Origin of the sequence: Bradyrhizobium genosp. L, assembly GCF_015624485.1 — a bacterium.
Classification (GTDB): Bacteria; Pseudomonadota; Alphaproteobacteria; order Rhizobiales; family Xanthobacteraceae; genus Bradyrhizobium.
On sequence record NZ_CP061378.1, the window covers coordinates 6,222,551 to 6,277,793 of the forward strand.

The 55,243-nt window shown below is 61.2% G+C and carries 59 protein-coding genes and 4 pseudogenes (2 of these 63 cut by a window edge); 27 read left to right on the forward strand and 36 right to left on the reverse strand.

The window, feature by feature from the left end; all coding sequences use genetic code 11:
- Window positions 1-650, forward strand: partial view of a putative bifunctional diguanylate cyclase/phosphodiesterase gene (locus IC762_RS29620; RefSeq protein WP_195785685.1) — the end only. 1,438 nt of this gene lie to the left of the window's left edge; the window shows 650 of its 2,088 coding nt (coding positions 1,439-2,088); its start codon lies beyond the left edge, outside the window; its stop codon occupies window positions 648-650.
- Between the two features lie 76 nt (window positions 651-726).
- Here the strand turns inward: IC762_RS29620 and IC762_RS29625 are convergent, their stop codons facing one another.
- From IC762_RS29625 to IC762_RS29655, 8 genes are all read right to left on the reverse strand, one after another.
- Window positions 727-1,089, reverse strand: coding sequence for a hypothetical protein (locus tag IC762_RS29625; RefSeq protein ID WP_195785686.1), 363 nt, complete (start codon window positions 1,087-1,089; stop codon window positions 727-729).
- A gap of 111 nt (window positions 1,090-1,200) precedes the next feature.
- Window positions 1,201-1,668: a carboxymuconolactone decarboxylase family protein gene (locus IC762_RS29630; protein ID WP_195785687.1), complete on the reverse strand. Its 468-nt coding sequence runs from the start codon at window positions 1,666-1,668 to the stop codon at window positions 1,201-1,203.
- Between the two features lie 554 nt (window positions 1,669-2,222).
- Complete coding sequence (locus IC762_RS29635) at window positions 2,223-4,616, reverse strand: PAS domain S-box protein (protein ID WP_195785688.1); 2,394 nt, start codon at window positions 4,614-4,616, stop codon at window positions 2,223-2,225.
- A gap of 330 nt (window positions 4,617-4,946) precedes the next feature.
- Window positions 4,947-5,207, reverse strand: a complete 261-nt coding sequence (locus IC762_RS35410) for an HAD family hydrolase (RefSeq protein ID WP_246801299.1) — start codon at window positions 5,205-5,207, stop codon at window positions 4,947-4,949.
- 78 nt (window positions 5,208-5,285) lie between these two features.
- A complete protein-coding gene (locus IC762_RS35415) occupies window positions 5,286-5,636 on the reverse strand; it encodes an HAD family hydrolase (RefSeq protein ID WP_246801300.1) in 351 nt (116 codons plus the stop codon).
- Window positions 5,637-5,990, reverse strand: coding sequence for a hypothetical protein (locus tag IC762_RS29645; RefSeq protein WP_246801301.1), 354 nt, complete (start codon window positions 5,988-5,990; stop codon window positions 5,637-5,639).
- Window positions 5,974-6,357, reverse strand: a complete 384-nt coding sequence (locus IC762_RS29650; RefSeq protein ID WP_195785689.1) for a response regulator — start codon at window positions 6,355-6,357, stop codon at window positions 5,974-5,976. Before IC762_RS29650 ends, IC762_RS29645 begins: the two co-directional genes overlap by 17 nt.
- The gene (locus IC762_RS29655; RefSeq protein WP_210338398.1) at window positions 6,354-9,983 is read right to left on the reverse strand and encodes an ATP-binding protein; all 3,630 of its coding nucleotides are present in this window, start codon (window positions 9,981-9,983) and stop codon (window positions 6,354-6,356) included. The genes IC762_RS29650 and IC762_RS29655 overlap by 4 nt, the downstream gene beginning before the upstream one ends.
- A gap of 744 nt (window positions 9,984-10,727) precedes the next feature.
- On the opposite strand from IC762_RS29655, the pseudogene IC762_RS29660 reads away from it, so the two are divergent.
- Window positions 10,728-11,060: pseudogene (locus IC762_RS29660) on the forward strand (ferritin-like domain-containing protein); the annotation flags it as partial.
- Here IC762_RS29660 and IC762_RS29665 read toward each other — a convergent pair.
- The 4 genes from IC762_RS29665 to IC762_RS29680 form a co-directional block, all read right to left on the reverse strand.
- Window positions 11,057-11,377 (reverse strand): hypothetical protein, encoded by a 321-nt coding sequence (locus IC762_RS29665; RefSeq protein ID WP_246801302.1) that lies wholly within the window; start codon window positions 11,375-11,377, stop codon window positions 11,057-11,059. The pseudogene IC762_RS29660 and the gene IC762_RS29665 sit on opposite strands and share 4 nt — an antisense overlap.
- Before the next feature lie 181 nt (window positions 11,378-11,558).
- Window positions 11,559-12,425, reverse strand: coding sequence for a hypothetical protein (locus tag IC762_RS29670; RefSeq protein ID WP_246801303.1), 867 nt, complete (start codon window positions 12,423-12,425; stop codon window positions 11,559-11,561).
- A 1,082-nt stretch (window positions 12,426-13,507) separates the two neighbouring features.
- Window positions 13,508-14,107 (reverse strand): phosphatase PAP2 family protein, encoded by a 600-nt coding sequence (locus IC762_RS35830; RefSeq protein ID WP_195785692.1) that lies wholly within the window; start codon window positions 14,105-14,107, stop codon window positions 13,508-13,510.
- A gap of 166 nt (window positions 14,108-14,273) precedes the next feature.
- Complete coding sequence (locus IC762_RS29680; RefSeq protein ID WP_195785693.1) at window positions 14,274-14,477, reverse strand: CsbD family protein; 204 nt, start codon at window positions 14,475-14,477, stop codon at window positions 14,274-14,276.
- Between the two features lie 234 nt (window positions 14,478-14,711).
- On the opposite strand from IC762_RS29680, the gene IC762_RS29685 reads away from it, so the two are divergent.
- The 8 genes from IC762_RS29685 (at window position 14,712) to IC762_RS29720 (ending at window position 21,913) form a co-directional block, all read left to right on the forward strand.
- On the forward strand, window positions 14,712-15,200 hold the full coding sequence (locus IC762_RS29685) for a ferritin-like domain-containing protein (RefSeq protein WP_195785694.1): 489 nt from the start codon (window positions 14,712-14,714) through the stop codon (window positions 15,198-15,200).
- 10 nt (window positions 15,201-15,210) lie between these two features.
- Window positions 15,211-15,747, forward strand: a complete 537-nt coding sequence (locus tag IC762_RS29690; RefSeq protein WP_195785695.1) for a DUF4142 domain-containing protein — start codon at window positions 15,211-15,213, stop codon at window positions 15,745-15,747.
- 409 nt (window positions 15,748-16,156) lie between these two features.
- Window positions 16,157-16,408: a DUF3551 domain-containing protein gene (locus IC762_RS29695; RefSeq protein WP_195785696.1), complete on the forward strand. Its 252-nt coding sequence runs from the start codon at window positions 16,157-16,159 to the stop codon at window positions 16,406-16,408.
- Window positions 16,409-16,550: 142 nt separating this feature from the next.
- On the forward strand, window positions 16,551-18,338 hold the full coding sequence (locus IC762_RS29700; RefSeq protein WP_195785697.1) for a thiamine pyrophosphate-requiring protein: 1,788 nt from the start codon (window positions 16,551-16,553) through the stop codon (window positions 18,336-18,338).
- Between the two features lie 67 nt (window positions 18,339-18,405).
- The gene (locus tag IC762_RS29705; protein WP_195785698.1) at window positions 18,406-19,653 is read left to right on the forward strand and encodes a DUF763 domain-containing protein; all 1,248 of its coding nucleotides are present in this window, start codon (window positions 18,406-18,408) and stop codon (window positions 19,651-19,653) included.
- A 36-nt stretch (window positions 19,654-19,689) separates the two neighbouring features.
- Window positions 19,690-20,442 (forward strand): DUF72 domain-containing protein, encoded by a 753-nt coding sequence (locus IC762_RS29710; protein WP_195785699.1) that lies wholly within the window; start codon window positions 19,690-19,692, stop codon window positions 20,440-20,442.
- A 50-nt stretch (window positions 20,443-20,492) separates the two neighbouring features.
- The gene (locus IC762_RS29715; RefSeq protein WP_195785700.1) at window positions 20,493-21,110 is read left to right on the forward strand and encodes a flavodoxin family protein; all 618 of its coding nucleotides are present in this window, start codon (window positions 20,493-20,495) and stop codon (window positions 21,108-21,110) included.
- 134 nt (window positions 21,111-21,244) lie between these two features.
- Window positions 21,245-21,913, forward strand: coding sequence for an MgtC/SapB family protein (locus IC762_RS29720; protein WP_246801714.1), 669 nt, complete (start codon window positions 21,245-21,247; stop codon window positions 21,911-21,913).
- A 131-nt stretch (window positions 21,914-22,044) separates the two neighbouring features.
- Here the strand turns inward: IC762_RS29720 and IC762_RS29725 are convergent, their stop codons facing one another.
- The 4 genes and pseudogenes from IC762_RS29725 to IC762_RS29735 form a co-directional block, all read right to left on the reverse strand.
- Window positions 22,045-22,386 (reverse strand): hypothetical protein, encoded by a 342-nt coding sequence (locus IC762_RS29725; RefSeq protein WP_246801304.1) that lies wholly within the window; start codon window positions 22,384-22,386, stop codon window positions 22,045-22,047.
- Window positions 22,387-22,496: 110 nt separating this feature from the next.
- Window positions 22,497-22,716 (reverse strand): annotated as a pseudogene (locus IC762_RS35425) (hypothetical protein); the annotation flags it as partial.
- A 30-nt stretch (window positions 22,717-22,746) separates the two neighbouring features.
- Window positions 22,747-23,589 (reverse strand): hypothetical protein, encoded by an 843-nt coding sequence (locus IC762_RS29730; RefSeq protein ID WP_195785702.1) that lies wholly within the window; start codon window positions 23,587-23,589, stop codon window positions 22,747-22,749.
- Between the two features lie 233 nt (window positions 23,590-23,822).
- The gene (locus IC762_RS29735; RefSeq protein WP_195785703.1) at window positions 23,823-24,044 is read right to left on the reverse strand and encodes a DUF6894 family protein; all 222 of its coding nucleotides are present in this window, start codon (window positions 24,042-24,044) and stop codon (window positions 23,823-23,825) included.
- A gap of 601 nt (window positions 24,045-24,645) precedes the next feature.
- Between IC762_RS29735 and IC762_RS29740 the strand changes: the two genes are divergently transcribed.
- A complete protein-coding gene (locus tag IC762_RS29740; RefSeq protein WP_195785704.1) occupies window positions 24,646-24,882 on the forward strand; it encodes a hypothetical protein in 237 nt (78 codons plus the stop codon).
- 7 nt (window positions 24,883-24,889) lie between these two features.
- On the opposite strand, the gene IC762_RS35835 is transcribed toward IC762_RS29740, so the two are convergent.
- From IC762_RS35835 to IC762_RS29760, 5 genes are all read right to left on the reverse strand, one after another.
- Window positions 24,890-25,177, reverse strand: a complete 288-nt coding sequence (locus tag IC762_RS35835; protein WP_433995857.1) for a DUF6894 family protein — start codon at window positions 25,175-25,177, stop codon at window positions 24,890-24,892.
- Between the two features lie 224 nt (window positions 25,178-25,401).
- Entirely contained in the window at window positions 25,402-25,632 is a 231-nt protein-coding gene (locus IC762_RS29745) for a carbohydrate porin (RefSeq protein WP_195790343.1), read from the reverse strand.
- Window positions 25,577-26,014 (reverse strand): tetratricopeptide repeat protein, encoded by a 438-nt coding sequence (locus IC762_RS29750; RefSeq protein WP_195785705.1) that lies wholly within the window; start codon window positions 26,012-26,014, stop codon window positions 25,577-25,579. Before IC762_RS29750 ends, IC762_RS29745 begins: the two co-directional genes overlap by 56 nt.
- Window positions 26,015-26,317: 303 nt before the next feature.
- Entirely contained in the window at window positions 26,318-26,506 is a 189-nt protein-coding gene (locus tag IC762_RS29755) for a hypothetical protein (RefSeq protein ID WP_195785706.1), read from the reverse strand.
- Window positions 26,507-26,541: 35 nt separating this feature from the next.
- Window positions 26,542-26,964 carry a winged helix-turn-helix domain-containing protein gene (locus tag IC762_RS29760; RefSeq protein ID WP_195785707.1) on the reverse strand — a complete coding sequence of 141 codons (423 nt, stop codon included), beginning with the start codon at window positions 26,962-26,964 and terminating at the stop codon, window positions 26,542-26,544.
- A 292-nt stretch (window positions 26,965-27,256) separates the two neighbouring features.
- Here IC762_RS29760 and IC762_RS29765 point away from each other — a divergent pair, with 292 nt between their 5' ends.
- The gene (locus tag IC762_RS29765) at window positions 27,257-29,005 is read left to right on the forward strand and encodes an adenylate/guanylate cyclase domain-containing protein (protein ID WP_246801305.1); all 1,749 of its coding nucleotides are present in this window, start codon (window positions 27,257-27,259) and stop codon (window positions 29,003-29,005) included.
- A 590-nt stretch (window positions 29,006-29,595) separates the two neighbouring features.
- A complete protein-coding gene (locus IC762_RS29770; RefSeq protein WP_195790439.1) occupies window positions 29,596-29,736 on the forward strand; it encodes a hypothetical protein in 141 nt (46 codons plus the stop codon).
- Between the two features lie 173 nt (window positions 29,737-29,909).
- Here IC762_RS29770 and IC762_RS29775 read toward each other — a convergent pair whose 3' ends face one another.
- On the reverse strand, window positions 29,910-30,248 hold the full coding sequence (locus IC762_RS29775) for a hypothetical protein (RefSeq protein ID WP_195785708.1): 339 nt from the start codon (window positions 30,246-30,248) through the stop codon (window positions 29,910-29,912).
- A gap of 263 nt (window positions 30,249-30,511) precedes the next feature.
- Here IC762_RS29775 and IC762_RS29780 point away from each other — a divergent pair, with 263 nt between their 5' ends.
- Window positions 30,512-30,997 (forward strand): hypothetical protein, encoded by a 486-nt coding sequence (locus IC762_RS29780; RefSeq protein ID WP_195785709.1) that lies wholly within the window; start codon window positions 30,512-30,514, stop codon window positions 30,995-30,997.
- A gap of 501 nt (window positions 30,998-31,498) precedes the next feature.
- Here the strand turns inward: IC762_RS29780 and IC762_RS29785 are convergent.
- The gene (locus IC762_RS29785) at window positions 31,499-31,723 is read right to left on the reverse strand and encodes a hypothetical protein (RefSeq protein ID WP_195785710.1); all 225 of its coding nucleotides are present in this window, start codon (window positions 31,721-31,723) and stop codon (window positions 31,499-31,501) included.
- A gap of 523 nt (window positions 31,724-32,246) precedes the next feature.
- Window positions 32,247-32,438, reverse strand: coding sequence for a DUF3072 domain-containing protein (locus IC762_RS29790; RefSeq protein ID WP_195785711.1), 192 nt, complete (start codon window positions 32,436-32,438; stop codon window positions 32,247-32,249).
- Window positions 32,439-32,513: 75 nt separating this feature from the next.
- On the opposite strand from IC762_RS29790, the gene IC762_RS29795 reads away from it, so the two are divergent.
- Window positions 32,514-32,699, forward strand: a complete 186-nt coding sequence (locus tag IC762_RS29795; protein ID WP_246801306.1) for a hypothetical protein — start codon at window positions 32,514-32,516, stop codon at window positions 32,697-32,699.
- A gap of 696 nt (window positions 32,700-33,395) precedes the next feature.
- Here the strand turns inward: IC762_RS29795 and IC762_RS35700 are convergent.
- A complete protein-coding gene (locus IC762_RS35700) occupies window positions 33,396-33,977 on the reverse strand; it encodes a DUF1236 domain-containing protein (protein WP_349629730.1) in 582 nt (193 codons plus the stop codon).
- 232 nt (window positions 33,978-34,209) lie between these two features.
- On the opposite strand from IC762_RS35700, the gene IC762_RS35705 reads away from it, so the two are divergent.
- The 3 genes from IC762_RS35705 (at window position 34,210) to IC762_RS29810 (ending at window position 35,976) form a co-directional block, all read left to right on the forward strand.
- Window positions 34,210-34,527, forward strand: coding sequence for a hypothetical protein (locus IC762_RS35705; RefSeq protein ID WP_349629731.1), 318 nt, complete (start codon window positions 34,210-34,212; stop codon window positions 34,525-34,527).
- A 212-nt stretch (window positions 34,528-34,739) separates the two neighbouring features.
- A complete protein-coding gene (locus IC762_RS29805; RefSeq protein ID WP_195785713.1) occupies window positions 34,740-34,967 on the forward strand; it encodes a hypothetical protein in 228 nt (75 codons plus the stop codon).
- A gap of 592 nt (window positions 34,968-35,559) precedes the next feature.
- Window positions 35,560-35,976 (forward strand): hypothetical protein, encoded by a 417-nt coding sequence (locus tag IC762_RS29810; RefSeq protein WP_246801307.1) that lies wholly within the window; start codon window positions 35,560-35,562, stop codon window positions 35,974-35,976.
- 314 nt (window positions 35,977-36,290) lie between these two features.
- On the opposite strand, the gene IC762_RS29815 is transcribed toward IC762_RS29810, so the two are convergent.
- Both IC762_RS29815 and IC762_RS29820 read right to left on the reverse strand, forming a co-directional pair.
- Entirely contained in the window at window positions 36,291-37,289 is a 999-nt protein-coding gene (locus IC762_RS29815) for a L,D-transpeptidase family protein (protein ID WP_195785714.1), read from the reverse strand.
- Entirely contained in the window at window positions 37,250-38,365 is a 1,116-nt protein-coding gene (locus IC762_RS29820; RefSeq protein ID WP_195785715.1) for a glycosyltransferase family 4 protein, read from the reverse strand. Before IC762_RS29820 ends, IC762_RS29815 begins: the two co-directional genes overlap by 40 nt.
- 607 nt (window positions 38,366-38,972) lie before the next feature.
- Between IC762_RS29820 and IC762_RS35435 the strand changes: the two are divergent.
- The 3 genes and pseudogenes from IC762_RS35435 to IC762_RS35710 form a co-directional block, all read left to right on the forward strand.
- Window positions 38,973-39,071 (forward strand): annotated as a pseudogene (locus IC762_RS35435) (LysR family transcriptional regulator); the annotation flags it as partial.
- Window positions 39,057-39,589: pseudogene (locus IC762_RS29825) on the forward strand (DUF308 domain-containing protein). The pseudogenes IC762_RS35435 and IC762_RS29825, both read left to right, overlap by 15 nt.
- Window positions 39,590-40,022: 433 nt before the next feature.
- Window positions 40,023-40,421, forward strand: coding sequence for a hypothetical protein (locus tag IC762_RS35710; RefSeq protein ID WP_195785716.1), 399 nt, complete (start codon window positions 40,023-40,025; stop codon window positions 40,419-40,421).
- 167 nt (window positions 40,422-40,588) lie between these two features.
- Here IC762_RS35710 and IC762_RS29835 read toward each other — a convergent pair whose 3' ends face one another.
- Both IC762_RS29835 and IC762_RS29840 read right to left on the reverse strand, forming a co-directional pair.
- Window positions 40,589-40,786: a hypothetical protein gene (locus tag IC762_RS29835; protein ID WP_195785717.1), complete on the reverse strand. Its 198-nt coding sequence runs from the start codon at window positions 40,784-40,786 to the stop codon at window positions 40,589-40,591.
- On the reverse strand, window positions 40,780-41,001 hold the full coding sequence (locus tag IC762_RS29840; RefSeq protein ID WP_195785718.1) for a hypothetical protein: 222 nt from the start codon (window positions 40,999-41,001) through the stop codon (window positions 40,780-40,782). The genes IC762_RS29835 and IC762_RS29840 overlap by 7 nt, the downstream gene beginning before the upstream one ends.
- A gap of 1,492 nt (window positions 41,002-42,493) precedes the next feature.
- Between IC762_RS29840 and IC762_RS35840 the strand changes: the two genes are divergently transcribed.
- Together IC762_RS35840 and IC762_RS29850 are read left to right on the forward strand one after the other, a co-directional pair.
- Window positions 42,494-42,946, forward strand: coding sequence for a hypothetical protein (locus IC762_RS35840; protein WP_195790440.1), 453 nt, complete (start codon window positions 42,494-42,496; stop codon window positions 42,944-42,946).
- A gap of 345 nt (window positions 42,947-43,291) precedes the next feature.
- Window positions 43,292-43,630 (forward strand): nuclear transport factor 2 family protein, encoded by a 339-nt coding sequence (locus tag IC762_RS29850; RefSeq protein WP_246801308.1) that lies wholly within the window; start codon window positions 43,292-43,294, stop codon window positions 43,628-43,630.
- Here the strand turns inward: IC762_RS29850 and IC762_RS29855 are convergent.
- The gene (locus IC762_RS29855; protein WP_246801309.1) at window positions 43,625-44,971 is read right to left on the reverse strand and encodes an ATP-binding protein; all 1,347 of its coding nucleotides are present in this window, start codon (window positions 44,969-44,971) and stop codon (window positions 43,625-43,627) included. The genes IC762_RS29850 and IC762_RS29855 overlap by 6 nt on opposite strands.
- A 73-nt stretch (window positions 44,972-45,044) precedes the next feature.
- On the opposite strand from IC762_RS29855, the gene IC762_RS29860 reads away from it, so the two are divergent.
- The 3 genes from IC762_RS29860 to IC762_RS29870 all read left to right on the forward strand — a co-directional run bounded on the left by IC762_RS29860 (window position 45,045) and on the right by IC762_RS29870 (window position 47,216).
- Window positions 45,045-45,689, forward strand: coding sequence for a response regulator transcription factor (locus IC762_RS29860; RefSeq protein WP_246801310.1), 645 nt, complete (start codon window positions 45,045-45,047; stop codon window positions 45,687-45,689).
- A gap of 862 nt (window positions 45,690-46,551) precedes the next feature.
- Window positions 46,552-46,761 (forward strand): hypothetical protein, encoded by a 210-nt coding sequence (locus IC762_RS29865; protein ID WP_195785719.1) that lies wholly within the window; start codon window positions 46,552-46,554, stop codon window positions 46,759-46,761.
- 308 nt (window positions 46,762-47,069) lie between these two features.
- Window positions 47,070-47,216 carry a hypothetical protein gene (locus IC762_RS29870; protein WP_195790441.1) on the forward strand — a complete coding sequence of 49 codons (147 nt, stop codon included), beginning with the start codon at window positions 47,070-47,072 and terminating at the stop codon, window positions 47,214-47,216.
- Between the two features lie 861 nt (window positions 47,217-48,077).
- On the opposite strand, the gene IC762_RS29875 is transcribed toward IC762_RS29870, so the two are convergent.
- A complete protein-coding gene (locus tag IC762_RS29875; protein ID WP_195785720.1) occupies window positions 48,078-48,635 on the reverse strand; it encodes a cysteine hydrolase family protein in 558 nt (185 codons plus the stop codon).
- A complete protein-coding gene (gene uvrA / locus IC762_RS29880; RefSeq protein ID WP_195785721.1) occupies window positions 48,632-51,184 on the reverse strand; it encodes an excinuclease ABC subunit UvrA in 2,553 nt (850 codons plus the stop codon). Before uvrA ends, IC762_RS29875 begins: the two co-directional genes overlap by 4 nt.
- A 144-nt stretch (window positions 51,185-51,328) precedes the next feature.
- Here uvrA and IC762_RS29885 point away from each other — a divergent pair, with 144 nt between their 5' ends.
- Window positions 51,329-52,162 (forward strand): SCO family protein, encoded by an 834-nt coding sequence (locus IC762_RS29885; protein ID WP_195785722.1) that lies wholly within the window; start codon window positions 51,329-51,331, stop codon window positions 52,160-52,162.
- On the opposite strand, the gene IC762_RS29890 is transcribed toward IC762_RS29885, so the two are convergent.
- The 4 genes in view from IC762_RS29890 to nrfD are tightly spaced (each overlapping or abutting the next) and all read right to left on the reverse strand, a layout consistent with a single transcriptional unit that may run on beyond the window.
- Window positions 52,104-53,213, reverse strand: a complete 1,110-nt coding sequence (locus IC762_RS29890) for a hypothetical protein (RefSeq protein ID WP_195785723.1) — start codon at window positions 53,211-53,213, stop codon at window positions 52,104-52,106. The two genes, IC762_RS29885 and IC762_RS29890, sit on opposite strands and share 59 nt — an antisense overlap.
- Complete coding sequence (locus tag IC762_RS29895; protein ID WP_195785724.1) at window positions 53,210-53,740, reverse strand: c-type cytochrome; 531 nt, start codon at window positions 53,738-53,740, stop codon at window positions 53,210-53,212. Before IC762_RS29895 ends, IC762_RS29890 begins: the two co-directional genes overlap by 4 nt.
- Window positions 53,737-54,267: a DUF3341 domain-containing protein gene (locus IC762_RS29900; RefSeq protein ID WP_195785725.1), complete on the reverse strand. Its 531-nt coding sequence runs from the start codon at window positions 54,265-54,267 to the stop codon at window positions 53,737-53,739. Before IC762_RS29900 ends, IC762_RS29895 begins: the two co-directional genes overlap by 4 nt.
- Window positions 54,260-55,243: the 3' portion of an NrfD/PsrC family molybdoenzyme membrane anchor subunit gene (gene nrfD, locus IC762_RS29905; RefSeq protein WP_195785726.1), read on the reverse strand. The gene runs 372 nt beyond the window's last position; the window shows 984 of its 1,356 coding nt (coding positions 373-1,356); its start codon lies beyond the right edge, outside the window — the gene reads right to left on this strand; it ends in the stop codon at window positions 54,260-54,262. Before nrfD ends, IC762_RS29900 begins: the two co-directional genes overlap by 8 nt.

Sequence of the window (55,243 nt, forward strand, 5' to 3'; positions counted from 1 at the left end):
ATGGCCTGTGCGAAAGTGCCGTTGCAATGGATGTCGGCCGCTGGGTCCTGGCGACGGCCTGCGCCACCGCCGCTGCCTGGCGGGCAAAGGGGCTGCCTGCGATGCGGATCGGGGTCAATCTGTTTCCGGTCCAGTTCGGCAACGGTGGCTTCCTGCAGGATGTGGAACGCACGCTGGCGGAAACCGGTCTGCCGCCCGATGCACTCGAACTGGAAATCACCGAGAACATCGCGCTTGGTCGTGACGATGAAGCTCTCACTGCACTCAAGCAGCTGCGCGCCAGCGGGGTGGGCATCGCGTTTGACGATTTCGGCACCGGTTACGCGTCGCTCAGCTGCCTCCGCCGCTATCCGCTGACCCGAATTAAGATCGATCGCGGCTTTGTGAAGAAAATTGGCACCAGGTCGGCGTCAGAAGATGCTGCGATCCTTCGCTCTATCATCGCGATGGGTCGCAATTTGGGATTGGAAGTGATTGCGGAAGGGGTCGAAACGACGGAGCAGGCACGGTTCCTCAGGACCGAGGGATGTCAGGAACTGCAGGGCTTCCTGATCTCCCGGCCGCTGAGCGCGGATGCGTTCGAGCGCTTTCTCAGCGCCAACAAGTCTGAACTTACGCCGTTTATGCCAGATCGGACACTCACGACCTGATCCGTGCATCTCCACCAACAGGCCGGCGATAGCATCCTCACATTCTCATTGTCCTGGCTCCGTCTCGCGGTCGACATCAGCGGTCATCATACCGATCTTGCCGTTGCGAGTATTTCCGCCACGTTCTATTCGCGGCCGGCTCGCCCAATTCGTTGCGGTGTAATCGGAAGAACGGGTACTCAGCGTGCCAGATGTGCGACACGAACTGACACCCCAAGCGGCACCTGCGATTGCCAAGAATTAGGGTCGGGATCAGCGGCCTGAAGGCGACGGTTGGTGACTGCGGCACCCATTCCCGTTCGTCGCCGTCGAGATCAAGCGCGGCGCCGACGAATGCGTCAGGCACTATGCCGACGGGTTGATATAGCTGGTACGCGATCTTGCTTTGGTCGATCGAGCGGCGCTCGGGCGCCAGTTCCGACGAGGACATATTGCTCATCTTCTTCTCCAACATGCGAACCGACCGTGGAGATTCGTTCGCCTTGAGGCTGCGCGCGCCGCCGCTCCACGGTGCAAGAGGCGGCGCGGGCGTTGGATCAGGCGGCGGGTTTCAGCTTGCCCAGTGCGGACCACTCCCCCCTTTTATAAAGCTGTCATTCGGCGTCTGCGCGAGATGCTTAGTGTAGTTCGAGATGAGCTCTGTCGCGGCAAGCACGAGCCGGTCGAGCACCGCCTCGTTGTCGTAGCCCGCGGCCTTGAAGGCGGCGACGTCGGCTTCGCCCACCACACCGCGCCGACGGGTGACCTTGGCGGCAAACTGGCGTAATGCTTCGAGCTTTGCATCGGCGATCGAGCGGCCATCGCGGACAGCGGCGATCGCCGCATTGCCGATCTTCGCCATGCGCGACAGGTTGGTGTGGCCGGCCATGCAATAGGTGCATTCGTTTTCGTAGATGGCGAGGTAGACGATATTGCGCTCCTGCGGCGTGATATTGGTCTTCTCGGCGATGCCCCAGAGCGTGCTGTAGGGCAGCGCGCGTTTGCTCCGCCAAACCTCTACCTCGGCCTCCAGGCTCAAGGATTAGACTGCGTTCTTGCCGCGGTCTTCGTGGGTCGCGCTCATCTTGGTTCCTTCGGATTGCTCGCGCGCTTAAAGCCGCTGGAGATGAAGGATGTTCTCGCTTTCGGAACAAACCTCTTGTGGCTACCCGCCGGAGCAGCACCATCGCACGAGCCTAAGACAGTCGATCGAAGGTCTCGGACCGTACACCTTCGCTGCTTCTCCTGGCGCTGCCGACCGCGGCGGTAGCCGGTGAGGGACATTGGATCACCGCGACGGCGATGATCGTGGTCTGCTACGCCTTCAGCCCTCTAGTTATCGAGCGGCTTTCTTGGGCCTACCGGGCGAAGGCGTACTCGCGGGCGGCAGACAGTCTGGCAGCTTTCGCCATCCGCTCGACAGGATCATCGCCGAAGGTCGGCTCTGCTGGCGAGAAAGTCGCGGACCGCCCGTGGCCACGCCCAAGCGCCGATCGAGAACAGCCTTGGTCGTGATTCAGAGGTGAGGCGCGACCGGACTATGCATATGACGACGAGCGCTGTGAGTTGCTCGTTCCCTTGGGCCAGGACGGCTTAAACGCCGTCTAACCGAGACGTGGACGTTAAGAGATGTTTCTTCAGCGCATGCTCCAGACCTTGGCGAAGAGAATCCGGGGTGTAAGGTTTTGCGATGAAAAAAGCGCCCAAACGCGCGGCTTCGGATTTGACCCCGCTGTCGCCTGTTGCGAGAACGAGGAGAAGACCGGGCCAACGCGCGTGGGCATCCTCCGCAAGTTGCAGGCCGGAGATACCGGGTAGCCCGACGTCCGTGAGGAGGATGTCAACGGGTCTTTCATCCAGGATTTTCAGGGCCTCCCGAGCCGTGCCGGCCTCCCTCACTTCGCATCCGATTTCGCTCAGCATCTCCGCCGTCGTGAGGCGGATCAGGTCGTCGTCTTCAACGACCAGCACGGTCGCGGCGTTGAGAGCCTTTTCGTTCGTAGAGTGCTGCGATCCGCGAGCGACGCGCCTTTGAGCTTGATTGGCCAACACGTGTCTTATTTTTCGGGCGAGCGCTTCGCGCGTGTAGGGTTTAGCCAAAAGCTCCACTCCGGGATCGAGCCGCCCGCCATGCACGATGGCGTTCTGCGTATAGCCGGACGTGAAAAGCACGGCGACGTTGGGCAAGCGTTCCTTCGCTTTTCGCGCCAGGTCCGGGCTACGCAGCGCGCCTGGCATCATGACGTCTGTGAAGATCAGATCGATCGGGATGCCGCTATCGACGACAACGAGTGCGCTGGCTGCGTCTTTCGCCTTGACCACGCGGTACCCGAGTTCGGCGAGCATCGAGACCGCGACCTCCCGGACTTCGTCGTCGTCCTCAACTACAAGAACGGTTTCCTCGCCGCCTCTGACCTCACCGGATGAAGTGGCGATCAGAGCGTCCTCGCTGGCGACGTTTCGCGGGAAGTACAGCTTGACTGTGGTTCCGGCGCCGATCTCGCTGTAGATTTTGACGTGGCCGCCGGATTGCTTGAGAAAGCCGTACACCATGGCGAGGCCCAGGCCGGTGCCCTTGTCCTCCGTTTTGGTGGTAAAAAACGGTTCATAGACCCGCTCCAGTATATCCGGCGGAATACCGCAGCCCGTATCAGTCACGGCGATCATCACGTATTGTCCCGCGGACAGTTCGTCATGCTGACGGACATATTCGTCGTCGAGGAAGGCGTTGCTGGCCTCGATCGTCAGGCGTCCATCACCGTTCATCGCGTCGCGGGCGTTTATCGCGAGATTCAAGACCGCATTCTCGAATTGATCCGGATCGATCAGGCTATTCCAGAGCCCGCCGGCGACCACCGTCTCGACCTCGATCTCCCCGCCGAGAGCGCGACGAAGCATATCATCCATGCCTTTGATCAGACGGCCCGCGTTCACTACCCTCGGCTCCAGCGGCTGGCGCCTTGCGAAGGCAAGCAACTGGGAGGCAAGTTTCGAACCGCGGGCGACGCCCGCCAGCGCACTTTGGACACGCATCTCGGCCCGGGCATTGCCGACGATGTCCTTGCTCAGCAGTTGCAGATTTCCACTGATGACCTGCAGCAGGTTGTTGAAGTCGTGAGCGACGCCGCCCGTGAGTTGCCCGATCGCCTCCAGCTTTTGCGAACGGATCATCGTCGCCTGCGCCGCCTGGAGCGCAGCTTCCGCCTCGCGACGTTCGGTGATATCCCGCGTCACTTTGGCGAAGCCGACGAGCTTGCCGTCGTCGTCTCGGATGGCGTCGATCACAACGTGGGCCCAAAAAGCAGTGCCGTCCTTTCGGACCCTTTGACCTTCGTGCTCCCAGCGCCCGTGCCGGGTCGCGGTGTCGAGGCCGATACGCGGCAGTCCCGCAGCGCGATCGGCTTCCGTGTAAAAGTCGGAGAAGTGACGGCCAATGATCTCTTCGGGGGCATAGCCTTTGATGCGCTGGGCACCTGCGTTCCAGCTCGCCACCCGGCCCGCCACGTCCAACATGTAAATGGCGTAGTCGGTAACGCCCTGCACCAGCATTCGAAACTGCTGTTCGCTTTCGCGCAGTTTAGTCTCGGCGGCCCTTCGCTCGGTCAAGTCGCGTGTGATTTTGGCGAAGCCGACAAGGCCGCCCTCGGGCGTGCGGATTGCGTCAATGACAACGTGGGCCCAGAACTGAGAGCCGTCCTTTCGCACGCGCCAGCCCTCGCGCTCGAAGCGGCCAGTGCGCTCGGCTTCCGCCAACGCCAGCGCGGGGATATTCTCCGCCCGTTCAGCGTCAGTGTAGAAGGTCGAGAAGTGGCGTCCAATGATCTCATCGGCCTCATAACCTTTGAAGCGCCTGGCACCGGGGTTCCAGCTGGTCACGCGGCCCTCGCGATCCAGCATGAAGATCGCGTAATCGGTGATCGCCTCGACGAGAAGCCGGTAGCGGCCGTCGCCGGACTGGGCGGCTTCGAAGGAGCTTGAAGTTTCCATGCGGATTCCTATCCCGCCCGGGGAGAGCGGTTGCAGTATGAGTCAAACATTGCTCGGTTGATCAGGTTCCCGGGCGGCTCCCGCCTGTGAGCTAATTGGCGTTAGCCAAAGCCGGACGCGGGCTATAAAAGGTGAGGGGTCGGGGATTGTCTCAGACCAAGAGCCCGCAGCGCGATTGGATCAGCCGTAATGGAAAGGTGTAAATTACTCATTCCGCGCCATGCACTAAGTCGCCTCTCGGTATCGCGGCCAAATAGGTGCTGCAGGAACGCCCTTCACATACTTTCAGGCGGCCTTCATCGGGTGTGCAGCGATCGCCTGTTCAAGAAGCTAGCGAAGTCTGGTAGTCTTCGCGCGATGGGGCGACCTATACCGCGCCAACAGCGATTCCCCGAAGCGGGCGAACAGCCCGGCCGGTACCGGATATACCTCGGTGCAGCCGGCCTGTCGTAGCGATTCCTCGGCAAGGCCGCCGCACAGAACGCCGATCGTCTCGATGCCGGCCTTTCTGGCCGCCTCGGCGTCGTAGGGTGTGTCGCCGATCGCGTCTGCGCCTTCGATCTTCAGTTTCTTCAGGACGATCTCGAACACGTCCGGAGCCAGGCTTTGATTCTTTGGCGTCTTCAGCCGATGTTGAGACTTCGACGAGGTCGGTGATGTCCGCGATCTTCAGATATTCGTCAAGCTCGGCCTTTTCGCTGACGATGCGATGGCGATGCGAAGCCCCTCATCTCGCACGCGACGCAGCAGGCTCGGGACTGCGAAGAACGGCTGAATGAGCGGCAGGTACTTGTTCTTGAACCGCTCGCCGCGCCACTCTTCCAATTCCTCGCCATGGCTGATCGTCCTCGGACAGAAAGAAGGGAATGAGCTTGTCGCCCCCTTACCGATCTGGCTGCGGGCTTTTTCGAAACTGACGTCGTGACCGAACTTCACCATGGCTTCCCGCCACGCTATGGCATGAAGATCGACGGAGTCCAGCAGCGTACCGTCGAGGTCGAAAATCGCGGCTTTAGGCATTCAGGTTCCTCCGAGGCAAGCCGGCCCGATCTTCGCGTACCAGGCGGCACAGGGCGTGTTTTTAACGATGTGCCGGTCGAGGTCTGGCGATCCGTCCTTCCACCAAACGGGGCCTCGCTCGCTAAGCGTCCGGTTGAAATCGTCGATCGCCTTCTGCGCGGCGACCTCCGCCTCGAGGTCGGCGCTTTGCTTGACGTCGAGAACCACACGCCGATCCGACATCAAGCGGGAGACGAGTTCTTTGCGCTTCGTTTCGTCGAGTCGGCAGTCGCCATCCGCCTCAGCCTTCCGCGTCGGCGAGATTGCGATCATTCCTGTTTCGCCTTCGCGCCGCCGGTCATCTTCGTATGGCATGGTCGATCGCTTCGGCGAGTTCGCGGGCCTGAAACGGCTTCTGCAAGACCGGCACATCCGACCATTCGGCTCTGATGCCGCATGCGCCGTATCCCGTGGCGAATATGAAGGGGATTTCTCGGGATCGGAGAGAAGCGGCGAGCGGATAGGTCTCTTCGCCGTTCAAGTTGACGTCCAGTATCGCAAGGTCGGCGCTAGCGTCGGCCACAATCTTGCTGGCCTTCGACATGCTTCCGGAGGTGACCACCACGCGATGACCGAGGTCTTCGAGCATGTCTTCGATCATGATCGCCACCATGGATTCGTCCTCGACGACCATGACCTCCAGGCTAAAGTCGGCTTTCGCGGGATCGATCCATTGGTTCATCGCACTTTGCCCTGTCCGTTAGCTTCGATAGGGGACCGGATCACCGAGACGACGCCGCTCGGCCGATATTCGATGGTCGCCTCGCCTCCCAGATCGTGCGCAAGGTTGCGCTGGATCAGTCGTGTGCCGAAACCCTTGCGGGTCGGCTGGGATACCGGAGGACCGTCCCGTTCGGTCCATGTCAACACCAGTTCGCCCAACGTGTCTGAGGGCGCGACCACCCAATTTACTACGACAGTCCCCGCTTCATTGGAAAGCGCACCATATTTCGTCGCGTTCGTTGCAAGTTCATGTAGCGCCATCGACAGGGCCAGCGCCTGTTTAGGTGTCAGCCAGACGTCCGGGCCCTCGATCGACACTCTTGCGTCCTTCGATGCGAAAGGCTCGAGAGCCCGCTTTGCTACCTGGCGAAGCCGCGCTCCCTCCCAACTTTCGACGGTGAGCACGTCATGAGTGCGAGAAAGCGCCATGAGACGGGATTCAAACAAGGCCTGCGCATCGGTAGTGCGCTCCGTGTTGCGCATGGTCTGCATCGCGAGCGATTGCACCGTGGCAAGCGTATTTTTAACGCGATGATTCAGTTCGTTGATCAGGAGGACACGCTGCTCGTCGGCCTTGAGCCGTTCGGTGATGTCGGTATTAGTACCGAACCAGCGAATGATCTTCCCGTCGTCACCGCGGATCGGGAGAGCGCGCGACAAGAACCAACGATAGGTCCCATCCTTGCCACGTATTGGAAAGGTGTCTTCCCAAGGCTCCCCGGTCATGAAGCTCATCTTGATTTTGGCCAGCACCGCGTCGGCATGGTCGAGATGGACCGCCTCACGCCAGCCCCATCCCATCATATCGGCCAGGCTCCGCCCGGTGTAATCGAGCCACCGCCTGTTGAACCAGTAGGCCAGCCCACCGGCATTGGCCATCCAGGCGAACTGACTCATATTATCGGCAAGCGCGTGGAATTCGGCCTCGCGTTCCGCGAGCTCCGTTTCGCCGACGACGCGATCCGTGACGTCGTACCCTTCCACGAAAATGCCGGTTACGACGCCTTGCGCGTCCACGATCGGCTGATAGATGAAGTCCAGGTAGCGCTGTTCCTGCCGCCCGTTACGCCGCAATCGGATCGGGTGGCTTTTGCCTGCCACCGAAGCCCCTGACAAGAAGACCTCGTCGAGCAACTCGAAAAAGCCTTCCCCTTCCAATTCGGGAAAAGCCTCTCGGACGGGCTTACCGATAAGGTCTCGCTGTCCGACCAGCTTCAGATAGGCGCCGTTGGTCAGCTCGAATATGTGGCCGGGTCCCCGCAGCACGCACATGAAGCCCGGCGCCTGCTCGAACAAGCCCCGGAGCCGTTCGCTTTCGGTCGCAAGCTGCCTGTTGAGGCGGTCGACGGTTTCCTTGTCCGCGGCGAGCTGTTCGTTGGCCAGCTTGAGCGATTCCTTCGCCTGCCGACGAACGTCGGCGAGCTTGAGGTTTCCGCCAACCTGCGCGAGGAGTTCGCGCGCGGAGAAAGGCTTGACGAGATAATCGTCGGCTCCGGCGTCAAGTCCTTCTACCCGCGCTTCCTCGCCTGCACGCGCCGACAGCATGATGACCGGCAGATCGCTCAGGTCAGGATCGCCACGAATTGCCTTGAGCAACCCGAACCCGTCGAGCTTCGGCATCATGACGTCGGTCAAGACGAGGTCGGGGCGCTTGGCTTTAATGGCTTCGAGGGCGGCAAAGCCGTCGGCGACCGACTCGATCGCCCACCGCTCCCCGAGCAGACGGACCATGTACTCCCGCATGTCGGCGTTATCATCGGCAACCAGGATACGGGATTTTTGGGTGCCGCTCCATTCGCCAGCCACGTCGGCGGGGGGACCGTCGATCCATCGCAAGGCCTCCTCGACATAGGCATTGGCTCCCTTCGAGGCCAAGCCAACTATGGCACCGCCCACCACGACTTTCGCCGACGGAAGGTGGGCGGTGCCGAAGGGGATGCGGACGGTAAATCTGCTGCCGCGGGCCGGTTCGCTGTCGACCTTGACGGCGCCGCCATGAAGTCGCACGATTTCCTCGACCAGTGCGAGTCCGATGCCGGAGCCCTCAAAGGACCGGCCTTTCTGACCGCCGACCTGGTAGAAACGCTCGAATAGTTTCGGCAGTTCGTCGGCGGGAATACCGGCTCCGGTGTCGGTGACGGTGAGTTCGGCGGCTTTGCCATCGGCGGACGTCTGCATGGCGACGTATATTCCGCCTTCGAGCGTGAATTTGAACGCGTTCGACAGCAGGTTGAGAACAACCTTTTCCCACATGTCACGGTCGACATAAACCGGCACGGGGAGAGACCCGCTTGCGACCTGGAACTTCAAGCCGGCCTTTTCGGCCGCGGACCTGAAGTTCGCTGCGAGTTCGACCGTCAATGCGTCGAGATCGACGGGCTGGAAATTCGCATGCGCGCGTCCGGCCTCCAACCGCGAAAAATCGAGCAGCGAATTCACCAGTTTCAGAAGCCGCAACGCATTGCGGTGTGCGACCTCGACAAGCGCGCGGCTCTCTTCGGTGGCGACGGCGCCCGGATCCGCCAGGAGATCTTCCAACGGGCCCAGCATCAGGGTCAATGGGGTACGAAACTCATGCGACACGTTGGAAAAGAATGCCGTCTTTTGTCGGTTGATATCCTCTAGCGCTTCCGCTCGACGTTTTTCCTCCTCATAGGCCTGCGCGCTGGCGATCGTCGCTGCGATCTGTCCGGCGACGAGCTCAAGAAATCCCATGTATCCCTCATCGAAAAGCCGAAATGGATTCAGCCCCACAACGAGGACAGCCGCGCGGCTGGTTTCGCCGCTGGGCAGGATGGGCAACAGCACGGCTTTGCTCGGAGCCTGATTCCAGGCACCGCTGGGCAGTACCAAAGAGAACCTGGCGGCGAGATCGTGAACGAGCACCGGCCGTTGCGCCTGGAGCGCTTCGTGAAGCGGCCAGATCGAACGTTGGTCGGGTTTCAAGACCTTTGGAGCCGCAGGGTGGCCGCCCTCTATGCCGCATGAACCCGCCAGGATAAAATCGCCGGAATCCCCATCCACATCATAGAGGATTGCGAACGGCACATCGCGCGAGTTGGTGCAAAGCGCTCCCAAGCTTCGCGCGCAGGCTTCCCGCCACGTGCGCGCTGCGGCGGCCTCCGCCGCAAGCTGGCGCAACAGCGAGAGTTGCCGCTCACCGATAACGCGCTGGGTATCGTCGGTATTGGCGCAGATGATGCCCCCGGCGCTACCGTCATCGTCGGGTATGGGGCTGTAGGAAAACGTGTAGTAGGTCTCTTCCGGATAGCCGTTGCGCTCCATGATAAGGAGCTGCTCCTCGACGTAAGTCCCTTCGATGCCGGTCATGGCGGTGGCCAGCAGCGGGCCGATGTCGCCCCAGATTTCGTGCCAGACGCGCGACGTGGGCTTACCCAGCGCCCACGGATGCTTTCCCCCGATGATCGATTTGTAAGGGTCGTTGTAAAGGTAGATGAGTTCGGGTCCCCAACCGATCCATATCGGCTGGCGCGACGTAAGCATGATCCGGACGGCCGTCTTCAGGCTTTGCGGCCATCGCTCGGGCGGTCCGAGCGGCGTTGCGCGCCAGTCGATCGCACGCATGAGAGCGCCCATCTCCCCGCCGCCTGCCAGGAAATTGGGCCCCGCCGCTGCCTGTTCTAAAGCCAATCCTTCCAACGATGCCGCCCTCGAAAACCAACGTTCTACGCGAAATGATCCGCACCCGGCGGAAGCAATGCTTATTCAGCGGCGAGTTCGAAAGGACGCCCGTCGGCGGAATGTCCATTGCCCGCCCGCTCGCTATCCATGACGCCAGCCCGGGTCGACGGGTCGTTCAAAGTTCCCTCCTTTTTCAACGCACAATAATTCCCGAGGAAGCGTCGGGTTCCTTGGATATCCGGGAAAGGCCTGTGATTACGGCGGTGGGCCCGCATCCGAATCGGCTGACCCAGCTTCCCGGGGGAGACCAGCTACCGAAGGCCCCCAGCCTTGCTAGCGCCCCCGTGCTGCGGCCGGCGCAAGTTCGCTCCCATTGCGGGCTGCCCGGAGGACGCGTCGGTTCTTATGTGTCGGCGGAATTTGAAGGAGCTCGGCTGGCAAGCGTTCCGTCGTACCCATCCCGACCTCGAGATTCTTCGGCTTTACGGCGCAGGCCAGGGTCCATGCGAGCCGCTTGCCAACGACCTCAACAACTTGCGTTGTGGGTACCTTGGCCGACCGGCATTGCAGTCAAAGCAGCGCAATGAGTAATCAGCTAACCCGGAATCCACTCGCATCCGACATCGGAAACGATTCAGCGGTGCGATGATTGAGTGCCAACGTATCAACCCGTCGGAGGCACCATGGGGCAAAAGGTGCGATGCCATCGAATGGATCCTCGACGAGGGCAAGGAGATCATGGAGGAGTATGAGGATGAGCCGGCGCTGGATACCGGGCTTTTGACGGTGGCGCAGGTCGTCGAAGACTATGAGATCTTACGCTACGGCACGCTGAGATCATGGGCCGCGAAACTTGGAATGAAGGACGCGGTAAAGCTCCTTGACCAGACACTAACCGAGGAAAAGAAGACCGGCGACACGCTGACAAAACTCGCCAACGGCGAAGTCAACGCGGTCGCGCGACCGATCCGGGAAGTCCCGGTCCGGCCGGGCTTCCCTCTTCGAATCTTGTGGACCTAGCCAAGAACTCTTGCGCGCAGGGCGGTGAACCAGCCCCAGAGCCGGGCGAACCAAGGCAGCGTCAGCAGCTTGGGTTTGACGATCTTGAACAAGCGTTCGACAAGCAGCAGACTGGCGCCGTACGCCGCGACAATCATTGCCGTGCCGGTGACCCAGTGCCCATCGCCAGCGACGGCAACCGCGATCAGCTTCAAAGGCTCGACGACGCTGGCGGGCAACAGCAGCAGCGCCAAGGATTGATAAGGCCCCAGCTGCTCGATGCGGGCACGAAGTCTGTTCCCATCCTCGGTGCCGGCGTTTCTGCGCAAGTCTATCATAAAAACCCCGGACACAAACGATTCGGCGTCGCGCGCTCCCGGTGCTGCACGCGACGCCGAACGGCAACGATTACGACCTCTGCGCCGCTCAATGATGCAGCAGCATGATCAGGATTATCAGCGGGATCGGAATTCCAAGCAACCAAAGCAGAATAGGCATTGATCTCTCCTTTTTCGAAAGTTAGCGATTAAATGCGGTCTTGCCGTAGCTCTTCTTTTCCCACGTCCCGTCGCGGAGCCCGCCGCCTTCCATCGCAGCGGCCGCGGCGGAGAACGCGCCGATGAACAGCGACAGCGTCAGCCAGATCGCAAGCTGCATGGTCGTCTTCCGGGCGTTATCGAGGTCGGCCTTGACCTGGTTGGACACGTCGTTGACGCGCTTTTCGGCCTCGGCCTGGCTCAGGCCCGTCCGCGCCGAGACCACCTTGGCGACGTAGGTCCGATCGGCGGGATCGAGTCCGCCGTCCTTGCGAAAGCTGGTCGTGAACAGACGGACCATCTGGGCGTGGGTGTCGGAGGAACTCTGCTGCGCTTGCGCGGACGGATTATCGGAGCGAAGCAACGTGTCGACGTACCTATCCATCGGCGATGATTGCGCAGAGTTGGTTGCGGCCGCCGTCGTCCCGGAAGCCGCCCCGCCGATCAGCGAACTGGCCGGTGACGCAAGAACCATCGCGCCAAAGACGGACGCGACCGCCCAGGCCAAAAAGCCGTGGGCCGTGTCGCGGAATTGCACTTCGTCGGTGTGGATTCCCGTCCACTTGGTCCGCAAGCGGCCTGCCAGATAGCCGCCGACCGCCGAGGAGATCATCGCCATCACGATGAAATAAAGACCGGTGCCGATCTCGAACGTCGTCGACGACACTCCCGACCCGGCCCAAGGAGAGACCACCGCAAAGCCCATGCCTGCTCCGAAGGAAAGGAGCAGAAGCGTCAGCGCGCAGGATGCCGCGGCGCCCGCAAGAATGGCGGCCCAAGACACGCCAGAAACCGTTGGTTCAACCAGTTCCGTTTCCGTCCGAACCGATTGAGGCGACATCGCTTCCATCTTCGTTTCCTCCGCGATTGGCTTTGATCTGCCCAAAGAATGCGCATCGAAAACGAAAGTTCCAGAATCGAAAGTCAGGGGCGATGCGACGAAACCGCCGTCGGCTCGACCACGACCGCGGTGCGCCGAGCCGTTGGTCCCTGCTCCTTGCTGGCTTTGACGAAGGGGCCGAGCGCGTAAAGGCCTTCGTCTTTTCAATAGGCACCCTTGACTGGCGGTCGATGAATACGGTGCAGCCAGCTTCCTTTCCACCGGGTGTTTCGGGATCCGGCAGATCGATCCGGTCAACGATCGCTTACATGGCCCGTACCTCATCCACGGTGAAGAAATGCCAGGGTCGGCCCGCTCGACGGTTGCCCGGCTCAGGGCTGTCGTACCGACCAGCCAGGCGGCAAGCCAAAGCCGACGCTGCATGGGAGATCTCGTTGCGTCACCTCGCGGCACCGTAAGAAGGTTTCACTCGTTTCTATGCAGCGTGCTCGCCGGCCGAATGAACCGCGCCCGGAATAATGAAAAGGACCCGGGCAGCCTTGGGGCGCGATGCCTCGGTCCTTTTATGCCGCGCAGGATGACCCGTGCGGCGCGCCGGAAGGTTCCAACCCGTCTTTCCCAATCCGATTAACCTATGTGCCTTTCGTCACCGATCAGCTGGCTTATAGTCAGCGTCGTCGGACGGCTGTGGCAGATATCGGTGAAGAGATCGTCCATCACAGCGCTCCCGCCCCACGCAAACAGGGAGCAGTGCCATCCATGGTCATCAAGCGGCGACGCTTCAAGCAAATCCAGTCCCTCGAAGAGCGCTTGGTTGGACGAGGCGATGCGCTTGCGAGCGCAAGCCAATCTGCTTCCACCGGGTTCGAAGCAGGAAGCAGTCCTGAGCAAAGTCCGGCAGGCAGACGCCGCCCTCCATATAAGCAAGTGGCTCGCCTCACTGGCCCCAAAGCGTCGATGTAGGTTTGCGCTCCATGATTGACCAGCCGCATTTGGATTTCTATTCGCTCCCGGCGCGGGGTCTGCCTTGGCGTCGCATTCTTCAGCGCTGTGCTGTTGATTGCTATCGTGCTGACGCGGGCTTTCGTCATCTAGCAAGAAGGCGTCGGTGATCCGGAAGAGCTGCGTTTCGCAAGGAGACCGTTCGACAGATCCTCGTGCAAGGCAGTTCTACTCGGACGGGCCGCCCCGCCCCGTCCATCACCGGTCGCAAAGCGGAGCAGCCACTCGACCGCCACGCCGATAACAGATCCCGCAGCGACATCGCTCACCAAGTGAGCCAACAGGACCACCCGCGTCGACATCAGTCCGCTTCCGAGACCCCATGCCAATCGACGCTGCGGCGCAGGAAGTCGGCTGGCGGCAGACAGCAACACGCCGATTTGGATCGCGTGTCCCGACGGAAAGGAGTCGTCCGCCTGTCCGGAAAATGGGATGCCGTGCTGATGGCCCAGCAAGGTCATACGGTCGGGTCGCTTTTGATTGAAGACAGATTCGAGGAGATGCAACGCTAGAAACGCCGTAACGGATGTCGCGAGGAGATGAACGCTGGCAACGCGCTGAGAACGCGACCTGCGGCGGCCCGATAACCACCAGCCCGGTGCGGCGGCACGCACGACGTGCTCGTCGGCGGCCCGCGTCAGGATCGAAGCTGCACGCTCTGTCGGCGGCGTCGTGTTGCGGACAATCACCCGCGTGACGGCAATATCGGCCTGGCTTGGGAGACGGTGATCGGCATCGAACTCTCACCGGCGCGACCGCGACATCGATTAATCTGCCGCTTGATCCCGGTTCCTCCCCCGCTGGATGACGTAACCCGAGGCCTCTTCGAGACGAGGCCTCGGGTGCATTCGGAGGTCACCACTTCTGGCGGCCATACCAGTCGTTCACTTCCTTGGTCGCCTGATCCTTGGCATAGCCATAGCGCTCTTGCAGGCGGCCTTCGAGCTGATCCTGCTTGCCGTTGATCACATCGAGGTCGTCATCCGTGAGCTTGCCCCACTGCTCCTTGACCTTGCCCTTGACCTGTTTCCAGTTGCCTTCGACACGATTCCAGTCCATCGCCGTTCTCCCTCGAAAGATGAGACCGACCAACGGAGCGGCGCAGGCTTCGTTCCCCCGGCGACTGCGTCAAGACTTCGCAACCTGCGTCGAAAGCATTCGCTTCGATAGCGCCGGGCCTTGCCTGCATACACGGGAGGCGATCGTGCGTGGCCCTCCGAGTCAGAGATAGGAACTTGGCTCTGCAGCAAAGGTTGGGTTGCTCAAATCAACCCGCACGAACGGAGCGAGCCTATGCCCGATAAAGACCTCAGCGCCCTCTTCCTCGACACCCTCAAGGATATCTACTACGCCGAGAAACAGATCTACAAGGCGCTGCCGAAGATGGCAAAGGCCGCCAGCTCGGACGATCTGCGCGCAGCCTTCGAGAAGCATCATGACGAGACCGAAGGGCATATCGAACGCCTCGAGCAAATCTTCGAGCTGATGGGCAAGCCGGCGCGTGGCAAGAAGTGCGACGCCATCGAAGGCATCATCGACGAAGGCAAGGAGATCATGCAGGAGTACGCCGACACGCCGGCGCTCGATCCAGGCCTGGTCGCTGCGGCACAGGCGGTCGAGCACTACGAGATCGCACGCTACGGCACGCTGATGGCATGGGCGACCAAGCTGAGCATGAAGGACGCCGTCAAGCTCATCGGCCAGACCCTGGCCGAAGAGAAGAAGACCGATGAAGCCCTCACCAAGCTCGCCGTCAGCACCATCAATGCCGAAGCGGCCTAAGGAGCGAACCATGAAGCGTATCATCCTGGCCACCGCAATGGCCTGCGTGCTGGCCGGCCCGACCATGGCCCAGTCGGCCGGTGAGAAGACTGGCGTCAATTCCGTCCTCGGCGTTGCGCCCAAGACGGAGGATTTCATCAAGGAAGCCGCCACGAGTGACATGCTGGAGATCGAGGCGGCAAAGATCGCCCAACAGAAGGGCAATGCGACCGAGAAAAAATTCGCCGACCAGATGATCACCGATCACACCAAGACGAGCACCGAATTGAAACAACTCGTCAGCGGCGACATGAAGTCCGCGCTGCCGACCGCACTCGACGACAGCTCCGAGAAAAAGCTTGACAAGCTCCGCAACACCAAGCCGGAGGATTTCGCCGCCGAGTACGACCCGATGCAGGTCAGCGCGCACAAGGACGCGGTCTCGCTGTTCGAGCGCTATGCGAAGGGCGGCGACGATGCGAAGCTGAAGGATTGGGCCGGCAAGACGCTTCCCGCGCTTCAGCATCATCTCTCGATGGCGCAGGACATGGACAAGAACCGGAAGTAGCCGGCTTCGTCGGAGCGAAGCTGCGGATAACTTGTTGCCTCACGTTCAGCGGTGTCTTCCGGCTCTACCTGAAGGGTGATCCGCACAGCGTGTCGCCGCTCCCTCCGGCGAACGAAGCCGCAGGACACGGCGGTATTTGCCGCTGCGGGTCCCGGCTTGTGCTGCCAACGTCCCGCTGGATTCCGATCACGAATCGCGAAGTGGCCCCGGCACGCGAAGCGCCGAGGCCGTTCGCCGCCGGCTCGGGTGGACTGGGGATGGAAGAGCCGCGAGGCATCGACTCCATGCCGGCCAACAGCGCTTCGTTCCTCGAATGTGTTCATCCGGTTTTCGGGGCGACGGCAACGCCCTTGGAACGAAGGAGCACAACTGCCATTGACAAAGGGCAATCCTTGCAGCGGTGACAAACATGAAAAAGATTCTCACGATCGCTCTTTTCGCACTCGCTACATCCGGCGGCCTTGCCGTTTCGAGCGGGAGCGCTTCGGCTCGCGACTATCCGTGGTGCTCGCAGGGTCGGCAGGAAGGTTATCCCGGCGACTGCAATTATCAGACACGTGCGCAGTGTATGGCCTCCGTCTCCGGCAGAGACGCCGCCTGCGGCATCAACCCGCGTTTCGCGTATGGCCAGCAGCGCCAGCGCCCTTACAATCGCTATTAAAGCGGTAGCCGGGCCGACGCCGAGCCATAAACGTTGCCACCGTCGAGTCCGGGTTCTCCGTTGCGGCGACACGGCTTGGATCCAAACGGCGCGGCGACCGGGGCCGCTCGATCTTGAAGAATAGGCCTTAAGGCGAGTTCTCATGTCCCAGACTGTCGGCGATTTCATCGTTCACCGCCTCCACGATTGGGGCGTGCGGCACATCTTCGGCTATCCCGGCGACGGCATCAACGGCGTGTTCGGCGCGCTCAATCGCGCCGACGGCCGGATCGAATTCATTCAAGCCCGGCACGAGGAGATGGCGGCGTTCATGGCTTCGGCCTACGCCAAGTTCTCCGGCCGGCTTGGCGTCTGCGTTGCGACCTCGGGCCCGGGAGCTTCCCATCTTACGACCGGTCTTTACGACGCCCTGCTCGACCATCAACCGGTGCTCGCGCTCGTCGGCCAGCAGGCGCGCAACGCGCTCGGCGGCCAATACCAGCAGGAGCTCGACCTGGTCTCGATGTTCAAGGACGTCGCGAGCGCCTACGTCGCACAGGCGTCCTCGCCTGCCCAAGTCCGGCATCTGATCGACCGCGCTGCTCGCATCGCTCTGGCGCGGCGCACGGTGACTGCCGTGATCTTGCCGAATGATCTTCAGGAGGAGACTTATCAGGATCCGCCGCGCGCCCACGGCACGCTGCGATCGGGTATCGGCTATGCGCCGCCTCGTATCCTCCCGCGCGAATCCGAGCTCGACCGCGCTTCGGACGTTCTCAACGCCGGAAAGAAGGTCGCCATGCTGGTCGGCGCCGGGGCGCTTGGTGCGACCGATGAGGTCATCGCGGTCGCCGACCGGTTGTCGGCAGGCTGTGCGAAGGCGCTGCTCGGCAAGGCCGTGTTGCCTGACGATCTTCCCTGGGTGACCGGATCGATCGGTCTGCTCGGCACCGAGCCGAGCTATGACCTGATGATGGAATGCGACACGCTGCTGATGGTTGGCTCGGCCTTTCCTTACTCCGAATTCCTGCCGAAGGAAGGCAGCGCGCGTGGGGTCCAGATCGACATCGATGCCGGCATGCTTTCGATCCGCTTTCCGATGGAGGTCGGCCTGGTCGGCGACGCCGCCGAGACGCTGCGCGCCTTGCTACCGCGGTTGCAGCAGAAAAGCGACGACGGCTGGCGTCAATCGATAGCGGGCAATGTCGGGAGATGGTGGTCGACGCTGGAGGATCGCGCGAAGCAGCCCGCCAAGCCGGTTAATCCGCAGCGGGTTACCTGGGAGCTGTCACCCCGGATCCCCGACCGCGCCATCATCACCAGCGACTCCGGCTCTTGCGCCAACTGGTTCGCGCGTGACCTGAAGATGCGGCCAGGCATCAGCGCCTCGCTTTCTGGCGGCCTTGCCTCGATGGGCGCGGCTGTTCCCTACGCCATCGCAGCCAAATATGCCGAGCCTGACCGCCCGGTGATCGCATTGGTCGGCGACGGCGCGATGCAGATGAACAACATGGCCGAGTTGATTACGGTCGCAAAATACTGGCGGACCTGGAAAGACCATCGCTGGATCGTCTGCGTGTTCAACAATCAGGACCTCAACCAGGTCACCTGGGAGCAACGCATCATCAACGCCGATCCGAAGTTCGAGGCATCGCAGCGCATTCCCGACGTCTCCTATGCCCACTTCGCCGAGATGATCGGTCTGCGCGGCATCTATGTCGACCGACCCGACCTCCTCGGCTCCGCCTGGGACCAGGCGCTGGCGAGCGACATCCCCGTCGTGCTAGAGGTCAAGACCGATCCCGAAGTGCCGCCGCTGCCGCCGCACATCACACTGGAGCAGGCCAAGAACTTCTCCATCGCGCTGGCCAAAGGCGACCCAAACGAGATCGGCGTGATCCGCGGCGCCGCGCGACAAGTGCTGGAAACGATTCTGCCCGGCAAGGAGTGAGACGAGCGCCGTGCAGGCCCGCATAATTGCTGCTAGCCTCCGCATTGATTCACAGTCGAGAGAGCCGATGGCCCGACGTACCGGCAGCGCCGACCTTCCGCTTCATGGCGGACGCGTTCCGCAATGGCTTGCCGGACGCATGACGACGTTAGGTGTCGTCATCACGCAGGCCATCATCCATCACTACGGCCGTGACGCCTTCCTGCAACGCCTTTCGCATCCGTTCTGGTTCCAGTCGTTCGGCGCCGTGATGGGCATGGACTGGCATTCGTCCGGTATCACGACGAGCGTGATCGGTGCGCTCAAGCGCGGGCTGGCGCCACTGCAGGCTGAGCTTGGCATCCACGTCTGCGGCGGCCGGGGCAAGCACTCACGGCGCACGCCAGACGAGCTGATGGCGCTTGGCGATCGCATCGGGTTCGACGGCGCCGCCCTGACCCGCACCAGTAAGCTGGTGGCCAAGGTCGACAGCGCGGCGGTCCAGGACGGTTTCGAGCTCTATCTTCACGGCTTCTTCGTCACTGACGATGGCAAATGGACCGTGGTCCAGCAGGGCATGAATGACAACAAGCGGCAGGCGCGGCGTTATCATTGGCATTCCGAAGGCCTCCGCAGCTTTGTCGACGAACCGCACAGCGCGATCGACGGCCCGTCGCAAGGCGAGATCGTCAATCTGACTGACCATCGCGCCGCGGGTTCGCGCCAGGCGCAGCTCGACCTGCTCGCCGCGATCGGGCCCGACGGTATCGCACGCCAATATGCCGAACTCACGCAAAAAGCCGCGGCGCAGCCCGACCTGCCGCACCTGATCATGCCGGAACATCACGACGTTAGGGCAAGCGATGTTTTTATCCGCCGGCTGCACGGTACCTTGGCTGCGGCAGCCGACCGCGGACCGCTGGACTTTCCCGAGCTGCTGCTCACGCCCGGCGTTGGAGCCCGCACGGTGCAGTCGCTGGCAATGGTTGCCGAAGTCCTTCACGGCCAACCCTATCGTTTCCGCGACCCGGCGCGCTTCTCGCTCGCCCATGGCGGCAAGGACCGTCATCCCTTCCCGGTGCCGATCAAGGTCTATGACGAGACCATCCGCGTGCTGAAATCGGCCGTGCAGCAGGCCAAGCTCGGCCGCGACGAAGAAATCCAGGCGCTGAGGCGCCTCGACGACCAGGCTCGCAGCGTGGAACGAACGGCAAGCGGTCCGTCGTTCGATGCATTCGTGGCAAACGAGCACGTCCGCTCGCCAGCCCTTGACGGCCGTTCGGTGTCCGGCTGGGAGGCCAATCTTGCGAGATGCAATGGCGTCACCAAGTCCTGAGGAGGGCCGCTCGATACCTGAACCTGGATCGTCGCGATGGCACGCATTCTGATCGGCACATCCGGCTGGCATTATCCGTCCTGGCGCGGACCGTTCTTTCCCGACCGGCTGCCGCTGAAGCGTCAGCTCGACTACTACGCAAGCCAATTTCCGACCACGGAACTGAACGGCGTGTTCTATCGCACGCCGACCGAGCAGGCCGTCAAAGCCTGGCACGACACGACCAACGACAACTTTGTCTTTGCCTGGAAGGCGTCCAGGTTCATCACGCATTGGAAGCGCCTGTCGCAGGATTCCGCTAACAGCCTTGACCTGTTGGACCAGCGCCTCCGCCTGCTGGGTCATAAGGTCGGCCCCGTGCTGTTTCAGCTCCCGCCCAATTTCGCAGTCGATACCGATCGGCTCGCCGCGTTCCTCAAGCTCTTGAAGCGCCGTCGGCGATATGCATTTGAATTTCGCCATGCTAGTTGGTACGAGCCGCGCATTCTGAAGCTGTTGGGGACGCGCAACATCGCGCTCTGCATCTCCGACCATCACGATGCGCCGGCGCCGTGGAAACGCACCGCCGATTTTGTCTATGTCCGCGGCCACGGTCCGGGCGGACGTTATCGTGGCCACTACAGGCAGGCCCAACTCGCGGATTGGGCGAAGCGCATCCGCGGCTGGAAGCGGCAGGGATGTGACGTCTACGTCTACTTCGACAACGACCAGAAGAGCGCGGCGCCCGTCGATGCTCGCAAGCTCTGCCAGTTGCTCGGATCTACAGTTCCGCAGCCGACTGAACGATAGGAACGAACAATTTTGCCTGGCATTGGCTTCTGAACAGAGGGACCGATGCAATGCCGTCTGACACGCTGAAAGCCATCGCGCTGAACTGCACGCTCAAACCGGGAAAGGACGCCTCCTCGACCGACAAGCTGCTCGGGGAAGTGCTCTCTGCCCTTCGGCACCATGACGTCTCTGGCGAGGTGATCCGCGTCGTCAACCTCAACATCAAGCCGGGCGTGACCTCCGATGAAGGCGCCGGCGACGACTGGCCCGCGTTACGCAGCAAGATCCTTGCCGCCGATGTTCTCATCATGGGTACGCCGATTTGGCTCGGTCAGCCCTCGAGCGTCGCCAAGCGCGTCATGGAACGGATGGATGCATTCTTGGGGGAAACCGATGAACAGGGCCGCATGCCGTCCTTCGGCAAGCTTGCGATCGTCGCCGTCGTTGGCAATGAGGATGGTGCTCACCACTGCCACGCCGAGATCTTCCAGGCGTTGAACGATGTCGGCTTTACCATCCCCGCCGGCGGCGCGACCTATTGGGTGGGCGAGGCGATGGGATCGACCGATTACAAGGATCTTCCGAAACCCTACGACAACACGGTGCAGACGACCAAGATGCTTGCTGCCAATGCCGCGCATCTCGCGCGCTTGCTGAAAGCGGCAACCTATCCCGGCGTGTCGTAGATCGCGAGTGGGGATATGCCACTTCATTCGAGCTGGACCGACATCGCCGTTCGCCTCGCGCTGACGGTTCTCGCGGCGCGATCGTCGGCTTTGACCGCGGCGCGCGCGGCCTCGCCGCCGGCCTGAGGACGACGATCCTGGTCGGGCTTGCGGCGGCGCCGGCGATGATCCAGGCCAACCTCCCGCTCACGCTCGAAGGCAAGGTTTCCGGCTCCTTCGCGGTGATGGACCCGATGCGGCTGCCGCTCGGCATCCTGATTGGGTCGGGTTCAATTGTCGGCGGCACGATCCTCAGAAAGGGCGGTCTCGTCACCGGCGTGACGACGGCAGCGACGCTCTGGTTGATCACCGTGATCGGACTTTGCCTCGGCGGGGGGCAACTCGCCCTAGGCTGCGTCGCCACAGCCATCGGCTTCATCACGATCGCGGGCCTCAAGTGGATCGATGTCAGGATTCCACGGGGTCACCGTGCCGCCCTCATCGCCACGGGCGAGGTTGACCTCAGCATGATCGACGCGTTGCCGAACCTGATTGAGCCCCTGCCACGGCATCTCCGGCCCGCATCAGGCCTTCGCAAACCGCTGCCTCAGATAGCAGAGGCCATCCAATGTCAGCCTGGACTCGCTCATCTCGCCGCGAGCTACCGCCGCCTCAAGAAACGTCTCAAGGTCGGGGAGCGCACGATCGAACTTGTCCGCGATGCCTGTCAGCTCGCAGGTTTCCCTGATGCGCTCGATCGGTCGTTCCAGAACGCTGATCTGAACCATGCTGGCTCAAGCGCGCGTGGAGTGGATCGTTCCTAAGTGCCTATGCGCCGCGTTGTGCCCGCCACTGCGAAGCCGGTTATTAACGTGCCCGACGCAAACTGTTCGGCGACGCCGCCAGCGTACCATCCGATGATCAGCAACAGACTGCATTCAGTCCGATCGCGGTCTTAGCCTTCGGGAAGAAAATTCGAGCGCGGCGGCAGGGAGCTCGGGAACGGCCGCGCCACCATCAGGGTTGCCCGCTCGTCGGTTTCCAAGGCGATTTTTTGCGCAAGCATCACATCGCCTGCCACCAGGGAACCGACAGGATAGAAGCACCAGCCCCTGACGACGCGATTCCTGGCGTCCACTTCATAGACATTGGTCGATGTGCCATAGCAAATCCGATAGCGCTTGCCCGAGTCCGAGCCGATGACGTCGAAGCGATTGTATCTTTTGAATTGCGATAGCTGCTCCGGCGACGGCCATTCGGACATCAGCGCGATCCCGCGCGCCTCGGTCCGGCTCATAAGCATGCCAAGTGTCCCACATCGAAACCAGGGTTCCGTGCAGCACCCTCACGGCATGCCGCAAGACGGCCAGCACTCCCGCTCAGCGTGGGCGTGCCGGCATGGCGCCAACCGCCGACCAGGCGCGGGTGGAACAGGGTTTCGTTCGCCGTAGGGATCAAGGGCTCGGACAAACGTCGCCTCGCCTTTCCCGGTACGGGTCGCCGCACTGTAGCCGTCAGCGACCAATTCCCGAAAGCGCGCTTCCGCCAAGGCCAGTTGCCGAGCATCAGCGGGATCGAATTCGTGGCGGGTGTCGCCTGTGTGATCCATGACCAGGAGCATTGCCATCACTGTCTCCTCTCGAGCCGTCGCGTGGTTTCAGACGATCGGAACCGCGGTCGTTTGCCTGCCGCCCATCCATTCCGGTCGCGGCGCGCCGTCGCGATGCCGACCGCCGGCGCAGGCCGCAGCCCACGCCGCGACAGCGCCAAACAGCAAGGCGGCCGCGATCGAGAACGCCAGAATGATCGAGCCGCGTCGCGCGCGCTGGATTGCGGTCCTAGCATCTCCCAGCGCGGTATCGACGCGCTTCTCGGCCTCGGCAGCAGGCGCGCCCGTCGCGGCGGCGACCTGCTGAATCAGATAAGCGTGGTCATCGGCGCTGACGCCGCTATGGCTCGAACTGGTGAGCAGGATGCGGCCGGCCTCCGCCCGATCGTAGCCGATATCGAGATTGGCGGGACGCTGCGGCGACCGGTACAAATGATCGAGTTCGGCGCTCAGCAGCGGCTCGGCAGACGTCGCGGACGGCCTGTCGCTCCCGGACGGACGAACGACGGACAGCCCGATCAAGGCAACGATCGCCGCCGTCATGATGACCCCGAGCGCCCACGCCGTCAGGCCGTGAAGCCCGTCGCTGCTTTCAACGAGGTCGGGTGGCAACGACCCCACCACGCGCTGGGCGCGGCCAGCGATATAGCCGCCGACACCGAAGCTCACCAGCGCCTGCAGGATCAGATAAAACCCCGACAACAAGGCAAGGGCAGCAGAAGTATCCCGCCATGTTGGCGAACTTGAGCTCACACCGAGCCCGATCGCCGCACCGAAACTGACAAGGATCAGGGAGAACGCCGCTGCGGCGAGAGCGCCGGCGATGACGGGACTCCATAGCATACGAACCCCGCTCCTGCTGTCGACGGGTGGTGCACAAACGTTTTCCATGAGGCGCCTACCGCAAGCCGAAGAAGGACAACACCGCGAGAATGACCACGATCAGGCCCACTAAATAGATCAGCTGGTTCATACAAGCCTCCGCTTAGCCGCGCCCTGACAATCGTGGCAGAGACGCGAAGTTCCTAGAAATGCGCGTGGCTCGAGGCAGCCTCTGCCTGGGCGGAATAGTTGCGTGAAAGGCCAACTGACAAAGGGCTTCGGATACGCTTGCTCGGACAAGTTCATTCAACGGGCTCACTCGGATGGATAGAAGCCTGGTAAATTTCCTCGCCGTCCTCGCCCTTCACCACAACCTTAGTGAGCGATTTATCATCTATGTCGGCTGAGATTTGCTTAGCGATTTCGTGGGCGAACCTTTGCGCCGCCTGTACGGTTGGCAACTCAATGCCCTGCGGATCTTGCAAGACATAGCCGTCAACAATCTCAAAATGAAACCTGGGCATTGCGTCCTCCGAATAACGGAAAATGCATGCCGGTTCGGGATGTTCCGACGAAGCAACAGGTGGACGATATAAGCGATGCCGGCAGCCTTGAGCAGGTAAGACTGGAAAGGTGACTAGGCCTGTCCCGCGGACGTCCGCAAAAACAAAAAGAAGCCCGGGAGCACCGGGGAATGCTCGATCAAGGGCGAAGGGGAGCCGTTGTCCAGGATGTCGACCTCGTAAGTTTTCGGAACACCAATAATGAAACCGATTGTCCGATCCCCGTTCGTCTCGAAAAACGCCGCGCCCGCGGCGGGCTCTCATTTAGGAACGGATTACATGGGCTGCGCGTTCCTGAATCATGAGTGAGAGCGTAGCCATCCTCATAGAAGCCTGGGACTTTCTTGAAAGTCGGGCGAGGTTGCTAACAGCTCTGAAACGAACCGCTTCCTTCTGACCAAGATTGGTCGAAGCGGCCTTGGCTGGAGAGCGACGTAAGATCATGCTCACCAACCGGGCTATTGACGCGCGCCGAAGCCAATGTCCGATCTCGCAACGCTATGGAAACGTGAACGTCAGGATTTCGTTTCGATTGTAATCGACTATCCTAAGCAGCTAGAGCATGACCGTGGTTAGAACGCTAATCTCGACGAACGATCTGGAGCGTGTTGCGATCCGAGAAATTCGCGCCGCTCCGGGCGCAGAATACGTAGCCGATGTTCGCATTGAGCGTTCAGGAAGTGCGTGGGCGCTAATCGTGAGCGCGCGAGTTGGTGCCGATCTTGATCGTATCCAGCACTCGGTTCGAAAAGTCGAAGAACATCTGCAGCAGCGTTATGAACTCTACGATCAGTCATGAAGACGGATCACAGATGGTCGACCGCGGTGAGCGATCGGCATAAGGCTGAGGCAGCCTCAATGCCGCGCTCCCACATCTCGGTAGATGATGGAAACGCAAAATAGTCCTCTCGTGGCGGAGCGAACCTCAATCGCCGTATCGGGCCTTCCGCCCACAAAGTTGAATCATTCGCTATGCCAACAAGTGTTTGCATAGCTTCGACCTCAGCGGCCTTTAAGTCGCGTAAATCCAGACCTTCTTCGTCCACGTATCTCTCACCGCCCCCACTCTGAACGTCGAAGTAGTAGCGTGGCATCGCTCGTCCCTCCCGTCCGCAAAGGCGGGAGCGCGCAGTGTCTCTCAGGCACCGACGGCCAACACTTTTTGCCGGTGATGGCTCCACAACACATGCATTCGCGGGTTGGTTGCTAGCTTCGCGAACGTTATGGCTCCGTCGGGGCTGCTCTACCAAGAAGGGAGGCCTCGACGCGAAAGTCCGCAGCGCGCTTTCCTTCGGCGGAATCGCTAAGAAACTCGCAATTAGAACTTAACAACCGTTCGCAGACCCAGAACGGCTGCGTCTTTCAACGCTATGCCGCGCACGGCGCTCAGAGGATCCGTGGTACCACCGCCTGGATGCTTGATGAACTGAATGTTCGGCTGCAGCGTGATGCCCGGTCTGACCTCGTATTGATAGACCGCTGCGAGCACGGCCTCAGATGTCCTGACCGACCAGGAAGGCCCGAAAACGGCTTGGAAATCGCGGTCCAGTGCCTGAGCGCTCGGTGAATTTGAGGTATTTTAACGAGGAGCTTTGGTCAATGAGCGTTGTATGCAACCGTGGGTCTAACGGGCTCATGCGCGCCGCGCGGCCGAAGCTCCGGATCGCTTCCTCTGGCAGTCCGGCATAGATTATGCGTACCCAGCCTCTGCTGTTCCATGTCGCCCATGAATTTGGATTGAGTGCGACCGCGCGGTTCGCCATTTCGATTTCGGCTTCACTATCGCCGACCATGGACGCCGAAACTACGGAAGCCTTTGCCAAATTGTCCGGATCATTGTCATCAATGCTCAGCATCAAACGAACAAACCGGTCTGCAGCCTTTCGATCGAACTCAGGATCAACAGAATATCCCAAAACGACGTTCTGCATTTGACAGAGGCCTCCCAGAGCCGCGACAGCACCAAACCGAGGGTCCAGCTCCAAGGCGAAACGAACCAATCCTATCGCCTCGGCGAACCCTTCTCGGGTCATCAGGTAATGCTGCTGCATAGCGCGGAGATAGAAATCATACGCAGAGGGGTTCTCCGGTCGCCGTCGCGATTTGCGTTTGAAGTATTTTTGGTTCAATTGCTGAGACGACGGCTATCGCTAATTCATCATGGAGAGCGAAAACGTCGGCAACGTCACGCTCAAACCTGTCGGCCTAAAGATGGGTGCCTGAAGCCGCGTCGATCAACTGCCTGTGACGCGAACTTTCCCCGACGCCTTCCGTACAGATCCTTCGAGGATATAGCGCACCCCGAGCTTGCGCCCGACCTTTTTGATATCGACAGCTTTAGCCTTGAAGGTAAAATTCGAGCGGCGTGCGATAACGAACAGAGACCTAAAGCGCGACAATGCAGTAATGATATCTTTCACCATGCAGTCCGCGAATTATTCCTGCTCTGGATCACCGCTCATGTTCTCGAACGGCAGTACGGCAATGGAGGGTCTTCGGCGATCGCAAGCTCCTTGTTTTGAAGCCTTATCTGGTTGGCAGCTGGTCCGCCCTCCTGGTCCTGCGCTTCCCGGACTACTGCGACGAAGCGAAAGCCTTTGCGCGCCAACGTTTTGATGAAGCGCTGCTTCTCACGGGAGTCGCCGATTGCCGTTCGAACAGTATTTAAGCGGGTTGTCAGCGCCGCGTCGGATACACTGCGTCCATTCCAAATGGTATTGATTATGTCGTCCCTGCTGACGACATGTTCTCTGTTGCGGATGAGATAGCGCAAGAAGTCGAACACTTGCGGTGTGGTCGAGACAACATGTGGCAGCAAATTTTTCGACCAAGCCACCGCTGTCTTGTGACTTCCTGTACGTACTAGCTGGAAGCGGGCCAATTTTGTCGCCTCTACAGCGCACTTCGGGGTCGCCGGTCGCTCATCGAATATCAATGGACTTCTGGTTTTCGGGCTAGGACGTGTACTGTCGGCTTCCAGCAATGAAGCAGACGTAGCCCCAGTTTAGTCCTCGGCGGCCGCTTGTGACCCAACTCGGACATCCAATGGCCTGGAACCTCGTCAAGTGGACTGGTGGCGTTTACTAACCCGTGGTTTGATAGGCGTGATTTGAGGCTGGCTCCGGGGGGACTTTCGGGTGACGAGTGGGCGCTTAGAGCGGCGACTGGCGGCAGTGCTGGCGGCTGATGTTGCCGGCTATTCACGGCTGATGGGTGCAGACGAAGTCGGCACGCTCGACGCGCTTAAGGCCCACCGCCGTGAGGTTATCGACCCAGCTATCGTCGGCCACAACGGGCGCATCGTCAAGACCACAGGCGACGGCATGCTCGTGGAGTTCGCCAGCGCCGTCGATGCCGTCACCTGCGCGATAGCGATCCAGGAGAAAATGGCCGAACGGAACGGCAGTTTTACTCCAAAGATCACCTTCCGGATCGGCATCAATATCGGCGATATCATCATCGACGGCGACGATATTTTTGGCGACGGTGTCAACATCGCCGCACGCGTGGAGAACGAATGCGAACCGGGCGGCGTTTGCCTCTCCGGCAGCGCCTATGAGCAGATCCGCGGCAAGACCGCGTTTGCGTTCGACGATGTGGGCGAACGGTTGCTCAAGAACATCGACCGGCCGGTGCGGCTCTACGCGAATCGAACTACAGCCAGTGGCGGAAAAGCGCCGGCTGACATTAAATCGCCGGCTCCACTAGTGGAGTCACTTTCGCTACCGGATCGGCCCTCCATCGCCGTGTTGCCATTTCAGAACATGAGTGGCGATCCAGAGCAGGAATACTTTGCCGACGGCATGGTGGAGGACATCATCACCGCCTTGTCGCGATTCAAGACCGTGTTCGTGATCGCTCGCAACTCTTCATTCACGTACAAGGGGAAGGCTATCGACATCAAGCAAGTCAGCCGCGAACTCGGGGTTCACTACGTTCTTGAAGGAAGCGTTCGAAAAGCCGGCGGACGACTTCGTATCACGAGTCAGCTCATCGACGCCGCTACTGGCGCACACCTCTGGGCAAACAAGTTCGACGGCTCATTGGCTGATGTCTTCGACCTGCAAGATGAGATAACCGAGAAGGTCGTTTCATCCATCGCACCAGCACTGGAAATCGCTGAGATTGATCGGGTAAATCGCAAGCCGACCGACCTGCTTCATAGTTATGATCTGTTTCCGAGGGGGATGGCTTTGCTTTATCAGAGCGCGGATGTGGCAATGCATGATCGAGCGCATGACGCGTTCAAGAGGGCGGCGGAGCTTGACCAAGAGTACGCTGCCGCCCACGTCATGGTTGGCTGGACTAGCCTGAGAAACCAAGCTTACACCGGGATCAAGATATCTCCCGCTCGCTTGGAAGAAGCACTACGATCTGCGGAAAAAGCAAGAACGCTAGCCGAAGACGACGCTTTTGTGCAGGCCAGGGCTGGGCACGTGTTGGTGTATCTTGGCCAGAAATACGACCTCGGTCTTTCGCTTGTGGAGCGTGCGGTTACATTGAATGCGAACCTTGCTCCGGCTTGGTACAGCCGCGGCGCGGTCTCGCTGATGTGCGAGAAGGCCGGGGAAGCGATCACGAGTTTCGATCATATGATGCGGCTTAGTCCTCGCGACCCCCTGCTCGTTACCGCTTGGTACATGACAGGATGGGCGCATTTCACGAATCAAAACTACGCCGAGGGGGTTGTTGCGGCTGACAAGGCCATGCAGAGAGTGGCCGACGCGCACTCGCTGGCAGCGTTCGCGGCAAATGCAATACGAGCTGGCAAAGTGACAGAGGCTCAACGCGCCGCCGAGCGGTTGCTCCAGTTCCAACCCGGCTTTAGAGCATCGCACGCGCACTATCTCTTTCCAGTACGGTCCTTGGCCGTCCGCGACATCATCCAAGCAGCGCTCCAGGACGCCGGCATCCCCGACTAGTTGATCGGTTATTGCAGGTCCGGGTTTGGCCCAAAGCCGATATGCAATACGATCTGCATGAAGTCAGCTTCCGAGACCAAAGCGGACGCGACGAATTTATGAGAACCCCGGCGGCGGGGGTGAAAGCGCTCTGAGCCATGTGCGCCCAGGTACCGGCCTAAAGTACGCGTCCGGTGACAGCCCCTAGTTAGGTCATCTTGAGCGATGGCTGACAGCGCTTACGCGGCGTGAGCGACGTTCTGAGGTCGCCACTTCCAAGGCATGCCGGACGTCGCGGCGCGGCGCCTAATGGAGCACGCCCCCGCCTTCGAGCCAGTGTTCGATGGTCGGATCTACATTGAGAAGATCAACGAGCCGTCCTGTACAGCGACACGGCAACGCCGGCGGAATATAGTGCTGGGCTCAAATACGCGATCGCAGGGCTGGCTGGAACTCCACGAAAGCGGGACCTTCGTGAAGATGCTTCAGCCCGGCAAGGACCTGTTCGTCTGAGGGCCGGCCGGAGGACCAGGGATGCGGGCGGCACGCTAGCCGGCTGTTGCGATCAGGGTTCTCGACGACCGTATCCTCGCGCCCAGGGGATAGAACAAATGCAAGACATGAAGGCGCACCTGGAAAAGCTCCGGGTTGAAGCTGAGGAGTGCGAGCTGATCAGCAAGCTCGCAGCCAACCAGACGAAGAAAGCACTTCTTCGCCAAGCTGGCCGCCCATCACCGGGCGCTGGCCGATGAGGTCGAGCGCACCATGGCCGCGCCGCCCCAATAGGACCTTCTGGCGACCCCGGTTTATTGCGGATTTCGCCCAGCTAGACACTTGCTGCTAATCTGCCAATATCAATACGCGCCACGGAGAGGGAGTATGCCGACGCCGGAATGCGCAATTGATACCAACACGGTCGTCTACTTTAGATCAAAAAAGAAACTAGTTTTCCAGCGGCGAGTTGCCGACGCTCTTGAAGGGCTCTCAATTGGCGAGCTTCGCGAACTTCTAACTGAGGTCGAACGTTATCTTGTAGCTCACGGAGCTTGCGAATAGGCAAAGAGGCCACCTCAGTTGGCGGCCTCTTGTGCGGATTGATTAGGCTGTCTTGTCGACCGCGCCTTTTGCGGGAGCGGTAGTTGCGGGCGCGGCGGTCGGTTTTTCCTTTGGCGCGTGTGCCGGATGGGGTTGGTGAACGGCAGGCGAGTGTGCTGCGCCGCCAGCGGGTGAAACGCTCATTCAAATGCCCTTTTTGTTTACTCATGTATCTTTCTTTACTGCCCAGACAAGAATCGTCCGTTAAGCGATGCTCGGACTTCCAACCAATTCAGGCGACTCAAAGACCAAACTAGGCCACTAGCGGATAAGCAGGCCAGTACCGAACGTTGGGCGTCAGCTTCGGGACGGTTGCGGTCTGACATGCAGTCGGCAAGACCTCCGCATCCAGAAGGCAAGAGCCGCAGCTGTCATTTGGAACGTAGCGGGCCTTGCCGTCTTTTCCCGAAGATCATCGGAGAGGAGGCCGGGATGTTGGTGGCGGAGCGATTGATCAGGCGAGCGGTGGCAATTTTCTCGGTCGCATTGTGGACGTCCGTCGCGTCCGCGCAGCCCGTCAGATGGACGACGTACACAATCCCTCAAACTGGAACCTCGGTCGACTTTCCTGCGTCCGTCTTCACCGAGGCGGCCGGCAAGCCCGACGGCCACGGGCAGCGTTTCCGGACATCGGACGGCCGGGCTGACATTACCATTCAAGCTACGCCAAACCTCTCTAACGATTCGCCCGCCACCTTTCTCGCGAAGAAAAATCCCCCTTCGCACATCCAGTACAAACGTGTCACGCCGCGCTTCTTTGCGGTTTCCAGCTATAAGGGCGACAAGGTCTTCTACGATCGATGCAACTTCTCGGATCGTATGGTCCACTGCGTCCTGATGAACTATCCGGCCAGTGAAGAGCACGACTGGGACGGCATCGTCACTCGCATCAGTCTGTCACTCCGCGGCAGAGGCTAAGCGATTTTTTCGACCAAGCCAGAGCTGTCTGGTAACTTCCCGTACGTACTAGCCTAGAAGCGGGCCAATTTGTCACCTGTACAGCGCACTTCGGTCGCCGGTCGCTAATCGAAATATTGAGGGACTTCTGGTTTTCGGGCTAGGAGGTGACTGTGGCGGGGCCTCTTATATGAGCAAATACGGGCATTTCACCAGCCTTTCCGGGGCGGCCCCCCGCTTTAGATGTTATTCCGCTCCCACGGTTTCATCCACCGGGATTCGCAATTGCTGCGACGCGCTACCTTTGCGCCATGCTGCATTGGCGTTTTGCATCCCCGCGAGCGCCATTCTCGTCTACGTCGAGCAAACATGTCGGCGACGTTGACCATATCAAGCTATTCGCGGACCAGGACGCCGCAGAGAAGTGGTTTGAGGAAAACAACCCGAGCTTGGCGTTCGAGATGAGGTGCTGGAGTGAGCTACATTGGCCAGCGCACCGTCTCGATGGACCATCCCCGCCGACTATTCTAAGTTGGCGAGTTTCTCTTTGTTCTCAATCGCCCGGGCGCTCGCGAACATTCCCAATACACATCTTCGGGCGGCCTCGTGGTACTCGCCCTCGCTGCGCACCACGTCCTTTGCGATCTTGTTCCTCGTCTCTTCAGTCTTGAAAATCTTCGGCAGCCGAGCGAAGACCGCATCAACTGCAGCCTGCATTTCGTTTGCTTTCTTACTATCGAGCAACATGCGCCACCTCTTTGCTTGTTGGCTTACTTGCAGCGAAAAAGGGTACCTACCGTAACGTATCTGGGCGCGCTGAACCCTCGATGAACGCATCTCGCCAACGTCATTTTCTTGATGGCGGTGTATCCGGCCGCATCAAAACGCGGCCCGGGCCGCTTGGGCAAATCGTCCTAAGTGGTGGTCGGAAGAGATCCGAGCCGCTCCCTTCGGTGGTGGTTGAAAAATTCGGTGCTGGACGGTCTTAACCCCTGGTGGCCTGGTTTGAATTTGGAAGTGGCCTGATTTGGCTTAAGCGGTAAGGAGCGAGGCCGGGGCGGTAGGCGCGAAACGGGCAGAGTGCTGGACGGGCCGAGGCGCCCCGCCCCCGCGGGCGCGCCTCGCATCATAGTTTCGGCGAGTTTCAGAAGGCGCCGCCTGGCAAAAATGCTGGAATATAGCAGTTCGACATTTTTAATCCTTGCCCGCGGCCTTCTGTCAGAATGCGCCACGGGTTGCGCTACTCCCCGCCAAAGAACGCGCCTCGCGATCACTCCTCCAGCCCGGCCTTGTCCCGCATCTTGTCGATCAGTTCGGATGCCTCCGCCTTCGTCAGCTCCCTTTCGGGCAGGGGCTTGTGGGCGTGTTCAGAAAAAGTATTGAGGTACGACTCCTGGGCGCCGGTCATCGGATCATTCCCGGACACCCAATCCTTGGGGTATTTCTGCGTGTTGTCGGCCATATCGCTCTCCTTTCTTGGTCAACTTGTAGCTTGCGCCCTCGTTCCCTATTTGTACTCGGGGCCGAGGAGATAGGCATGGACAACCTGATCAACGAAATTCGAATGAAAATCAGGGCCCTGCGAGTCAGCATGCTTGAAGCCGAAGACATCATGCGCGAGCAGATCGACCGTGAACGAGGAATGTTCAGAAATCGCGGGCGAAATCCTGACCACGCGCGCGGCCATGAGGGAGCTGGTCCGCGATCGGGAGGTCTTGGGTGACCATGACCCGATCCGTGCGAACAGCTGTTATATTCCCCGGCGTGAGCCAGAGGCCAAGCGGTCCCACAAACAGATCAAGCGGCACCTCACGCCTCGGTAGGCTCCTGTAGCTTGGCTGCGCTTCAATGCTTATCTCGTCGCATCCTCCAGCCTGTAAAATTTCGCCTAACCAAAAACTGGCTTTATCGATCTGCTGTTGGTCAGTTCGGGCAGCCCTACCAGATGAGATTGTGTCGGTTGTGAGTAAAGCAGCAGCAAGCCGCCCAGCCGAACCGTTCGCTGTGCCGCTTTCGGTCCCCACTTGATCTGCATAAGCCGCCGGCCCTCGGCGGACGACCTTCCGCCCATGCCAGATCCCAACGAGCTGACCAACGCAGCCAAAGTGATTGATGCTCGCCTGGACGAAGCGCGCCGTACGATAGAGGAACCGCCGCCGATCTCCGCGAGCTCACCTGGAAGCTCCGTCGGAAGATGAGCTAGGGCCGCTTCGGCGCAAGCAGTTTCAGGGCGGTCTCGATTTTGGCCAGGAGTGTTTGGATTGCGGTCCTTTCGTTGGGCCCGGGCGCTGCCTCGAGGCGCTGCAAAAGCTGTCGCTTCTGTTCGGTCAGCTTCGCCACCGTCGACATCGAACGTCCCTTTTCCGAATCGGAAGGGCCGCGCAGGCGGCCCCTCCTTCTCCACCGATCCCGCAGACCCTTAGTCGATCTCTTCGATGACGCGGCGTTCGCGCGGCTCGACGATGTAGGTATGGCTGTCGCGGTTGATGTAACGGTATTCGCGCAGCGTCGGAGCGTCGCGATAGACCTCCTCGGGGAAAGTCTCGACCTCGACGCCCTCCGGCACGCGCTCGCCGGTCCGGATTTCGGTGCGGACCGTGCTGCCGGTGGTCACGTGCTTCTCGCGCTCGACCGGCCTCGCCTTCGCATGCTTCCGGATCACCTCGCGATCGCGATCGCTGAAGGCAGTCTTGTGCTCCTCGCTGCGGGCGGGCGCGGAGGCGGTGGACCTGCCAGAATACGGCAGCGTGGCGACGATCTTGTAGCTGGAGGGCTCCACGATGACGATTTCGTCCTTCACGACGACGAAGTCGTAGCCGCGGTACTGCGGAACGATCTCGACCACGTCGGCCGGCAGCTGCTGCAGCCGAATGTCGCGCGGAACGACCGTTCCGACCGACACCGAGAAGTTCACACTGGTGAGCGGCCTCACGTCGAGACGCGAGATCGACTGGCTAACGCGGGTACGCTGCTGGTCGTTGATGTTGACCGAGGCATTCACGTTGGCCGACGAACGGTCGCCGGTGTTCTGCCGATCTTCGCTTCGCTGAGCGGCATTCGTGGAATTCGAACCGGTCTGGTTCTGCTGCGCCTGATTGCTGCTAGATGCCGGCGGATTGGCCGACTGGGTCTGGCTGCCGGAGGGTTGGCTGGTCTGGGCCTGCTTCGATTGCGGGTTGGTCGTGTTGGTCTGGGCCTGACTCGGCGAATTCGAGGACGTCGGGGCCTGCGACGTGCTGGTGTTGTTACCGGAGTTCGGCGACTGGCCCGCGGCGCTCTGGCTCGTCGACGAAGGCGATTGCGTCTGGGCCGAATTGGTCGACGAAGGATTCGAGGTCTGCGGTGATCCAGTCGGCGCCGTGCTCGACGACGTGGGGCTCGTGGTCGAAGCGGGTGAGTTCGCAGTCGAAGGCGTCGGGGTAGTCGTGGAATCCTGCTGCCGCTGCGCCGACGGAGCCCTGGTCGAGGTGCTCGGCGAAGACTGGGCGAAAGCCGAAGTCGCGATGGCGACTAAGGCGGTTGTGACCAACAATAAACGCTTGTTCATCTGACACTCCTGAAATTGCGGTGCCCATCAACATCGTAAAATGGCCGAGGTTCCAGCCGGGAATTGGCGGCAATCATGTGCGTGTTTATCGCGTGCTGCCTGCGGATCTTCCCCACGATGGCTTATGCAACCTCGCCGCCTTTCGGGATAAAGTGGAACTTTCAGCTTTCTCTCTCGTTTGCGTAATCCTTAGACGCTACTGGAGGAGAGGACATCATGAAGAAGCTGATCGTGTGCGGCGTGCTGGCCGCTTTCGCTTTGAGCACCGAAGCCGCAAGTGCCGCGGAGTTCTACGTCGTGCGCGACGCCACCACGAAGAAATGCACGGTCGTGGACAGCAAGCCAACCACCACGACCACAACCGTCGTGGGCGATGGCGTCTACAAGACACGCACCGAGGCCGACGCCGCCGTGAAGACCACGAAGGTCTGCACCGAGCAGTAATTTCGACGGCTGGACCGCGAGATCCGTCGACAAGACCGTGCCTTCTGTTCACATGCCCTGAACAAGTCGACGCTAGAGCGGGCCGCCGGCGAATTCCGGCGGGCCGCTTCTTTGGATTGAGGATGCCTTCGCTCAGGCCGCGCGGAGGCGTTGCATGCGTCGGCTGCCGGAAATATCGGTGGAGTTGAGAAGTCTCGGCGGAACACTCTGACGCGAGGAGTTCGGCGCGAGCGCCGCCCTCCGCTGGCGGCTCGATAGCCTGCTTCGATCAAGTCGAGCACCCCGCACCCCTTCTCGGTGATCCGCCATCCCCCGTTCAAGCGCACGACGAGCCCTTGGGCGAAGAGGTCGAGATCGGGGACGCGCGCGGCGAGGCGTGGTCCGATCCGCCACTCGCGCCCGCTGGTGGACAGGATGGCCATGTCCCGCTTGAGGTCCGCCGTGCAGACCCATCGGGACAGCTTACGAGGATCTCGAGCAACGTGACGTGGAAGTTCGCTCCGGATCTGTGCCTTTGTCGAGTGTCGCCGAGGCAGCAACCATTGCCTATTTTTCCCGTTAACGGCCGGGCACGCACGAGAAAGGAATTCCGATGAAGAAGATTGCAATGTCCGCACTCATGGTCGGCGCCCTCGGTCTGGCCTCGGTGGCCACGACGTCTCCCGCCGAAGCTCGTTGGCGAGGCGGAGGCTGGGGGCCGGGCATCGCCGGCGGCCTGGTTGCTGGTGCCGTGATCGGCGGGCTTGCGGCCTCGGCGTACGGCTGGGGACCCGGCTACGGCTACTACGGCGGCCCCGGCTACTACGGCGCCGGCTATTACGGCGGTCCGTACGCGTACGACTATGGCTACGACGAGCCGTATCGCTGGGGCGGTGGCTACACCCGCACCTATTACAGCGCGGCCGTCCCCTACGGCTACCACTATCGTCGCGTCGTGCGACCCGCCTACGCCTATTACGGTGGATACTATCGGGTCGTTCGGCATGGCTGGCACCGTCACCACTGGTAAGACCTGTCGGTCCGACGCAGAAGAGGCCGCGCTTCAGAAGGGTGCGGCCTCTTCTTGTCCTCTCCACCATTCGGCCGGCGGCGGGCCGTGCCGCTCGAAGGCAAGCTGCCGTTCGGTTGCTCTTTTCGACACCTTTGCTGCGCGCTTGCGGGGCGGCTTGTGGGCTGCTTATTACGATATTCTGACGCTTGGGGCTCATCGCAGCTGGGTAGGCGGGCCGCGCGCAAGCCCGATCTGCTTCGGCGCTGCGATACCGAACGACTAATGTCGTCGTTCAGACGGCTATCTCGGTCCCATCGGCCAGGTGCAGATCCCTACCGTTCCGCTTCGACAAACGCCACGGCGGTCCCCTTTGTCACGCTCTCCGCGACGCGTTCGGCATCCCAGTTCGTGAGACGGACGCAGCCGTGAGACTCGGCCTTCGAGACCTTGCCCGGTTCAGGCGTACCGTGAATTCCGTATCCTTCGGCGGATAGGTTGATCCAGACGGTCCCGACCGGATTGTTCGGACCGGGCTTGATGGTGAAAGGCTTGTCGGAGTGGACGCCCCTGAAATGATAGTCGGGATTATAGCGGTATGTCGGATTGCGGTCGATCTCGGTCACTTTCAGCATGCCGGTCGGCGACGGTTTGTCTTCGCTTCCCACCGTCGCAGGATAGAAGCCGATCAATGCATTCGACTTGTCGAACAGTTTCACCGTCTGCTTGGCCTTGTCGACCTCTACCCGGTCCGCCTTGGCAGGCGCTCCGTCGCCGTTCTCTCCGACATCCACGACGACGATCGTGTCGCCTGCGCGATCAAACCGCTGCCCGGGATTCATTGCGGCCAACAGCTGCTGGCTTTCGTGGAATTTCTCTGCAAGCCCCTCCCGCGGGCTCGTGAAGCCGAGCTTGGGAAGATCCTTCATGTCCACCATCCTGGACGGCATCTTGTTCAGAAACGGCCCCGCGACGTCCTTCTCGGTGATGGTGTAGTTGGTGACCACGGGCCGGTCGTCTGTGCGGAGCGCTTGCCAGACGTCCGCCGTCAGATCGTCCGAGCCCGGCAACTGATCAGCTTCGGCGAAGGCCCGCAACGCCTTCTTGGCATTCTCTCCAAATTTGCCGTCGATCTCGCCAGGCGAGAAGTGCGCACGGTCGAGGAGAACCTGTAGTCTCACGCCCGCTGGGGTCGCTTTCTCCGTCGACAAGGTCTTCTTCGATGGCTCCGCCGAGTTGATCGCGTCGGACTTCAACTCCGCGCTGAACGCCGGAACCGCGACCGCGACAGCGATCAGGGCAGCACAGATCGGCCTTGCTCTCGCGAACCACATTCCGTGTCCTCCCGAATGACTAAGGGTTTGCGACCGCTTCGCGCGCTGGACGCGGCGGCAACCAGCTTCCGGTATTGAGCCTCATAGTTTCTCGCCATTCTCGTCGCGGAAAAACGCTCCTCGAACCGCGCGCGGATCGCCCGTCTGTCGAGCCGAGGCAGTTCGCCGACGGCACGGACGGCCTCCTCTTCGTTCTCGACGATGAAGCCGGTCACGCCATGCTCAACAACTTCGGGAACGGATCCGGAGCGATAGGCGATCACGGGTGTCCCGCATGCCATCGCCTCGACCATGACGAGACCGAAAGGCTCCGGCCAATTGATTGGAAACAAGAGAGCGGCCGCTCCGCTTAGGAACGGTTGCTTCTTCGCCTCATTCACTTCGCCGATGAGCCGGACCGCCTCGTCGTCGACGTGCGGCTCGATGATCCTCTTGAAATATCCGGTTTCTGCCCTCGGTATCTTGGCTGCGATGTGCAGAGGCGTCCCAGCTTTGTGGGCGATGCGGATAGCGACCTCTGGACCTTTCTCCGCCGTCAAGCGGCCCAGGAACGCCAGATAGGATCCGGGTTCGTAGCAAGGGCGAAGCCGGTCCGGAGGGAGTCCGTGGTGGATCGTGCCGAGCCATTTCGCATCTGGGAGAGGGATGCGTTGGTTATCGGAAATCGAGATGAAAGGCGCATCTGCAAAGGCCCGAACAACGTCTGGCAGGCCGGGCAGGTCCAGCCGGCCGTGCATGGTGGTCAGGAACGGCACGCCGAGCCGGCCGAGCAGCGGAAGCGGCAGCCAGTCGATATGGGAATGAATCACGTCGAAGTCCGTGGCACGGTCGGCGACCGCTTCCATGAGCATGGAGATGGCGGAATTGGGATCAGTCCCTTTGCGCCCGAGCCGGAGAGCGCGAGGCCAGACAGGATGAAGTTCTCCTCGTGTACGGGAGTCACCGCTCGCGAACAAAGTGACGTGGTGACCCAGACCTACGAGCTCGTCGACCAACCAGGCTACCACCCGTTCCGTGCCTCCATAAAGCTTCGGAGGAACGCTTTCGGCCAAGGGCGCGAGCTGGGCGATGTGCATGGGTCTACTCTCCCGCTCCAAAAACGGAGCGTATTGCCAGGACTATCGCCGCTGAAAGCAGATATGAAATTGCGAGCAGCGTCCAATCGCGCCGTGAGCTTTTGGCAAGGAGCTGCTGGAACAGACCCATCATCTGCCTTAACGTTCCTCTTCGGGAAGCCGCGCCAGATAAGCTCGTCCGAAGCTTGCAAGTTCTTCGATATCGCCTTCGCGCTCTTGCGACGTCCCGTTCAAATGATGTTCGAGAAAGCACCGTTGATCGTCCGACGCGCCGGCGCCTTCATGCGTCGCGTTAATAGACACTCCAAACCGATCTACCGCCATCTTAATCGCAGCCTTTGTGCCATCGCCGGACTCCGGCTCAGGAATATCATCGAATCGTCAACGCCCACCGGAACCGAAGGTTGCTGCTTTTTCCCGAAATGCGCTCACCTTCGCGGTCGCGCGGGCGCAATTTCACGAGGGATGCTGCGAAGCTCGGCATGACGCAATCCGCGCTAAGAGATCGTCCGGTCTCTCGAGGAGCGGCTCGGGGTTGGTTGCTGAAGGAGAAGGCCCGCGCTGTTGCACACCAATTGCCCGTCGACGTATCGGAAGGTCGGCTCATCGAGTCCTGGCAGATTGGTGTCCGCCGTTCTCAGGATATCACCTGTACTACCCCAATCGGCGGCAGCCTTCCCGGGCGTTCACGCTGCTGGTCGACGCTCGAGCGGCCTTCTCACTGATTTGGGTAGCGCTCGCCTTCACGATTGGGGCGCGATTTCCGCAACTCGCCGCGGTCATGCTGATTGTGTACCCCGCTTGGGATGCGGCCGCGAACTATTGGATGCGGCGTGCAACGGCGGACTCGTTAGCAACCCGAGCCAGGCGCTCAATTTTGTCGTCAGCGCAATTACGACGCTCGGCGTAGCCATCGCCCTTACATATAGCATGAATGCCGTTCTGGTGGTTTTCGGTGCGTGGGCCACCCTTTCTGGCGCGGCCCAACTCGCGACGGGAGTACGGCGCTGGAGGTCTTACGGCGCACAATGGGCGATGGCCCTCAGCGGTGGACAATCGGCGCTGGCAGGGGTGTTCTTCATTCACGTAGCAAGCGGCGCCAAGGTGCCGAGTATCGCGGACGTTGCAGGCTATGCAGCGGTCGGCGCCTTCTACTTTTTAGTTGCTGCAATCTGGCTAACGATAAAGGACGCTCGTCGCGGAAACGAAGGCGCCATTGGATGAAGACAGAGCGCCGCCTCGCTGCGTCTTATCTCACCTTCGAGCTCGTCGGCGCCTGCCGACGAGGCTCTGAAGCTTCATCGGCCTCTGCCGGACCGAACGCCCTCCATCGGCGACGTTGGCCATGACCTGCAACATTGCGCCCTCGCGCGGCCCGCGTGCCAGTCCTGTACGTCAGTATGACGTCGCCTTCGCGCCGACCGGTGCTGATCGCGGGACTGCGGCCGAACGCCGGCTCGCTCCGACAATTCCGCGGCGTGCGCGACAACTTATGGACTGTCTTCCCGTCTGTTCTTAGGAGCAAGTGTGAAATCAAGACCGCAGAGCGCCGGAAAAGCACCGACGCCGCCGTGGTGCGCTGCGATATTTTGGTTTTTTTGGAAACTAGCTCCGACAAAGGTGTTGTGCGCTTGCGACTACCTCAAGGAGGACGCTCATGAAAACATACGTTCTAGTGCTCGCGGCGACTGTCATTACATCGACTCCGGCGGTGGTTCAGCCGGCAATCGCTCAAAACCAGCAAAGTGAAGCCGACAAGGGCGTCAAGACCCGCAATTCGGGAGAATCAGGCTACGTCGGAGAACAGGAAAAGCAGGGTGCAGCGGCGACTCCTCCGGGACGGCCGGATGCTGCTAGTTCAACGGCAGCCAGCGGCGCCACCAGCGCACAGAGTTCAGGAACAGGCATAAGCGGAGCACCTGGAAGCAAGAATGGCCCCGCCGCAGGTCAGAACACGGTCGGGTCCGATAACCATAATCAAAGCGTCCAACAACAAGATCCTTCGAACGTTCAAGGCTTGCCGGGCAACAAAAGCGGGCCGCCTGCAAAGCGTTGATCGTTGGCCTGACACCGGCGAAAGCTGCTGGCGAAACCTATATCGACACTCGGAATCGCCGGATTGTCGCTGTTGTTGTTGGCTCCGCTTACTTGTGTCGAGACGATGGCTTCTTCGCCAGCAGCGCCTTTTCCAATACTTGGCGCAACGTCTGCGCGCGGAGGGCTTTACGATGAGTAGGATGACCGAGCGGCCCCGGCTTCCATCGCCGCAGCAGCTGCACAGAACGCGCCGATGAACAGCGACGGTGTCAGCCCGATCGCGAGTTTCACGGCAACCTTCTGCGCGTTGTCGTCAGCTTTGACTCGGTTCGAACCACCGCACGGCAAGTCATCGGCGGCGCGGAGGTCGCCTTCAATCAGCACGACTTTTCGACCTCCGTTGCAACCAGCGCCGCACCCTCCTGGGCGTCTTTGCTCTCGTCGAAATTGGTGATCAGGTTGTCGGCGCGTTCGCGGGCGGAGGCGACGATGACCGCGTGTACGATGCTGCGGTCACCGCCGGTGACGATGGCGCGCTTTTCATGAAGGCGAGCCGACCTCTTATAGCTCGTCTCGCCGTGGTCTGGACGCTGATCCATCTTCGCCCTCGAGCCGGTCGCTGACCGCGACGGGCGGCTTGGGATCGTCAGGCATGGACCGTGCTCACTTCGTTCGAACAGTCTTATCATCTCGATGGAGATCGGAGAAACTTCGATCCGGGCCTCCAGATTCGCGCCTAGCTTACGCCCTTAGCGCCCTCTCTGATCTTCTTCGCTCGTCCCCGATCCCGGGCTGCCGATCGGTACGCCGTTCGTCGAGTGCCCAACGCCAGCGTTTCTATCGGCTTGAGTCGCGGCTGGGCTCGTTGCGTTCGCTGTCGGTCGTTGGACGTTCGGATTGTTTTGGCTATTGTTGGTGTTCGCGTTGGCCCCCGTGGTGCTGCCTTGCGTCCCCATGCCAGACGGAGCGGATGGTCCGGAGTTCGCACTGCTCGGCGCGGTCCCTGTACCCGCGCCTGCGCTGGCAGCGGATCCAGCAGACGCCCCACCCGAACCACCGCTCGCCCCTTGCGCTAAAGTGGGTGAGGAAAGTGCGACGCACGCAACTGCCGCAAGCAAAGTTTTGCCAATCATTGAAAATCTCCGTTTCGATCGAAAAGCGTGGCCATGACAGTTTGTTCCTTGCCCGCGATCACCGCCCGTAAGGCGGCAAGACGTCGAGGTGTTGGCCGGCGAGTTTTCGGGCGCGCCGGCCGGACGTCGCTACACTCGGTGGCGTCGGTGATGCCTGTGGTGGCGGGAGGATTTCATGCGCATGCCGCCCTTGTCCGAAGGGTCATTGGCAGTCGCTCCCGGATTGGCAAACGATGGGCTGCTGGCCGCGCCTTGGCCGCTCTTAGCAGCCGGCGAATTGCCTTGGCCGCCGCCGCCTCCACCCCCGCCTCCCTGGGCGGCTGCTGCTGCGATCGACCCAAAAACAAATGCTGTAGCTACCAGGACTCTTCCTGCTCTCATGTGGGTTTCCTCTGATTTCAGCCCCAATGGCAAACCGGCGGAAATTCCACACGTTCCAAACATGAGACGTCCGCGGTCCGCCACTCGCATGCGCGGCATTCATCTCTGATTTCAGACATGAATCGAGTTACCACCGTTTCGCCATTGCGCGTGATGTCGCCGCGTCCTGGAAGTAACCGATCCGCCATTGGCTCGGACAGGACGTTGCGGCTTCTCTAACGCCCGATTCGGCGCAATTCTCGCCGAGGCTCTGCCAAATAACGCGCTGCCGGCGAGACACCGATCCGTGACTTTGATGGTCTGACCTGCCAGAGCTGGAACGAGCGCATGTGGACCGACGGCAGCCCGATGGACCCATCACCCTCGATCGACCAGGCCATTAACGGTGTAACGCCTGGCTCATATCTGACTCTCACGCTGCAAGACGCCGCGCTCGGTCGACCTCGCTGCCCTGCCCTGTCGCGACCTACCCATGTACACGAGCTTGCTCGCCGGCTTCGCTGCGAGACGGGCGTAAGACGGAGAAGCGGCCGTCGGCCGAGCTTCTGCAACTGGCGCCGAGCGAGACGATCTATTCATGAGTGCGCTTGCCCGCCGACTGGATCAGGGCATACCGCGAGAAAGCTGCCAAATCTTCTATGGCGACGTTGATCGTGGAGAGCCCGCCGTCACTACTCAGTGCGCTGCGGCGAGCGCACCGGCGCGGCGCTCGGTGGCTTCGATCTGCGTCGGCGCCCTCATCCTCGCTGCGGCCGTCCTGCTCGACGGGAGGCGTGCGACCGCGCACTGGCGCAAAGCTGACAGCCCACTGGCCCGCGCCAATGCCGCGCGAACTCCAGTAGGTGGCGTCGGCGGCTTGGCCTCAACGGTGCGGACGATCACTGTCTCGATCCGGGCATCCTCGATCGTGCGCGGCGCTTCTGATCACGGTCCATCAAAGCTCGGCGCATCGGCCGGCACCGGGAGCATGCCCGTATATTTCCTCTTTGGAACCACAGAGCGCTCAAATTCGACCGCTGTCTACGTATAGGTATGCAGCACGTCTTCTGGCCGGCGAACCATTGGTAGGTTCTTGTCGGCTCCCCTTGCACCTGTCTGGCTTCCTCCAGCGATCGGAAGTGCTTCGCTATTCCGATAAACGTCCATGAACGGCTAGGCGCGGTAAGCGACGACGTTCCTGAACCGCAGCCTTCGTCGCACCGCGGCCGCGGACCATCCGACACCGCCGGCAAGCTTGACCTAGCGTTCTTACAGCTCCTCGCGCCCCCGCGCGGAAAGGCAGGGTGAAGAATTGCCAACGCGGCATTCACGGTGCATTCAGCAGGCCCGGTCTAGCTGGCATCGGGCATGGTTGCACGATGTTGGCGAGGTTAAATTGGCTTATCGTTTTGACGAAATGGCGGTAGTGGTGGATTGGCTGGATTGCTGCAAGAGCCGTGATCTCGAGGCCATGCTTGACCTTTGTGCCGAGAATGCCGCACTTGACTGCGCATGCGACGGTGTCCAGGTCAGCGGGCGATCCGCACTTGCGGCCTATTGGGCGCCGAAGTTGGCGAATACGTCATCGGGCGCATTCGGGCTCGAAGAGATCACGCCGCGCGACGACGGCGTGATGCTCGACTATCTGGACTTTGAGAGCAGACCGGCTCGGGTCCTGTTTGCTTTCGACAAGGAAGGCAAGATAGCGCACATGGGCTGCGCGTTATCATCATGACGATGCGTCCAGCCCGGCTTGAGGTTCGATTGGCAGCCAGCAGCGGACGACGGTGCGGCCCTGCTCGCACAATAGCATCAAACTTCCATTGAGCGCGCGTACACGTTCGTGCATTCCGGTCAGGCCCCTGCCGAACGCCTGATCGTCCGACAAGCCAATGCCGTCATCCGAAATTTCCATGTGGATCTGGCTGCCCTCGATCGCCACGGCAACGTCCACCGTCGTTGCCTGGGCATGCCGAAGGACGTTAGTGACGGCCTCTTGGATGACACGGTAGACGGTTTGCGATAGCAGGCCGTCGAGGTCATCCACACCAGGATCAATTCGAGCGGTCAGGTGGATCTTGCGTGCTTGCGACTGCGCTCTTCGAAGCAGCGCATGAATGCTCTCGAACAATCCAAGCTCCGCAACATAAAGCGGGCTTAGTCCCTCCAGCACACGCCGGTTGGCCTGCTGCAAGGCCGCCGCTGCGTTCAGAATGCCATGCGCAGCCGAGCCTGGATGGGGAGGGCCCGGAGCCTCAGCTTCGGACAGCGCGGTGGCGTTGGCGCGGATCGCGAACAGCAGCGGTCCCATCTCGTCGTGCAATTCCCTGGCCAGTTCGCGGCGCTCGTCATCCTGCACCGCGACGATCCGGCGCAAGAGCTCGCGGTTGTCATGGCTGAGACGCTTCAGTGTCGCCGCGAGCTGGTTGGCCTCCTCACAGCTCTGACAGATTTCAGGAGGACCGGTGATCGGGATAACAGTGTCGTAGTCGCCGTTGCGCATTCGGGTCAGACCAGCGCCTAGCCGCGTCAGCGGACGAAGCGCCGTCCCGGTCGTAAAGTAGGCGCTGGCCGCGGCTAGCAGCGTAAGCAGCGCGCCCGATGAAACGATAGCCAGGAAGCCTTCCCACTTTTCGAGAATGTCCGGCGACAAGTCGGGGTTGAAGACAATATCGCCCACGTGATCAGCACCGATCTTGATTGGATAGGTCGAGCCGAACTGAGGAACATCCAGGAGAGCGGTAAACCACGCCGGAACATAACCGTCGTACAAGCGCGTTACCGGCGGGGGCACGTTGGGTCCAGTTCGTACAAATTCGATTGACCCGGCGGTTTTGAGCGCACCGGCGAACGCTTCGAGGGTCGGCTCCGGATTGCGTGCCGTAGCGAGGGCGGCGTTCAGAGCGTCAGCGACGAATTGCGCGGAACGTGCACCTTGTGCGTTTTCATACTCGAACTGATCGGGTGACACGATCTGCAGCGCAAGGCCTCCTAGCAGCAAAGCGCCAAGGATCATTGCTGCCATCGGCAGCAGCAGCCGCTGGCGAAGCGAGAGTTTGTTCCATGTCTTGGGCAATTCAGCCCCGTTCCTCGATCTGCTCTTTCAAATTCCTTCTCGATCTCTATGTATTTGTATAACCGAGGGCGATATGCACGATACCCCGAAATCAGGCATGCGGATATTGATCGTTGACGACCACCCTGTGGTAGTGTCGGGCTGTCGCTCCCTGTTTGCGTCCGACAAGTCGGTCCAAGTCGAGGAGGCCGCAGATGCCAAGGCCGGTCATCGCGCCTTTATTCAGAAACGGCCCGACGTGACTGTTGTCGACATCAAACTTCCGGACCTATCCGGATTCGAGTTGTTGCGGCGGATCCGAAAAGACGATCCAGACGCGCGGATTATCATGTTCAGCATGAATGACGATCCCGCCTTCGTGGTGCGCGCGGTGCAGATGGGCGCCCAAGGCTACATCTCGAAGGCAGATGATCCCCGCCTGTTCGTGAAGGCCGTGCGCAAGGTTGCAGCCGGCGAAAGATTCATTTCACCGCACCTCGCGGAGGCCGTCGCCTTCGCGGGAGCCGCGATCAAGGCCAGTCCCGCGACCCAAATGAATTCCCGCGAATTGGAGATTCTGAGACTGCTCGGGCGTGGAGACAAAATCGTCGAAGTCGCATCGGCTCTCGGCATCTCTTACAAGACGGTAGCCAACGTCACCTCGCTTCTCAAGCAGAAGCTAGGGGCGAAGAACCATTCCGACCTCATCCGCATCGCGGTTGAACTAGAGCTGGGATGAAGTCGTAGAATGGAACTGGCCGCGTGCGGTGACGCGGCCAGGTCCGTATTGCCTCGAGGCGATCGCATTCGTTGGGGCAATGGAACCGACGAATGCGGCCTGCCGGCAATCCCTCGCTAATGGCTCCGGTGCCTCACCAGCTCGGCAGCCCACCGGGCGGCTCCGCAACCCGATAGCTTGCAAAACGTTGCGCACTGTTGCGGGATGCGGGTCGCGGTTTTGCAACTCGCTGCATCCGTTCGGGCGCTCGGTGCGAGGAAGCCGACAGACGTGCGTCGGCATGGCTGACCGGCGCGGCTTGTCTTGCGGTGGCAAGGCTGTCGGAGGCAGACGCAGTATCCGCTGCGGCGGTGTCCCCGGCCAATGGCTTCGTGGATACAAACGGCGTGTTCGTGTCGATCCGTATCGCCTCCGGCCATCTGTGGCGCGAGTGGATCCGAATGATCGAGCGATCGATATCGTTTTGCGCAACGACGGGCGCCGGTGTCGGAAAGTACCAATTGCACAAAAAAAGCAGTCCCAACACCAGCCCGCCCGTGAACACAAAATATCGAACTAAGAGCATGAAGCGTCCACCGAGATCGCGCCGGATTGCGCAAGTGCAATGGGAAAACGTGGCAATGGTTCCTAACCTGACCCGTTTAAAAAGAAGGCCGCCTGTCGGCGGCCTCATCGGATCGGAAGATGGGCTTACCAAGTAACCCATCTGTCATCCCGCCAGTAGCCGCGTCCCTCGTGCTCCCGGAACGTGTAGTGCTCTTGCGGTCCCCACTTCCAGCTATCTTCATGGACGATAATCTTCGATTCCGCCGGATATTCGTAGCGCTCGTGGGTGTGCCAGCATACATTTCCAGAGCACACGATGGCCGCAGACGCGCTCATCGCGGACGCAGCCAGAAATCCAGCTACGAGAATGGCAGCGGCGGCGGCTTTGCTCGCTAATCTCATGTCGTTCTCTCCTGCAGTTATGAAGGACATTACCCGGATGCCAAACCCGGCGATCTGGCTCTCGTTCCAAAGACCTTGGGAAAAATATGCAATCCAAGGAACGAATGGCACCTATCGCGGTTAAGGTGGTGCTTTGCGACACAAGCAACTTCCCCGAACGGCTCCGGCGCGGCCCCCCCGGCACGCCGGGGCCGAATTTTGGAGCCGCAGATTGCCGCGAGCAATAAACTTAGGCATTTCTGACGACCGCCCGCGCTCCGGCGCATGAACGACGGGAGAGCGGATCGGAGGCCTGGAGGGCAGCCGGATCTGCTGCAGACCGGGCTTCGGGCCGCTCTGAGCTCGGACGTTCCGGCTGTCCGGATCACCGGCGTGACCGCAGACATCAGGCGAAGACGCGAAGTTGACGAGTAGTTGCGACAAGCTCAGAAAATGGAGGCGGTCGGACAGCTGACCGGCGGGGTCGCACACGACTTTAACAATCTCCCGATGATCGTTGGCGGCAGCCTCGATATGCTGCTTCGTCGTTTGCCCGACGCGAAACTCGTTCATTTATCGAAACCGCTCGGCAAGCCGTAGCTCGCGGATCAAAATTGAACCACCAGTTGCTGGCGTTCTCCCGCCGCGAAACTCTCCAACTTTAGGTTGTGCAGACCAACGATCTTATACAAACTTTGAACACCTCCTTGAGCGCGCCGTCGGCGACTGTAAAGATTGAATTCATCAAAGATTGGAACGGCTTATGACGCGCTCCCCGGGGAGCGATGCGCTATTGCCCCCGTCGTCTCGTAGGTGACTGATGCGCACGCCCGGTTGGACATCGCACATCACCACGAGGCTTGGCGCGCAGGCTCCGGGCGCCAGGACCACACGATTTTGCCGTAGGCGGACCACACCGGTCGTATGCGCGATGGTCTCGCTCACGGTTGCCCGCCCTGCAAAACCTCATCGCGCCGACGTGGCCCACCCCCACCGCCGTCCGGCCCGCGTCGTGACGATCGCGATACGCCCCTCTTCCACGGGCCGGGTTGCGACGACACATACGCCATTTCCGAATTTCGGTAAAGTGGAATATTTTCCCGACGGGGTTGCCCCACGGCTGGCGTGTTTTGCCCGACGGGCAACCCAACGTCTTGTGGCCCGGAATGAACCAAACCGGCCAATTGGCGTTGATTCCGGCATCGCCGGGTGACAACCGGACATCACGGGGACGATGGACGTGGCGCATTTTTCCGGTTTCTGCCCACGACACCAACGCATCGGTACGCGCTGACATCTGACCTGTTCCCGGCGGTGCAGCCCGGCATCCGACAATCCAACTTCGCTATGACTTCGCCGTGCCAGGCTCGGCTGGTCGAGAAGCTTCGCCGAGACAAGCAGCCGGCCGTGTAGTCACTCGCGCCAAACGTCCCTCAGCTCCTCGGCGGTCACCAGATCGACCTAGCCGTGGAAGGGCGTGCGGTACATCGTCATCAGCGCGTCGTGCCCGACGTCGGACGAGCTGCACAGCGCGTCCTCGACGATGACTACCCTGAAGCCGAGATCGGCCGCGCCCAGTACCGTCGAGAGCACGCAAACGTCGGTTTCGGCGCCGGTAATGACCACCGTGCCAATTCCCCGCTCGATCAGGAGACTTGCCAGAGCCGGATTGCTGAACGCCGAATAGGCCGGCTTGTCGACGATGCGAACCGGTGGGACGTAGCGCGCAAGCTCCGGCACCAGCTCAAGGGCCGATGGCGGAAGATGGTTGCGGGTGGCCTGGTGCCAGCGCCGAAAATAGTTCTGCCACTGCCCTGGGCGATCTTCCGGCGCCTGTGGCGTAATGAAGCGCGTAAAGATCGTCCGGGAATGATAACGCGACACGATCGAGACGATCGTCGGCAACACCCGCTCCATCCAGGGCGTTTCCCAGAGCCCGCCGGGCGCAAAGATGTTCTGCATGTCGGTGCAGAGGTGAACGGCGTTCCTGATTTCGCCGACGTCGGACTTGTTGCTCATCTGCCCGCTCGATGCTGTTGGAGCACCCGCGCCAAATAGGCCGCGGTGCGGCTCGATTTGTGCCGCGCGATCTCAGCCGGCGGTCCCGCTGCAACCACCTGCCCTCCCTCCTCGCCGGCACCTGGCCCGATGTCGATCACCCAATCACTTGCGGCCACGACGCTCATGTCGTGCTCCACGACAACAACGGTGCTGCCCGCCTCCACCAGTCCGTTGAGCTGAACGACCAGCTTCTCGACGTCGGACGGGTGCAGGCCCGTCGTCGGCTCGTCGAGCACGTAGATGCTGCCTGCGCGCTGGGTACGCTGGAGCTCGGTGGCGAGCTTCACCCGCTGCGCCTCGCCGCCGGACAGCTCCGTTGCCGGCTGACCAAGGCGGATATATCCGAGCCCGACCTGCCGGATCACATCGAGTGACCTTGCAATGTGGACATCATCGGCGAAAAACGCGTGGGCTTCGTCGACGGTCATTCCGAGAACGTCAGCGATCGACTTGCCATTGAGCTTGATCTGGAGCGTCTCGCGATTGTAGCGCGCGCCCTGGCACTCGGGACACGGCGCATAGACGCTCGGCAAGAACAAGAGTTCGACGCAGACGAAGCCTTCTCCCTGGCAATTTGGGCAGCGTCCCTTCGGCAGGTTGAACGAGAAGCGCCCGGCATCGAAGTGGCGCCGACGCGCTTGCTTCGTTTGCGCGAACAGCTTTCGCACGTCGTCGAAGAGACCGGTGTAGGTGGCGAGATTGGAGCGCGGTGTGCGTCCGATCGGCTTCTGGTCCACGATGACAAGCCGTTTCAGGCGATCGAGCCCGTGGGTGATCTTGCCACTCGAAGTCTCGGCCGGCGGGCGCTCAAGCAGGTCTTCGCCGTCGTCGTCAGATGCATGAGACTGCCCAAGATGCGCGTTGAGCGCCTCGACGAGGAACTGGCTCACGAGGCTCGACTTGCCTGAGCCGGACACGCCGGTGACTGTCGTCAGCACACCCAGCGGGAAGGCGACATCGATTCCCCTGAGATTGTTGCGCGTGATATCGCTCAGCCTGAGCCATCCCTGCGGCGAGCGCTGCCCTTGCTGTGGCGGAACAGCGCGGCCGAACAGGTATTTTGCGGTGCGCGATCTCTCGACGGACCTCAGTCCATCGATAGAGCCGCTGTAAAGGATCTCGCCTCCATGCCTGCCGGCGTCCGGGCCGACGTCGACGATCCAATCGGCGTGGCGTACGATGTCCAGCTCGTGCTCGACGACGAAGAGCGAGTTGCCGGCCGCCTTCAGCCTATCGAGCGCGCGGAGCAGCGCCTCGGTGTCGGAGGGATGAAGCCCGGCGGACGGCTCGTCGAGCACGTAGACCACGCCGAACAGATTGGAACGCACTTGCGTCGCCAGACGCAGGCGCTGAAGCTCGCCTGGAGACAAGGTCGGCGTGCTGCGCTCTAGCGTGAGATAGCCGAGACCAAGGTCGAGCAGCACGCCAAGCCGCGCGCTCAGATCCTGCGCGATCCGTTGCACGACGATCGCCTTCTCCGGGTGAGCGTCCTGCCGGCCGACTATGCCGTCGCGATAGGGCCGCATCAGCGCTGCCAATTGCTTCAATGGGACGCGCGCCATGTCGGCAATATCGATGCCGGCGAACTTGACGGACAGCGCCTCAGGTTTCAGCCGCTTGCCCTGGCAGACCGAGCATTCGGTGCTCAGCATGAATTGCGAGACGCGCTTCTTCATCATCGCGCTGGTCGTGTTGGCAAACGTCTCCATGACGTAGCGCCGGGCGCCGGTGAAGGTTCCCTGATAGCTCGGCTCCTCCTTCCGCCGCAGCGCTCGCCGGACCTCCTTGAGGTCATAGCCCGCATAGACCGGAACCCTGGGCTGCTCGTCCGTAAACAGAATCCAGTTTTGCGCCTTCTTGGGAAGTTCGCGCCAAGGTGTATCGATGTCGTAGCCAAGGGTCGTGAGGATATCGCGCAAGTTCTGGCCATGCCATGCTGTCGGCCACGCCGCGACGGCGCGCTCGCGAATGGTGAGCGTATCGTCGGGCACCATGGAGCGTTCGGTCACGTCGTAGACCCGCCCCAGGCCGTGGCACTTTGGACAAGCCCCTTCTGCAGAATTTGGCGAGAAGGATTCGGCATAAAGCAGCGGCTGCGACTTCGGATAGTCGCCGGCGCGCGAATAGAGCATCCGAAGCAGGTTCGACAGCGTCGTGACGCTGCCGACGCTGGATCGCGTCGTCGGCGATCCCCGCTGCTGCTGGAGCGCGACAGCCGGCGGCAGCCCCTCGACTTCGTCGACTTCGGGCACGGCCATCTGGTGAAACAACCGCCGAGCGTAGGGCGACACGGATTCCAGATAGCGCCGCTGCGCCTCCGCATACAGCGTCCCGAAAGCCAGCGACGATTTTCCCGAGCCGGAGACGCCGGTGAAAACCACAAGGGCGTCGCGCGGAATGTCCACGTCAAAGTTCTTAAGATTGTGCTCGCGCGCACCGCGCACCCTGACAAATCCAGAAGCCGATCGCCCCGTGCCCTGCTCCAGCTTGTAAACCTTGTCGTCCATCACGCGCTGCCGATCCCTGTCCGGACAGACAACGGACCCGAAACCGCAATGATCCGTCACGTGGCGCCGCTGTCTCTCGCTCTCTCTTGGAACTATTGCCAAGCGCGCAGGTTCGTTCCAACGATCGCCTGAAATGAGGCACCTTTGCTGTTCCCATACTGGATCGACAAGACCGCGGGCCTGCCAGGCACACTTATTGCGGGATGGCTTGTGGCGCTCACGGCGTGGATCGCGATGCCGCTCCCGGCGCAAGCAGCCCTTTCTAGCTCGCAGCTCGAACAGGCCGTTCTCGCACCTCGCGCCAATGCGCAATTGCCCTTGCAAACGCCGCTGAGCGACCTGGACAATCGCTCCGCGCCGCTGCAGACCTGGCTCGGCGGCGTCCCGACGGTCTGGATCCTGGCCGACTACACCTGCGAAACGCTGTGCGGGCCGGCAATTTCGATCGTGTCAAACGCGCTGTCCGATACGGACCTCCATGCGGGCAAGGATTTTCGGCTCATTGTCGTCGGCTTCGACGCCAAGGATACCGCCGCCCAGGCGCTGGCCATGAAGAATGCGCAGCTCAGTCCAAGGAACGGGCTCGGCGAGCACAGCGTGTTTCTCCGGGCGACGGCGCCCGATATCGGCGCCTTGACCGACGCGTTCGGCGTTCGGCCGATCTACGATCGCGAGCATGACCAGTTTGCTCATCCCGCGGCCGCCTTCGTGGTGACGGCAGACGGGCGGATTTCCCGCGCGGTCTCGGCGCTCGCGGTCGATGCCACCAGTCTGCGCCTTGCGCTGGCGGAGGCGGGCCACGGTCATGTCGGCGGCTGGAGCGATCAGATCCATCTGCTCTGCTACGGCTTCGACCCCGCCAGCGGGACCTATACGCTTGCCGCGCGGCGGCTGCTGGTCGCAACGTGCTCCCTCAGCATCATCGTCCTTGTTCTGCTGATCGAGCTGCTGCTTCGGCGCGAGCACGCCACCAGATAGCGCCCAAAGGCTCCCGTTCTTCCGATCGCATGAAGACCGCGTCGAACGCCAGCCAGAGCACAGCACTGAGGAACAGCCCGGCCGCAATCAACATGGCGCCGGTGACCATCGCTGACAGTCCATGAATGGCCGGCAGGATGAGGATGGCGGCTTCCAGCCAGCGCATCGTCAGCGTCAACCCGCACAGCGCCCCCAGCCAATGTGGGTCTGATCGCACCCGGCTACTGAGCATCGCGCAGAAGGGGAAGACGAATTGCCCGAACGAAAGCGCCGTCAGGACGAACTGCCAGCCGCTCTCCGATCGCACCAGATACCAGGTGACCTCTTTGGGGATGTTGCCCGACCAGATCACGATGTACTGCATGGCGTGGAGGTAGCACCACAGCAGTAGCACCGAGAGCAAGAGGCCGCTATAGCCTCGGCTCGGACCGATTCTGCGTGTCGACAAGAGGCCCGCGGCAATCACGAACGCCGTTCCATTCACCAGCAGGAAGCTAAGGAAGATGAGACCGTAGATCGACGAGTGAAATTCCGGCTCGAGCTGCTCCAGCCAGTCAATCCCGGCGAATGACACGGTCAGCGTCCACACGATCGCTCCGACCGAGGCCGCGCGCACCATCGCTTCGTCATTGCGCCAGGCGCGCCGGAGCCATTCGGTGAGCACGATCCAGATCAGGAAATAGAGCACCGCCCGCAGCATGAAGAACCACGGCGCAAACCAGTGCGCCTTGAACGGTGGCAATGTGGATCCATCCGCTATGGCCGGATAGATTTCCTTCATGAAGAGCAGGATCGGAATGAAGGTCAGCGCGACGACGGGCAGAATGCCTGATGTCGCTACGAAGATCGGATGCAGCGTCTCGGTCCAGCGGCGGCGCACCAGATAGCTAATCATGTAGACGATCAGCGCCCCGATCGGAATGGCGCCGAGGGCGGTCCAGGCGACAAGATAAGCGGCGATGGTCGAGCGGGCGTCGACGACAAATCCGGTCATCAGGACCAAGCCTGACACCACCGCCAACACGCTCCTTGCGCCGCCCGGCGTTGTCATGGCCGGCTCTCCAGCCGCGCACGCTCATTTGCCGGGACATCGTCGAGCGAGGCCTGGCGGCTGAGCTGAAGCGCGCGGATATAGGCGACGATCGCCCAGCGATCCCTGGGCGGCACGCGGGCCGCATAGGAATACATCGCACCATGGCCGTTGGTGATGACGTCGAAGAAATATTGGTCGTCCGCGGCGCGCAGCCGGTCGTCGTGATAGCTCGCCGGGCGCGGCATGCCCCGCCGAACGACGATGCCAGTTCCGTCACCGCCGGCGCCGTGGCACGGCGAACAGAAAATGCCGAAACGTTCGCGCCCTCGTGCCAGCAGTTCGGCCGATAATGCGGGTTTGGTACTCGCCGCCCTCTCCCGCTCCAGATCGTCCCGGGCAACCGTGTTCGCTGGTGGCTGCCGCAGCACGGTGCCGCGGAACAACGGCACGCGCGAATATTCGCTGTAGCGTGGCTGCTCGTCCATATTCTGATCACAGGCGGCAAGCAGGCCCGCCAGCGCGACGATGGTTAGCCACCTGTTCATTCCGGCACCAGTTCCACCGACAACGCGCCGATCCTGCTGAGGAACGCGAGTGTCTCACTCGCATCGAACCTGGCATCGTCAGCACCGACGCACAGGAAGAACCGGTCCTTGCTGACGCGGTGAAACCGTTCCCCGTTGAATACGGGATAGCTGAGCCGGGGCAGCCCGTTCTGCCACAGCATGGCGAACAGCATGGCGAGCGCGCAGAACAGGATGGTGAGCTCGAAGGTCACGACCGCGAAGGCCGAGATCGGGTAGATGGGCCGTCCACCGACATTGAGCGGGTAGTCGGAATTCGTGAAGAACTGCATAGCGAGCGCGGTGCTCGCGCCGGCAATCGCTCCTCCGAGGCCGACGAAGGAGATGGTGGGCCGCGGAAACCGCAGAATACGATCGAGGCCCTCGACCGGAAACGGCGTGAACGCGTCGAGATCGCGATAGCCGGCCTCCCGCGCCTTGCGCGTCGCGGCGAGCAGGTCTTCCGGGCTCTTGAATTCAGCCAGCGCGCAGTAGAGCCGATCAGCCATGCTGCTGCTCCTCTTTCTCCTCGTGGAGCAGCTCCTTGCTCTCGAAGATCGAGATCATGGGGACGAGCCTGATGGCGATGAGGAACGGCACCAGGAACAGACCGATCGTGCCGAAATAGGTAGACCAGTCCCAGAAGGTCGGCGTGAAGTGGCTCCACGATGACACCAGGAAATCGCGATAGAGGCTGGTGACCAGGATCATGTAGCGCTCGAGCCACATTCCGATGACCACGGATACCGAGATCAGCAGCAGCATCCATCCGCTTCGCCGCACCGCGCGCCACCACAGCGCCTGCAGCGGGATGAAGTTGAAGATAACCGCGCCCCAATAGGTCCAGGCGTAGGCACCAGTGAACCGATCCGCCAGCGTTTGAAGCTCATGCGCCTCGCCGGAATAGACCGCGTCGAACACCTCGAAGACATAGCCATAACCGGTCATCAAGCCGGTCGCGAGCAGGACCTTCCCGAGCAGGTCGAGATGATCGTCAGTGACGAGATTTTTGAGCTCGAACCACGAGCGCAGCGACACTGCGATGACGGAGACGACCGCGAAGCCCGAGAACGCGGCGCCCAGCACGAAGTAAGGCGGGAAGATCGTCGAGTGCCAGCCCGGGATCTGCCCGGCGGCGAACAGCAGCGACACCTCGCTGTGAACGGAGACGACCAGCGGCACCGCAAGCCCCGCGGTCAGCCGATACGCCTGCTGCCAGCGCTGCCAGTGCCTGGCCGAGCCGCGCCATCCGAGCGCCGTGATGCCGAAGAAGATCTGCCAGCCGCGCCGCGTCGCGCGATCGCGTGCCGCGGCGAGATCAGGGATCAGGCCGGTGTACCAGAAGGCCAGCGAGATCGTCAGGTAGGTCAGCACGGCCCAGATGTCCCATTCCAAGGGGCTGCGGAACTGCGGCCACACGCCCATCGTCGCGGGATAGGGAAACATCCAGTAGACGTACCAGGGCCGGCCGAGATGCAGGAGCGG

Excerpts from the sequence above, each read along its gene's own strand:
- IC762_RS35710 (WP_195785716.1), top strand. The coding sequence starts at position 40,023 with ATGAAAACATACGTTCTAGTGCTCGCGGCGACTGTCATTACATCGACT.
- IC762_RS29900 (WP_195785725.1), bottom strand. The coding sequence starts at position 54,267 with ATGGCTGATCGGCTCTACTGCGCGCTGGCTGAATTCAAGAGCCCGGAA.
- IC762_RS29680 (WP_195785693.1), bottom strand. The coding sequence starts at position 14,477 with ATGGACTGGAATCGTGTCGAAGGCAACTGGAAACAGGTCAAGGGCAAG.
- IC762_RS29840 (WP_195785718.1), bottom strand. The coding sequence starts at position 41,001 with ATGGATCAGCGTCCAGACCACGGCGAGACGAGCTATAAGAGGTCGGCT.
- IC762_RS29625 (WP_195785686.1), bottom strand. The coding sequence starts at position 1,089 with ATGAGCAATATGTCCTCGTCGGAACTGGCGCCCGAGCGCCGCTCGATC.
- IC762_RS29695 (WP_195785696.1), top strand. The coding sequence starts at position 16,157 with ATGAAAAAGATTCTCACGATCGCTCTTTTCGCACTCGCTACATCCGGC.
- IC762_RS29715 (WP_195785700.1), top strand. The coding sequence starts at position 20,493 with ATGCCGTCTGACACGCTGAAAGCCATCGCGCTGAACTGCACGCTCAAA.
- IC762_RS29865 (WP_195785719.1), top strand. The coding sequence starts at position 46,552 with ATGGCCGCAGACGCGCTCATCGCGGACGCAGCCAGAAATCCAGCTACG.
- IC762_RS29790 (WP_195785711.1), bottom strand. The coding sequence starts at position 32,438 with ATGGCCGACAACACGCAGAAATACCCCAAGGATTGGGTGTCCGGGAAT.
- IC762_RS29670 (WP_246801303.1), bottom strand. The coding sequence starts at position 12,425 with ATGGAAGCGATGTCGCCTCAATCGGTTCGGACGGAAACGGAACTGGTT.
- IC762_RS29725 (WP_246801304.1), bottom strand. The coding sequence starts at position 22,386 with ATGAGCCGGACCGAGGCGCGCGGGATCGCGCTGATGTCCGAATGGCCG.
- uvrA (WP_195785721.1), bottom strand. The coding sequence starts at position 51,184 with ATGGACGACAAGGTTTACAAGCTGGAGCAGGGCACGGGGCGATCGGCT.
- IC762_RS29775 (WP_195785708.1), bottom strand. The coding sequence starts at position 30,248 with ATGAGTAAACAAAAAGGGCATTTGAATGAGCGTTTCACCCGCTGGCGG.
- IC762_RS29805 (WP_195785713.1), top strand. The coding sequence starts at position 34,740 with ATGAAGAAGCTGATCGTGTGCGGCGTGCTGGCCGCTTTCGCTTTGAGC.
- IC762_RS35840 (WP_195790440.1), top strand. The coding sequence starts at position 42,494 with ATGAGTGCGCTTGCCCGCCGACTGGATCAGGGCATACCGCGAGAAAGC.
- IC762_RS29735 (WP_195785703.1), bottom strand. The coding sequence starts at position 24,044 with ATGCCCAGGTTTCATTTTGAGATTGTTGACGGCTATGTCTTGCAAGAT.
- IC762_RS29655 (WP_210338398.1), bottom strand. The coding sequence starts at position 9,983 with ATGCGTGCGATCGACTGGCGCGCAACGCCGCTCGGACCGCCCGAGCGA.
- IC762_RS29780 (WP_195785709.1), top strand. The coding sequence starts at position 30,512 with ATGTTGGTGGCGGAGCGATTGATCAGGCGAGCGGTGGCAATTTTCTCG.
- IC762_RS29665 (WP_246801302.1), bottom strand. The coding sequence starts at position 11,377 with ATGATAGACTTGCGCAGAAACGCCGGCACCGAGGATGGGAACAGACTT.
- IC762_RS29710 (WP_195785699.1), top strand. The coding sequence starts at position 19,690 with ATGGCACGCATTCTGATCGGCACATCCGGCTGGCATTATCCGTCCTGG.
- IC762_RS29785 (WP_195785710.1), bottom strand. The coding sequence starts at position 31,723 with ATGTTGCTCGATAGTAAGAAAGCAAACGAAATGCAGGCTGCAGTTGAT.
- IC762_RS29750 (WP_195785705.1), bottom strand. The coding sequence starts at position 26,014 with ATGCAGAACGTCGTTTTGGGATATTCTGTTGATCCTGAGTTCGATCGA.
- IC762_RS29870 (WP_195790441.1), top strand. The coding sequence starts at position 47,070 with ATGGAGGCGGTCGGACAGCTGACCGGCGGGGTCGCACACGACTTTAAC.
- IC762_RS29730 (WP_195785702.1), bottom strand. The coding sequence starts at position 23,589 with ATGGAAAACGTTTGTGCACCACCCGTCGACAGCAGGAGCGGGGTTCGT.
- IC762_RS29635 (WP_195785688.1), bottom strand. The coding sequence starts at position 4,616 with ATGGAAACTTCAAGCTCCTTCGAAGCCGCCCAGTCCGGCGACGGCCGC.
- IC762_RS29875 (WP_195785720.1), bottom strand. The coding sequence starts at position 48,635 with ATGAGCAACAAGTCCGACGTCGGCGAAATCAGGAACGCCGTTCACCTC.
- IC762_RS29650 (WP_195785689.1), bottom strand. The coding sequence starts at position 6,357 with ATGAACCAATGGATCGATCCCGCGAAAGCCGACTTTAGCCTGGAGGTC.
- IC762_RS29860 (WP_246801310.1), top strand. The coding sequence starts at position 45,045 with ATGCACGATACCCCGAAATCAGGCATGCGGATATTGATCGTTGACGAC.
- IC762_RS29895 (WP_195785724.1), bottom strand. The coding sequence starts at position 53,740 with ATGAACAGGTGGCTAACCATCGTCGCGCTGGCGGGCCTGCTTGCCGCC.
- IC762_RS29795 (WP_246801306.1), top strand. The coding sequence starts at position 32,514 with ATGGACAACCTGATCAACGAAATTCGAATGAAAATCAGGGCCCTGCGA.
- IC762_RS29770 (WP_195790439.1), top strand. The coding sequence starts at position 29,596 with ATGCAAGACATGAAGGCGCACCTGGAAAAGCTCCGGGTTGAAGCTGAG.
- IC762_RS29755 (WP_195785706.1), bottom strand. The coding sequence starts at position 26,506 with ATGGTGAAAGATATCATTACTGCATTGTCGCGCTTTAGGTCTCTGTTC.
- IC762_RS29705 (WP_195785698.1), top strand. The coding sequence starts at position 18,406 with ATGGCCCGACGTACCGGCAGCGCCGACCTTCCGCTTCATGGCGGACGC.
- IC762_RS29690 (WP_195785695.1), top strand. The coding sequence starts at position 15,211 with ATGAAGCGTATCATCCTGGCCACCGCAATGGCCTGCGTGCTGGCCGGC.
- IC762_RS35835 (WP_433995857.1), bottom strand. The coding sequence starts at position 25,177 with ATGCCACGCTACTACTTCGACGTTCAGAGTGGGGGCGGTGAGAGATAC.
- IC762_RS29645 (WP_246801301.1), bottom strand. The coding sequence starts at position 5,990 with ATGCCATACGAAGATGACCGGCGGCGCGAAGGCGAAACAGGAATGATC.
- IC762_RS29890 (WP_195785723.1), bottom strand. The coding sequence starts at position 53,213 with ATGACAACGCCGGGCGGCGCAAGGAGCGTGTTGGCGGTGGTGTCAGGC.
- IC762_RS29740 (WP_195785704.1), top strand. The coding sequence starts at position 24,646 with ATGACCGTGGTTAGAACGCTAATCTCGACGAACGATCTGGAGCGTGTT.
- IC762_RS29685 (WP_195785694.1), top strand. The coding sequence starts at position 14,712 with ATGCCCGATAAAGACCTCAGCGCCCTCTTCCTCGACACCCTCAAGGAT.
- IC762_RS29820 (WP_195785715.1), bottom strand. The coding sequence starts at position 38,365 with ATGCACATCGCCCAGCTCGCGCCCTTGGCCGAAAGCGTTCCTCCGAAG.
- IC762_RS29810 (WP_246801307.1), top strand. The coding sequence starts at position 35,560 with ATGAAGAAGATTGCAATGTCCGCACTCATGGTCGGCGCCCTCGGTCTG.
- IC762_RS29700 (WP_195785697.1), top strand. The coding sequence starts at position 16,551 with ATGTCCCAGACTGTCGGCGATTTCATCGTTCACCGCCTCCACGATTGG.
- IC762_RS29815 (WP_195785714.1), bottom strand. The coding sequence starts at position 37,289 with ATGTGGTTCGCGAGAGCAAGGCCGATCTGTGCTGCCCTGATCGCTGTC.
- IC762_RS35415 (WP_246801300.1), bottom strand. The coding sequence starts at position 5,636 with ATGCCTAAAGCCGCGATTTTCGACCTCGACGGTACGCTGCTGGACTCC.